The 57,671-nt window shown below is 69.4% G+C and carries 46 protein-coding genes (2 of these 46 cut by a window edge); 33 read left to right on the forward strand and 13 right to left on the reverse strand.

Annotated elements, in window-relative coordinates:
• Window positions 1-60 carry the 5' portion of an endonuclease/exonuclease/phosphatase family protein gene (locus tag QHF83_RS20590; RefSeq protein ID WP_282419585.1) on the reverse strand. It extends 765 nt beyond the left edge of the window, so 60 of the gene's 825 nt are visible here — the first part of the coding sequence; its start codon is at window positions 58-60; its stop codon lies beyond the left edge, outside the window.
• A gap of 222 nt (window positions 61-282) precedes the next feature.
• On the opposite strand from QHF83_RS20590, the gene QHF83_RS20595 reads away from it, so the two are divergent.
• From QHF83_RS20595 to QHF83_RS20640, 10 genes are all read left to right on the forward strand, one after another.
• Window positions 283-666, forward strand: a complete 384-nt coding sequence (locus QHF83_RS20595) for a hypothetical protein (protein WP_282419586.1) — start codon at window positions 283-285, stop codon at window positions 664-666.
• A 16-nt stretch (window positions 667-682) separates the two neighbouring features.
• A complete protein-coding gene (locus QHF83_RS20600) occupies window positions 683-1,684 on the forward strand; it encodes a GDP-mannose 4,6-dehydratase (RefSeq protein ID WP_282419637.1) in 1,002 nt (333 codons plus the stop codon).
• A gap of 12 nt (window positions 1,685-1,696) precedes the next feature.
• Window positions 1,697-2,857 (forward strand): DegT/DnrJ/EryC1/StrS family aminotransferase, encoded by a 1,161-nt coding sequence (locus tag QHF83_RS20605; protein ID WP_282419587.1) that lies wholly within the window; start codon window positions 1,697-1,699, stop codon window positions 2,855-2,857.
• Between the two features lie 364 nt (window positions 2,858-3,221).
• Window positions 3,222-3,392, forward strand: coding sequence for a rubredoxin (gene rd, locus QHF83_RS20610; protein WP_282419588.1), 171 nt, complete (start codon window positions 3,222-3,224; stop codon window positions 3,390-3,392).
• 443 nt (window positions 3,393-3,835) lie between these two features.
• On the forward strand, window positions 3,836-5,644 hold the full coding sequence (locus QHF83_RS20615; protein ID WP_282419589.1) for an IgGFc-binding protein: 1,809 nt from the start codon (window positions 3,836-3,838) through the stop codon (window positions 5,642-5,644).
• Between the two features lie 94 nt (window positions 5,645-5,738).
• Window positions 5,739-7,448 (forward strand): OmpA family protein, encoded by a 1,710-nt coding sequence (locus QHF83_RS20620; protein ID WP_282419590.1) that lies wholly within the window; start codon window positions 5,739-5,741, stop codon window positions 7,446-7,448.
• Complete coding sequence (locus tag QHF83_RS20625; RefSeq protein ID WP_282419591.1) at window positions 7,445-9,304, forward strand: hypothetical protein; 1,860 nt, start codon at window positions 7,445-7,447, stop codon at window positions 9,302-9,304. The genes QHF83_RS20620 and QHF83_RS20625 overlap by 4 nt, the downstream gene beginning before the upstream one ends.
• 63 nt (window positions 9,305-9,367) lie before the next feature.
• On the forward strand, window positions 9,368-11,830 hold the full coding sequence (locus tag QHF83_RS20630; RefSeq protein WP_282419592.1) for a hypothetical protein: 2,463 nt from the start codon (window positions 9,368-9,370) through the stop codon (window positions 11,828-11,830).
• Window positions 11,831-12,194: 364 nt separating this feature from the next.
• Window positions 12,195-12,518, forward strand: a complete 324-nt coding sequence (locus QHF83_RS20635) for a hypothetical protein (protein WP_272421667.1) — start codon at window positions 12,195-12,197, stop codon at window positions 12,516-12,518.
• 51 nt (window positions 12,519-12,569) lie between these two features.
• Window positions 12,570-13,976: a hypothetical protein gene (locus tag QHF83_RS20640; protein ID WP_282419593.1), complete on the forward strand. Its 1,407-nt coding sequence runs from the start codon at window positions 12,570-12,572 to the stop codon at window positions 13,974-13,976.
• 125 nt (window positions 13,977-14,101) lie between these two features.
• Here QHF83_RS20640 and QHF83_RS20645 read toward each other — a convergent pair whose 3' ends face one another.
• Window positions 14,102-15,139: a hypothetical protein gene (locus QHF83_RS20645; RefSeq protein ID WP_282419594.1), complete on the reverse strand. Its 1,038-nt coding sequence runs from the start codon at window positions 15,137-15,139 to the stop codon at window positions 14,102-14,104.
• A gap of 193 nt (window positions 15,140-15,332) precedes the next feature.
• Between QHF83_RS20645 and eutB the strand changes: the two genes are divergently transcribed.
• On the forward strand, window positions 15,333-17,780 hold the full coding sequence (eutB, locus tag QHF83_RS20650; RefSeq protein WP_282419595.1) for an ethanolamine ammonia-lyase subunit EutB: 2,448 nt from the start codon (window positions 15,333-15,335) through the stop codon (window positions 17,778-17,780).
• A gap of 45 nt (window positions 17,781-17,825) precedes the next feature.
• Here the strand turns inward: eutB and QHF83_RS20655 are convergent, their stop codons facing one another.
• The 5 genes from QHF83_RS20655 to QHF83_RS20675 form a co-directional block, all read right to left on the reverse strand.
• Entirely contained in the window at window positions 17,826-19,832 is a 2,007-nt protein-coding gene (locus tag QHF83_RS20655) for an IgGFc-binding protein (protein WP_282419596.1), read from the reverse strand.
• A gap of 19 nt (window positions 19,833-19,851) precedes the next feature.
• Complete coding sequence (locus QHF83_RS20660) at window positions 19,852-21,960, reverse strand: IPT/TIG domain-containing protein (RefSeq protein WP_282419597.1); 2,109 nt, start codon at window positions 21,958-21,960, stop codon at window positions 19,852-19,854.
• 49 nt (window positions 21,961-22,009) lie between these two features.
• The gene (locus QHF83_RS20665) at window positions 22,010-22,441 is read right to left on the reverse strand and encodes a PilZ domain-containing protein (protein WP_282419598.1); all 432 of its coding nucleotides are present in this window, start codon (window positions 22,439-22,441) and stop codon (window positions 22,010-22,012) included.
• An 89-nt stretch (window positions 22,442-22,530) separates the two neighbouring features.
• A complete protein-coding gene (locus tag QHF83_RS20670; RefSeq protein ID WP_281312194.1) occupies window positions 22,531-22,914 on the reverse strand; it encodes a response regulator in 384 nt (127 codons plus the stop codon).
• Complete coding sequence (locus tag QHF83_RS20675) at window positions 22,911-24,350, reverse strand: ATPase domain-containing protein (RefSeq protein ID WP_282419599.1); 1,440 nt, start codon at window positions 24,348-24,350, stop codon at window positions 22,911-22,913. The genes QHF83_RS20670 and QHF83_RS20675 overlap by 4 nt, the downstream gene beginning before the upstream one ends.
• A gap of 331 nt (window positions 24,351-24,681) precedes the next feature.
• Here QHF83_RS20675 and rpsB point away from each other — a divergent pair, with 331 nt between their 5' ends.
• The 3 genes from rpsB (at window position 24,682) to QHF83_RS20690 (ending at window position 27,665) form a co-directional block, all read left to right on the forward strand.
• On the forward strand, window positions 24,682-25,575 hold the full coding sequence (gene rpsB / locus QHF83_RS20680; protein ID WP_348980453.1) for a 30S ribosomal protein S2: 894 nt from the start codon (window positions 24,682-24,684) through the stop codon (window positions 25,573-25,575).
• Between the two features lie 223 nt (window positions 25,576-25,798).
• Window positions 25,799-26,737 carry a translation elongation factor Ts gene (gene tsf / locus QHF83_RS20685; protein ID WP_282419601.1) on the forward strand — a complete coding sequence of 313 codons (939 nt, stop codon included), beginning with the start codon at window positions 25,799-25,801 and terminating at the stop codon, window positions 26,735-26,737.
• Complete coding sequence (locus QHF83_RS20690) at window positions 26,730-27,665, forward strand: polysaccharide deacetylase family protein (RefSeq protein ID WP_282419602.1); 936 nt, start codon at window positions 26,730-26,732, stop codon at window positions 27,663-27,665. The genes tsf and QHF83_RS20690 overlap by 8 nt, the downstream gene beginning before the upstream one ends.
• Here the strand turns inward: QHF83_RS20690 and QHF83_RS20695 are convergent.
• Window positions 27,662-28,522, reverse strand: a complete 861-nt coding sequence (locus QHF83_RS20695; RefSeq protein WP_282419603.1) for an ATP-binding cassette domain-containing protein — start codon at window positions 28,520-28,522, stop codon at window positions 27,662-27,664. The two genes, QHF83_RS20690 and QHF83_RS20695, sit on opposite strands and share 4 nt — an antisense overlap.
• A gap of 81 nt (window positions 28,523-28,603) precedes the next feature.
• Between QHF83_RS20695 and QHF83_RS20700 the strand changes: the two genes are divergently transcribed.
• The gene (locus tag QHF83_RS20700) at window positions 28,604-28,891 is read left to right on the forward strand and encodes a hypothetical protein (RefSeq protein WP_282419604.1); all 288 of its coding nucleotides are present in this window, start codon (window positions 28,604-28,606) and stop codon (window positions 28,889-28,891) included.
• Complete coding sequence (locus QHF83_RS20705; RefSeq protein ID WP_282419605.1) at window positions 28,888-29,868, forward strand: lysophospholipid acyltransferase family protein; 981 nt, start codon at window positions 28,888-28,890, stop codon at window positions 29,866-29,868. Before QHF83_RS20700 ends, QHF83_RS20705 begins: the two co-directional genes overlap by 4 nt.
• 8 nt (window positions 29,869-29,876) lie before the next feature.
• Here QHF83_RS20705 and QHF83_RS20710 read toward each other — a convergent pair whose 3' ends face one another.
• Entirely contained in the window at window positions 29,877-30,779 is a 903-nt protein-coding gene (locus tag QHF83_RS20710; RefSeq protein ID WP_282419606.1) for a hypothetical protein, read from the reverse strand.
• A 340-nt stretch (window positions 30,780-31,119) separates the two neighbouring features.
• Between QHF83_RS20710 and QHF83_RS20715 the strand changes: the two genes are divergently transcribed.
• The 3 genes from QHF83_RS20715 to QHF83_RS20725 are packed head-to-tail and all read left to right on the forward strand — an operon-like array spanning window position 31,120 to window position 35,722.
• Window positions 31,120-31,932 carry a CheR family methyltransferase gene (locus QHF83_RS20715; RefSeq protein WP_282419607.1) on the forward strand — a complete coding sequence of 271 codons (813 nt, stop codon included), beginning with the start codon at window positions 31,120-31,122 and terminating at the stop codon, window positions 31,930-31,932.
• Window positions 31,929-34,715: a [protein-PII] uridylyltransferase gene (gene glnD / locus QHF83_RS20720; RefSeq protein ID WP_282419608.1), complete on the forward strand. Its 2,787-nt coding sequence runs from the start codon at window positions 31,929-31,931 to the stop codon at window positions 34,713-34,715. The genes QHF83_RS20715 and glnD overlap by 4 nt, the downstream gene beginning before the upstream one ends.
• On the forward strand, window positions 34,712-35,722 hold the full coding sequence (locus QHF83_RS20725) for a tetratricopeptide repeat protein (RefSeq protein WP_282419609.1): 1,011 nt from the start codon (window positions 34,712-34,714) through the stop codon (window positions 35,720-35,722). Before glnD ends, QHF83_RS20725 begins: the two co-directional genes overlap by 4 nt.
• On the opposite strand, the gene QHF83_RS20730 is transcribed toward QHF83_RS20725, so the two are convergent.
• Genes QHF83_RS20730 through QHF83_RS20740 form a run of 3 tightly spaced genes read right to left on the reverse strand, consistent with a single transcriptional unit; the run spans window position 35,723 to window position 38,006 of the window.
• Window positions 35,723-36,244, reverse strand: a complete 522-nt coding sequence (locus QHF83_RS20730) for a VTT domain-containing protein (protein WP_282419610.1) — start codon at window positions 36,242-36,244, stop codon at window positions 35,723-35,725.
• A 56-nt stretch (window positions 36,245-36,300) separates the two neighbouring features.
• On the reverse strand, window positions 36,301-37,212 hold the full coding sequence (locus QHF83_RS20735) for a ParB/RepB/Spo0J family partition protein (protein ID WP_282419611.1): 912 nt from the start codon (window positions 37,210-37,212) through the stop codon (window positions 36,301-36,303).
• Window positions 37,209-38,006 (reverse strand): AAA family ATPase, encoded by a 798-nt coding sequence (locus QHF83_RS20740; protein WP_282419612.1) that lies wholly within the window; start codon window positions 38,004-38,006, stop codon window positions 37,209-37,211. Before QHF83_RS20740 ends, QHF83_RS20735 begins: the two co-directional genes overlap by 4 nt.
• 457 nt (window positions 38,007-38,463) lie before the next feature.
• Here QHF83_RS20740 and QHF83_RS20745 point away from each other — a divergent pair, with 457 nt between their 5' ends.
• From QHF83_RS20745 to QHF83_RS20785, 9 genes are all read left to right on the forward strand, one after another.
• Window positions 38,464-38,634, forward strand: coding sequence for a transcriptional regulator (locus tag QHF83_RS20745; protein ID WP_272421695.1), 171 nt, complete (start codon window positions 38,464-38,466; stop codon window positions 38,632-38,634).
• 238 nt (window positions 38,635-38,872) lie between these two features.
• Window positions 38,873-40,138, forward strand: a complete 1,266-nt coding sequence (gene tig, locus QHF83_RS20750) for a trigger factor (RefSeq protein ID WP_282419613.1) — start codon at window positions 38,873-38,875, stop codon at window positions 40,136-40,138.
• A gap of 270 nt (window positions 40,139-40,408) precedes the next feature.
• Window positions 40,409-41,122 carry an ATP-dependent Clp protease proteolytic subunit gene (locus QHF83_RS20755; protein WP_272421698.1) on the forward strand — a complete coding sequence of 238 codons (714 nt, stop codon included), beginning with the start codon at window positions 40,409-40,411 and terminating at the stop codon, window positions 41,120-41,122.
• Window positions 41,123-41,564: 442 nt separating this feature from the next.
• Window positions 41,565-42,821 carry an ATP-dependent Clp protease ATP-binding subunit ClpX gene (gene clpX, locus QHF83_RS20760; RefSeq protein ID WP_271924572.1) on the forward strand — a complete coding sequence of 419 codons (1,257 nt, stop codon included), beginning with the start codon at window positions 41,565-41,567 and terminating at the stop codon, window positions 42,819-42,821.
• A 128-nt stretch (window positions 42,822-42,949) separates the two neighbouring features.
• Window positions 42,950-45,442, forward strand: a complete 2,493-nt coding sequence (gene lon / locus QHF83_RS20765) for an endopeptidase La (RefSeq protein ID WP_282419614.1) — start codon at window positions 42,950-42,952, stop codon at window positions 45,440-45,442.
• Window positions 45,443-45,521: 79 nt separating this feature from the next.
• On the forward strand, window positions 45,522-47,099 hold the full coding sequence (purH, locus tag QHF83_RS20770; protein ID WP_282419615.1) for a bifunctional phosphoribosylaminoimidazolecarboxamide formyltransferase/IMP cyclohydrolase: 1,578 nt from the start codon (window positions 45,522-45,524) through the stop codon (window positions 47,097-47,099).
• 216 nt (window positions 47,100-47,315) lie between these two features.
• Window positions 47,316-48,692 carry a ParA family protein gene (locus QHF83_RS20775; RefSeq protein WP_282419616.1) on the forward strand — a complete coding sequence of 459 codons (1,377 nt, stop codon included), beginning with the start codon at window positions 47,316-47,318 and terminating at the stop codon, window positions 48,690-48,692.
• 11 nt (window positions 48,693-48,703) lie between these two features.
• Window positions 48,704-49,009 (forward strand): hypothetical protein, encoded by a 306-nt coding sequence (locus QHF83_RS20780; protein ID WP_282419617.1) that lies wholly within the window; start codon window positions 48,704-48,706, stop codon window positions 49,007-49,009.
• 37 nt (window positions 49,010-49,046) lie between these two features.
• Window positions 49,047-49,757: a hypothetical protein gene (locus QHF83_RS20785; RefSeq protein ID WP_282419618.1), complete on the forward strand. Its 711-nt coding sequence runs from the start codon at window positions 49,047-49,049 to the stop codon at window positions 49,755-49,757.
• Here QHF83_RS20785 and QHF83_RS20790 read toward each other — a convergent pair.
• Window positions 49,751-50,863 carry an RluA family pseudouridine synthase gene (locus QHF83_RS20790; protein WP_282419619.1) on the reverse strand — a complete coding sequence of 371 codons (1,113 nt, stop codon included), beginning with the start codon at window positions 50,861-50,863 and terminating at the stop codon, window positions 49,751-49,753. The genes QHF83_RS20785 and QHF83_RS20790 overlap by 7 nt on opposite strands.
• A 116-nt stretch (window positions 50,864-50,979) precedes the next feature.
• Here QHF83_RS20790 and QHF83_RS20795 point away from each other — a divergent pair, with 116 nt between their 5' ends.
• The 5 genes from QHF83_RS20795 to QHF83_RS20815 all read left to right on the forward strand — a co-directional run.
• On the forward strand, window positions 50,980-52,440 hold the full coding sequence (locus tag QHF83_RS20795; RefSeq protein WP_282419620.1) for a glycogen/starch synthase: 1,461 nt from the start codon (window positions 50,980-50,982) through the stop codon (window positions 52,438-52,440).
• Between the two features lie 66 nt (window positions 52,441-52,506).
• On the forward strand, window positions 52,507-54,339 hold the full coding sequence (locus QHF83_RS20800) for a hypothetical protein (RefSeq protein WP_282419621.1): 1,833 nt from the start codon (window positions 52,507-52,509) through the stop codon (window positions 54,337-54,339).
• Window positions 54,336-55,763 (forward strand): zinc ribbon domain-containing protein, encoded by a 1,428-nt coding sequence (locus tag QHF83_RS20805; protein WP_282419622.1) that lies wholly within the window; start codon window positions 54,336-54,338, stop codon window positions 55,761-55,763. The genes QHF83_RS20800 and QHF83_RS20805 overlap by 4 nt, the downstream gene beginning before the upstream one ends.
• A gap of 100 nt (window positions 55,764-55,863) precedes the next feature.
• Window positions 55,864-57,291: a hypothetical protein gene (locus tag QHF83_RS20810; protein WP_282419623.1), complete on the forward strand. Its 1,428-nt coding sequence runs from the start codon at window positions 55,864-55,866 to the stop codon at window positions 57,289-57,291.
• A 27-nt stretch (window positions 57,292-57,318) separates the two neighbouring features.
• A protein-coding gene (locus QHF83_RS20815; protein ID WP_282419624.1) for a hypothetical protein crosses the window boundary here: on the forward strand, window positions 57,319-57,671 show its 5' portion. 2,434 nt of this gene lie beyond the right edge of the window; only the first 353 of its 2,787 coding nucleotides appear in the window; the start codon lies at window positions 57,319-57,321; the stop codon falls past the right edge of the window.

Raw genomic sequence — 57,671 nt, forward strand, 5'->3', positions numbered from 1 at the left:
CCGCTCCCAGGGACCCTTCTTGTTCCAGATGTTGAGCGTGAGGACGCGCAGCCGTTCCATGCTCCTCTCGGGCTACGCCACGATGGCGGCTCAGGCGAGCGGCCGAGGAGGCGTCGCGTGGCGTAATTTTTTCGGACTCCGAGCGCGCGCGCGGGCGCGGCCTCCGTGGCCGACCGAGACGGGCGCGCCGAGCCGTGGTAGCAAGGCGCTCGGACGGGGTTTGGGGCGTAGCTCGGCTCGTCCGAGCGCAGCCCCAAGCGTCGGAGGGAAAGGACGGAGGCGATGAAGCGTGTCGTGACCCTGGGAGCCCTGGCCTTCTTGGCCCTTTTCTCGTCGCTCGGGTGTTCGAGCAAGATGGACCCGAAGGAGTGCGACAAGATCCGCGGGGAGGCCTTCGACCTCCTCAACAAGGCGCAGCACTGCAACGTCGACGCAGACTGCAAGCAGAGCGAGTGGCCGGGCTGCGCCAAGCCCGTGAACGGCCAGACGCTCGACACGATCAAGCCGATGGCCGAGAACTACAAGAAGGGCCAGTGCGAGGAGCCTCAGCTCAAGTGCGACTCGCCGACGCCCGACAGCTACTGCAAGCAGGGCCTCTGCGTGCACCGCCACAAGGGCACGCCCGAAGGCGCGGGCGCGCCGGCCGGCGACATCATCCTCAAGTGAGGAACCAGGATCCGTGATGGAAGCGAGCTCGTTTTACGCAGGCAAGCGCGTGGTCGTGACCGGCGCGGGGGGCTTCATCGGGAGCCACCTCGTGGAGGCCCTCGTGCGCGAGGGCGCGAACGTACGCGCGCTCGTCCGCTACACGTCGAGCTCGCAGCGTGGCCACCTCGATCGCGTCCCCGCGAGCGTGCTCGCGAATGTGGAGATCGTCCTCGGCAACGTCGAGGACGACGCCTGCGTGCGCAAGCTCGTGCGGGGCGCGGACGTGGTCTTCCACCTCGCCGCGCTCATCGGGATCCCCTACTCGTACGTCGCCCCGCACCAGTACGTCGCGACGAACGTGTCGGGCACGTTGAACGTGCTCGAAGCCGCGCGCGAGCACGGCGCCCGCGTCGTGCACACGTCGACGAGCGAGACGTACGGATCGGCGCGGTATGCGCCGATCGACGAGGCGCACCCGCTCACGGGGCAGTCGCCTTACTCGGCCACGAAGATCGGCGCGGACAAGCTCGCCGAGAGTTATTTCCTCTCGTTCGGCACGCCCGTCGCAACGATCCGCCCCTTCAACACGTACGGCCCGCGCCAGTCGTCGCGCGCGTTCATCCCGAGCGTGATGAAGCAGCTCGCCGCCGGGCGCGACGTCGTGCGCGTGGGCAGCACGCGGCCGAAGCGCGACCTCAACTTCGTCGACGACACGGTGGCGGGCTTCCTCGCGGTCGGCGCGAGTGATCGCGCCCTCGGGCAGGTCATCAACGTGGGCAGCGGCCGGACGATCTCCATGGGCGAGCTCGCCGAGCTCATCTTCGAGGTCTCCGGCAAACCGGCGCGCCTCGAGACGGACGACGCGCGCGTGCGGCCCGACGCGAGCGAGGTCGAGCTCTTGCTCGCCGATTGCCGCAAGGCCAAGGAGCTCGTCGGATACGAGCCGCGCGTGACCCTCGAAGAGGGCCTCCAGAAGACGTGGGCGTACGTCCTCGAGCGCATCGCCGATTATCGGCCGGACGAGTACGCGATCTGATCGGATCCGAGCATGTGGAAGATCCCCCTCTGCGACCTTCATTTTGGCCCTGAAGAGACCCAGGCCGCGGCCGACGTCGTGGCCTCCGGCTGGCTCACGATGGGCGAGCGCACGCAGGCCTTCGAACGCGCGCTCGGCGAGGCGTTCGGCACGACGGGCGTGCTCGCCATGACGAACTGCACGGCGGCGCTGCACCTCGCGTACCTCGCCGTGGGCGTGGGCCCCGGCGACGAGGTGATCTGCCCGAGCCTCACGTTCGTGGCGACGGCGAACGCCGCGCTCACGACCGGCGCGGACGTCGTGCTCGCCGACATCGTCGGGCCGGACGATCTCACGATCGATCCCGCGGACGTCGAGCGGAAGATCACGAAGCGGACGAAGGCGATCGCGGTCGTGCATTACGCCGGCTACCCGTGCGACATGGACGCGATCCTCGCGATCGCCGAGCGGCACGGCGTCGCGGTGATCGAGGACGCGGCGCACGCGCCGCTCGCGACCTGGAAGGGCCGCGCGCTCGGGACGATCGGCGACGTCGGTTGCTACAGCTTCTTCTCGAACAAGAACCTCTCGACGGGCGAGGGCGGCGCGGTCGCCGCGCGCACCGACGAGCTCAGGCAGCGCTGCAAGCTCCTGCGTTCGCACGGGATGACGACCCTCACGCTCGATCGCCACAAGGGGCACGCGTTCTCCTACGACGTGGTCCTCGCGGGCCAGAATTACCGCATCGACGAGATCCGCAGCGCGATCGGCCTCGTGCAGCTCGGCCGTCTCGCCGAGGGCAACCGCATGCGCCGCGCGGTCGTGATGCGGTACCGCGAGCGCCTCGCCGCGATCGAGCGCGTGAGCATCCCGTTCCGCGATTTCGAGGCGCGCGGGGTGGGGGAGAGCGCCTACCACATCATGCCCGTGCTCCTGCCCGAGGGCGCGCCGCGCGAGGCCGTGATGGCCGCCATGAAGGCGCGCGGCATCCAGACGAGCGTGCATTACCCGCCGATCCACGGCTTCTCCTTCCACGGCGGAAGCGATCGCGTGCGTCGGGAGGGCCTCGCGCGCACGGACGCGTTCGCCCCGCGCGAGCTCACGCTCCCGCTCTACCCGCGCATGACCGACGCGCAGGTCGACGAGGTGTGCGCGGCGCTCGACGCGTCGCTGCGAGAGGTTTTTCCGGGCTGAACGAAGCTCCCGGGGTCGCAACACGCTCATGAGCGGCAGCGCGTTCGGACTCGTGGGGAACGGGTCCTCGAGGAACCTGCCGCACGCCGAGCAGCGCGTCGGCGAGGTGCAGATCCAGCGCCCCGCGAACACGACCGCGAGGGAGGCGCATGCATCCGGAGGATGAGCCGCCAGTGGAGCGTGTTGCTGATGACGATGCGGATCGTTCGTTGGGATCCGAAGGTTCCGCGCTCTTCCAGCGTCGTGCAATTGACGTTGCCGCCGCGCACCTTTCGCTTTGCTCGTGGACGAACTTCGGCTTCTACGAGGCTACCCTTCGAGGCGGGTCGAGGATATAAGGGCCCCCTTCCCGAGGGACGATGCGATGAAGAATAGGAAATACCGCTGCCTCGTGTGCTCCCACGTCTACGATCCGGCGATCGGCGATCCGGACACCGGCGTCGCGCCGGGCACGGCGTTCGAGGACATCCCGGCCGACTGGTATTGCCCTGAATGCGGAGCCTCGAAGGCCGATTTCGAGCCGATGGACGATTGAACTGCGATAACGTCATCGGCCGGCTCGTGCGCTCTGGGCGTGCGGGCACACGCGTTCATGCGTGGCAAGATCCCGGCGAGGCGGCCGCGAGGCGGACCTTGACGGGACTTTTCCACGTCGGCTAGGATCGGCTCGTTACTTACCATCTAAAGGTTATAGAGGATACACCACCGACGCCCCTCGTCGGTGCTGCCGATGAAGGCTGGTCGAGGCTGGTCGTTCGTCGAGCAGGCGAGCAGCCCAGAGGAAGTGGGCTGCTACGGAAAGGAACGGCGCATTCGAATGGACGTATGGATCCGGCCTCGCTGCGCGTGTTCCGCGCGGAGCCTGTCTCCGCGAGGGTGTTCGTCCGGGAAGACGCGGAGGAAGTCGGGGTTTGTCCCCGTACCGAAGCCTGCTGATCGTGGTACCCTCGTGACCCATTGCCGGAAAGGGAGGTTTGCGTGAAAAAGTCCAGCTGGGCTTCGAGCTTCTCGCTCGCGATCTCGGCGCTCCTCGCCGCCACGGCGTATGCCGCGTGCACCGATTCGTATACGGACCCGCAAGCGTCGGGCCAGGGCACGGGGCCTGGAGGACCCGGCGGAACGGGGGGCGACGGCGGCTCCGGCGGCGTCATCATCGACACCGACAGCGGTGTCGGCTGCGATGACACGTGCTCGAACGATCTCACGGCGGTCGTCGATTGTTATGGTCAGGTCAAGCAGCAATGCACCTCGGACCAGGGCTGCGCGAATGCGAAGTGCATCGACAACCCCTGCCAGGCCGCCGAGGAGTCGAAGAGCTCGTACGGCTGCGATTACTGGGCGCTGAAGACGGCGCTCCGCCCGCAGGCGGACGGCGCCTGTTTCGCCGCATTCGTGGCGAATACCTGGTCGAAGCCGGTGCACCTCGAGGTCTCGCGCAAGGGCTCGACGCTCGATCCGTCGACGTTCGCGTACATCCCGAGCATCGGCGCGAACGGCACGATCCAGTACGACGCCTACAACGCGGCGACGGGGATCGACGTGGGGCAGGTGGCGATCCTGTTCCTGTCGCGCAAGTCGCAGGGCGCGAGCGTCGTCGACTGCCCGAAGCCCGCGGCGCTGAACCTCGAGACCGGCGTGATCGACACGGGCAAGGGCGACGCCTTCCACATCACCACGGACTACCCCGTCGTGGCCTACCAGATCTCACCGTACGGCGGCGGTCAGGCGTACGTCACTTCGGCCACGCTGCTGCTCCCGACGAGTGCTTGGGACACCAACTATCTCGCGATCAACGCGTACAAGGCGAGCGAGATCTTCGCCGACGCCTGGCCCTCGATGGCGATCCTCGCGCATGAGGACAACACGAAGGTCACGCTCCTGCCGAACGTGGCGGTCGTCGGCGGCGGCGGCATCCCCGCGTCCGAGGTGAACAAGCCCGTCGACTACATGCTGAACGCGGGCCAGTTCCTGCAGATCACGCAGCCCGAGGAGCTCACGGGCAGCCCCATCGCCTCGGACAAGCCGATCGCCGTGTTCGGCGCGTCGAAATGCATGAACGTGCCGGCGATGCAAGACGATTGCGATTCGGGCCAGCAGCAGCTCGCGCCGGTGCGCGCGCTCGGCAACGAATACGTGGCCGTGCGGTACAAGAGCCGGTCGAGCGGGTCGGAGGAGTCGTCGCGGTGGCGGCTCGTCGGCGCGGTCGACGGGACGTCCCTCACCTGGACGCCCACGAAGCCCGCGGGCGCGCCCACGACGATCAACCAGGGCCAGGTCCTCGAGTTCGACGATCCAGGGCCGTTCGTCGTGCGCAGCCAGGACGTGCAGCACCCGTTCTACCTGGGCGCCTACATGACGGGCGGCGCGCCGTTCGCGGCCGTCGGCGATCCGGACTGGGTGAACGTGGTGCCGCCGCAGCAGTTCCTGCGGCGGTACGTGCTCTTCACGGACCCGACGTACCCGGAGACGAGCCTCGTCGTGGTGCGTGTCAAGTCGAAGGTAACCGGCGAGTTTGCCCCCGTCACGCTGAAGTGCAAGGGCGAACTCGACGGGTGGCAGGCCATCGGCGACTACGAGTACACCCGCGTGGACCTCGTGAAGGGTGATTTCCAGGGCGTCGACGGCTGCACGAACGGGCCGCAGGAGATGTCGAGCACGCAGCCTTTCGGCGCCACGGTGTGGGGCTGGGGCACGACGCAGCAGACGCTCCGCGTCTCGTACGCCTATCCGGCGGGCGCCGGATTCCTGCCCATCAACGAGATCGTCGTCCCGCCGACGCCGAAGTGACCGTCCATGACGTCGGGGTGGCCTTGTGCGCACGATGAAGGCGCGCAACGGCCACCCGGTCTGGCCGGGACAATGATACAGAGGACATCGCGTGATGGTTCGACGACATACGGGACCCGCATGGGCATTGCGGGCGAAGAAGACCCTCCTGCCCGGCGCCACCCTCCTTGCGACCTTGCTCGTGCCGCTCGCGGCGCACGCGCAGGACAAGACGTTTTACCTCGACCGGCTGCAGATCGGCGGCGCGCCAGCCGACGGCCTCGCGATCTGGCGGCCCGATATCGGCCAGACGCGCCTCTACGGCCAGTTCGGGCTCGGCTTCTCGCTGAACCCGCTGCGTGTCGACAACCACGTCGACAACCTCAACAAGGCCGAGACGCTCCAAGGCCCGCCCGTCGCGAATCAACTCGCGGCGTACATCACGGCCGGCGCCGAGATCCTCGAGCGCGGCGCGGTGCAAGTGACGCTGCCGCTCGCGCTCTACCAGAGCGGCAACCCCACGGGCAACTCGGCCGTCGGGCTCAACCAGAACGTCAACATGCAAGTCTTCGCGCCGATGGATCTGCGGCTCGACGGCCGCTTCATCGTGTTCCGCACGGAGGACAAGTCCTTCAAGCTCGGCCTGCGCGCGTCGGCGTTCTTGCCGACCGGCGACGAGTTCTCCTTCGGCGGTGACAAGGAGACGTGGGGCAGCGTCGGCCTCGCCACCGAGTACGACGCGAAGAAGTTTTTCATCGCGGTGAACGCGGGCTTCGCCATCCGGCCCACCGCGAAGCTGCACGAGCTCACGGTCGGTCGCGAGCTCACGTACGGCGTCGGCGGCTACGTGCCGCTCATGCAAGATCGTCTGCGCATCGGGGCCGAGATCTTCGGCTCCGTGGGCATGCTCCCCGAGACGCTCGGCGAGCTCGACGCCTCGCCGCTCGAGTGGTCGCTCTCGGGTCGCATGGCGCTCGACGCGAAGAAGATCTCGTGGGCGGGCCTCTCGATCGGCTCGCGCCTCACGGGCGGCTACGCGCCCGACATGCGCATCGTCGCCGTCGTCGGCGGCGCCTTCCAGCTCAAGGACACCGAGGTCGGCGCGGGCTCGGCGCGTTACCAGTTCCGCGACGACGTCGACACGGACAAGGACGGCTTCCCGGACCTCGTCGACATGTGCCCCGTCGACAAGGAAGACAAGGCGCCGCCGAACCCCGACGACGGCTGCCCGACGATGTCCGATCTCGACAAGGACGGCATCCCCGACAACGTCGACAAGTGTCCGGCCGTCCCCGAGGACAAGGACGGCATCGACGATCGCGACGGCTGCCCCGAGGACGACGCCGATCAGGACACGGTGCCCGACGTCGAGGACAAGTGCCCGAAGGAGCCGGGCATTCGCGGCGACGATCCCGAGAAGGAAGGGTGCCCGCAGTTCATTCGCCGCATCAGCGGATCGAGCGAGATTCAGATCACGAAGCAGGTCGAGTTCGAGTTCGACAGCAACGTGATCCTGCCGAAGAGCTACCCGATCCTCGACGAGGTCGTGCGCCTGCTCAAGGCGAACCCCGAGATCAAGCTCGTCAGCGTCGAAGGCCACACCGACGACGTCGGCAAGCCCGAGTACAACGACAAGCTCTCGGCGAGCCGCGCCGCGGCCGTGCGCGACTACCTGATCAACAAGGGTGGCATCGCGGCGAACCGGCTCCAATCGAAGGGCCTTGGCGCGCGTAAGCCGGTCGCGAGCAACGCGACGGCCGAGGGGCAGGCGCGCAACCGTCGCGTCGAGTTCCACATCGTCACGCAGGCGATCGAGGGGCGGTGAGCCTCGCCCGGGGCGAGCGCGGAAGGCCCTTCGGGCGCGCGCTCGTCCTCGGGATCGTCCTCGCGACCGCGGGGCAGGGGAGCCCGGAGAACCTGCCCGCGGCGCAGGCCGACGATCGGATCGTGCTCGGCGTCGATCGCGACGACGACGACGTCGATGGTCGGCCCGACGCCGAGCAGGACGTCGTCGCGCCGTCCACGGATCTGTTCGAGCTCGCGCTGCCGAAGGGCAAGGATCGAACGATCGAGGTCCGCGGCGACGTGGCGCGCCTGCTCGTGGATGGGCGGCCGTTCGCGGGGAGCGTGATCCCCGTGGGCGCGAAGCGTGTCGCGCTGCAGGCCGTGCGGCCGGGGCGCGGCGAGGTGAAGGCGTTCGGACGAACGCGTACGATCGCGGCGATCGACGTGCGGCCGATCGATGGGCAGGGCCGGTTCGTGGATCCGGCGCGCTCGCACGCTTCGCTCGAGCGCACGCCGCCCGAGCGGCTGCCGGCGGATCCGTACGCGAAGAGCACGAACCCCGACGCGGTGCGGTTCGTCGTCGTGGCCACGGCGGACGATCTGCCGCCGGTCGTGCGCGTGACGGGCCGCGCGCCGTCGGGCGCGATCGTCGATCGACTCGAGCCCTTGATGCTCGGCGCGGTTCCATGTCCCGACGGCGTGGGCGCGTCGCTCGCATGCGCCTCGACCGCGCCCATCCGCGTGGTGCCGGACGAGATCGATCGGAACCACCCGACGGTGCGGGATCGATCGGTGCGCGCGGAGCTCGGCGGCGCGGTGGAGGTCGCGCTGATCAGCGAGCCGCGCAAGCTCGGAGGCCTGCGCGTCGCAGGTCCGCGCGTATCGCCGCTCGGGCCACTCGTGCGCTATCGCGGCGTGCTGCGCGTGTTCCTCGTGCGTCCGCGATCGGGCGGGCCGCCGCCCGTGGGCGGGGACGACGCGGGCGCGCTGGCGCTCGCGCGCGCGGACGTGGCGCAGGCGAGCACGCTCTGGGGCGCGTGTGGCGTGAGCTTCGGGCCGCCCGCCGAGACGGAGATCACGATCGTGGATCCGCCGCGCCCGCACCTCGTGGCGCTCGGCTGTGATCATGGCTTGCCCGCGGCAGGCGGCGGCAAGGTGCGCGTGCGCGTGGACGGGCGCGAGATCGCGGTGACGCTCGAGAAGGGCACGACGCCCGCGGGCGCGGCGCGCGTCCTCGCGACGGCGATCGCCTCGTCGGGCTTCGTGGCCCGCGTCTCGGACAACGCGACGATCGCGGCGGGCGCGCGTGGTAGCTCCGACGTGCTCGTGCGGCGCAAGAGCGGCGAGCCTGCGCTCGTCGAGCCGCCCGCGTCGGGGCCGGTCAGCACGGACGCGCTGCTCACGGCGTGCATCGGGCGCGTCGAGCTCGAGGACGGGCTGCAGCACTTCAACGACATCGACGCGATCGCGGGCACGGTCGAGGAGCGCGCGCTCATCAAGGCGCTCGACGACGGGGATCCGTCGACGATCGAGGTGATCGTGGTCCCGAATTTCGCGGGCAGCGGCCGCATCGGCGAGAGCTTCATCGGCGCCGACGGCGGCGCGGTGCGCAACGTGCTCATCACGGATCGCGCCGCGCTCCGGGCCGACCGCGCGAGCTTCGCCCTCGCGCACGAGCTCGGCCACGTGCTGCTCGATGATCCCGGCCACCCCGACGACTTCGGCCGCGACACGCCCACGCGGCTCATGGATGCCGATGCCGCGAACGGGACGGCGTTCGGGCCGCGGCGCCTGCTCGTCGACGAGTGCGCCCGCGCGCTCAGGCAGAGCGGCCCGACGGCGGCCGTACCCCTCCTGCGCCCGTGGCCGCTCTCGCCGCTCGGCAAAGAACGCTGAGGGAAGCGAGCGAAAGGCCGCGAGAGATTCGGCGGGTCAAGGAGCTTCGACCCGTGCTAGACGATGTCCTTCGCAATGTCGGTCAGCCAGTCGAGGGCCCTCGCCGGGGGGATCGCGCTTTACCTCGCCGCGTTCGTGGTGCTCTCGATCGCGCTCGTGCGGCTGTTCTCCGCCTTGCTCGGGCCTCACTTCGAGCTCGTGTGGCTCGCGCTCCTGCCGCTCGGGCTCGGCCTCGGGGCGCTCGTCGGCTCGGTCGTGCGGGGCATCGGGAAGCCTCCTCGCAGCGCTGCACCGGTCGCGCATTTCGCCGCGCTTTCCGCGGGCGCGATGGCCGTCTCGGTCGTGGTCGGGGTACGCGCTCGCTCGGTGGACACCTTCGATCGCGCGGCGCTCGGCCAGCTCGCGATCTTTCTCGGCACCTCGCTCCTGCCGTTCCTCCTCGCGGGCGTGACGCTCACGGGCGTCCTCGGCGTGGCGCGGCGGCGCGTGGCCGACGTCGGCAAGAGTGGGCTCCTCGGCGCGGCGTGTGGCGTCGTCGTGGCGGCGTTCGTCTTGCGGTTCGGGCCTGCGCGGGTGGGGCTCGGCGCGGCGATCGCGGCGAGCCTCGCGGCCGCGCTGTTCGCGGTCGCGGCGCGGCGTGAGTTCGTCGAGACCGAGGGCGAGCGTTCGTCCGGTGAAGCGGAGCCGCCGCGGGTGCACCTCGGCGTCGTCACCACGTTCGTGCTCGGCTGCTCGGTGCTCCTCGCGGGCGAGATCGGCGCGCCGTACCTCAAGCTCGCGGCCATCCGGTGGATCCAGATCGAGCGCGTCTCCTTCCAGCGCTGGACGAATCGCGCCCTGCTCACCGTGGACAAACCCTCGGCGGGCGCCGCGTGGCTGCGCGCTGACGGCACGATGGGCACGCCGATCTACGACGGCAAGCAGATGCCGCCGGCCTCGCCGGACGAGCTCGGCTACGTCCTCCACAAGGACAAGGGGCCCGTGCTCGTCGTGGGATCGGCCGGCGGGCGCGGGCTCCGGTCCGCGCTCCGGCAAAACCAGAAAGAGATCTACGCGGTCGAGCCGGACCCGGCCATCGTGCACGAGATCATGCGCGGCGAGTCGCGCGCGTGGAGCGGAGAGCTCTACGACAAACCCGAGATCCGGGTCGCGGTCGAGGGGCCCCGCGCGTACGTGAGGCGCCCGCCTGTGCCTTATCGCGGCATCGTCGTCGGGTACGTCGATGCCTTCTCGCCTTCGCCGGTCGGCGCCGTCGCGGCCACGCCGAGCCCGCTCTTCACGACGCAGGCCGTGCGGGAGCTGCTGCTCGCGGTCGTGCCCGAGGGCACCGTGACGCTCTCGCGGCCCGAGATGGAGGCAGATCGGCTCGTCGCGCTCGCGACGCGCGCGCTGCGCGACACGGGCGCCAAGGCACCCGCGACGCACCTCTTCGGCTGCACGAAGGACAAGATCACCTCGCTGCTCGTCAAGCGCACGCCGCTCCACGCCGAGGAGATCACGAACCTCCGGTCGCACTGCCGGCGGCACAAGTACGCCGAGCTGCTCATGGCGGAGGCGCCGAAAGGGAACGTCCGTCGCTTGCTCGTCGAAGGCGCCGATCCGGTCGAGCTCTCGGCGCAGCAGGGCACGGATCTCCGGCCGCCGACGGACGATCGTCCCTTCTGGTTCTCCACGGTCGCGCCGGGCAACCTGAAGAAGACGCTGCTCGACGTGCGTGGGCTGAAGGAGAACCAGCGAGGGCTCTTGACGATCGCCGCCGGCCTCGTGGTGACGGCGCTCGTGGCGTTCCTCGCGCTGCTCGGGCCGCTCGTGGTATCGCGGCGGGCGCTCGACGGTGCTTCGCGCGGATCGATCCTGCGCGCGGCGCTCGCGCTCGGTTTCTCCGCGGCGGGCGTCTCGCTCCTCGGCGGGGCGCTGATCGCGCGGCTCGGCGTGGTCGTGGGCCGTGCGGATCTCGTGGCGCTCGTGCTGCCGCTCGTCTTCTTGCTCGCGCTCGGCGTGGGCTTCGGACTCGGGCATCGGCCCGGGGACGTGGGCGCGCGGGGCGCGGCGCAGCGCTGGTCGCTCGTGCTCGTGTTCGTCCTCGCGCCCCTCGCGATGGGCCTCGATCCGGCGCTCGGCTTGGCCCTCGGGCTCACGCTGCCGGCGCGCATCGGCGTCGCCGTGGCGATCCTCGGCGTGATCGGCCTCAGCCTCGGCGCGCTCCTCGCGCTCGGCGTGCGCATCGCGTCCTCGATCGCCGATCGCGCGTTGCCCCTCGCGATGGCCGTCGCTGGAGCGTTCGCCGCGTTCGCGCTCTTCGGCGGCGCCCTGCTCGCGCTCCGCCTCGGCTACAGCGCCGCCGTGCTCTGCGGAGGCGCCTCCGTGCTGCTCGCTGCTGCGCTCGTCCCTGCGGCGCGGCGACCGACCCGGCTCGCGGCGCCGCGCCCCGAGCCTCTGCCCGGCGATCGCGTCACGCCGATCAGCGAACGCCCGACCGTGCCCGAGATGGATCTGCCCCAGGGCGCCTCGGCCCATTCCAGCTAGGATTTTCGTCTCCCCGAAAACCGACATCCCCACAGGGGATTGCTCTCCGGACGTGGGGCTTTTTGCCGTACGCGGGGTAGGATCGGGCAGGAGAGCAGGCAGCGGCTCGGGGGGGACGCTGCTGCTCTCGCGAGCGAGGGGCGCACCGATCGCGCCTCTCGCTCGTTTTGCGTTTGTCGAGACACCCGGAGCCAGAGAACCCCGGGGTGCCGGTCTCATCGAAATCACCCGTCCGGGTTGCACCCCCTGCGGCACGATCTTGGCGCTTCGAGGCGGGGCGCCTTGGAGACGCGTGTGCCGCATCGCGACAAATAACGCCCCGGATGGCCGAACCGAATTCCTCCGCTATCCTGGACCCATCCTCATGTCCAGCGCGATACCCAAAGGCGGGCGAGACACCCTCAAGCAGTCGCTCGTCGAGCTTCTCCCGGTCGCCGACGCCCTCGACGCATCGGATCTGCGGGATGCGGCCGAAGCGTGCATCGTGCTCCTCGACGCTCCGATGCGCGTCGATCAGAAGAGCCTCGCACCTTTGCTCAAGCTCACGCACGAGCGCGCGGCCGAGGTCTTTCGCCGCGGCGCCCGGGACGCCGACGGCCCACTGCGCGCCCGCCTCGAGGCCTGCCGCGCGCGCGCCGAGGCCCAGGCCAAGCAAATGCAGCAGTTTCTCCCCACTTTATTTTCGTGATTTCGGGTGGTGGGCTTTTCATCGAGGACGCCGGGCCTCCTCGGTCCCGCCATGCGCCTTTTTCTGACATTCTTTTTCATTGTCGCCGCATGTGACGCGCCGTCACGTCCCGACGCTGTCCTGCCCGCGTCGCTCACGAATTCGGCGCCGCTTCCGGATACGCCGCCCGCTCCGGAGCTGCGCGCGGATCCGCCTTCCCCGGAGGCGCCGCGTCCGCATCCGGCCTGCCCGGAGACGATCGGAATCTCCGAGGTTTGGCCGCGCCCGGACGGATTGGCGCGGGTCGTTCCTGCCAAACCCGGCGCGGTCGGGCACATGGAGCAGGACTTCGCCGGTCGATCCGTCCGACTGCGGTTCGTCGGGACGCACCTGTTCGATCTTCTCGACAAACTCCTCTACGAGGGAGGGCCGACCGAGCTCGATCGCCGCCGCGTCGCCTGCATCGCGCTCGACGCCGTCGCCCGGAGCGGCGCGCCCGTCGTGCGCCTGTGGGGTTCGCTGAAGCAAACGGGCTCGCCGACCGAGATCGAGCACGCGGCCGACATGCTCGCGCTCCTGCTCGACGAAAACGCGCGCCGCGAGCGACCTCTGCGTTTCATCGTCACGCTGCAGAACCACCAGGCCGGCTACGGCGCCCCGGACAGCACGCGCTCGCTCGACGATCAGGACCCGAAGAGCCCCTTCTTCGCGCGACGTTTTTATCTGGAAGGCGGCTGGAAAGAAAAAGGCGCGAGCACCCTCGCCGAGCGCATCGAGGCCTTCGCCGCGAGGCCCGCGATCGCTCGAGATCCCGCGATCCTGGCCTTCGAGCTCGTCAACGAGCTCGACACGTTCCGGAACGTCGCGCGCGGCACCTGGGACGGGCCCGAGGCCTCCGCCTGGGTGAACGAATTCGTCCATCCCGCGCTCCGCCTGCTCGGCGAGCGTTTTCCGCATCCGATCCTGCTCGGCGACCTGCGCGGGCACGAGGCGTCCTACGTGTCCTTTCAGCGCGCGTGGATCGAGGCGCTGCCCGCCTCCCTCCGCGCGCGGATCGTCTGGACGGCGCACGTGTACACGACCGTCGCGCCTTCGAACGAGGATCCGGCGTTCGCCCGCGCGACGTGGAAGCTCGACCATGACCTCACGATCGCCCGGAGCCTCGGTTTGCCCTTTCTGCTCGGCGAGCTCGGCCAGCACGTGCCGAAGAGCGCCCCGCGTTTCTGCGGCGGCGGCGCGAAACACGACCTCGGCCAGCTCTTCGACGTGGTGCTAGGCCCGGCCCGGCCACGCGCCGAGCGCCGGCCGATCGAAGCCGCGATCCTCTGGGGCGAGGGGCTCTGCAATCTCGACGTGGAGGGCGGCCGGACGATCTCGATCGGCGCGGGCGGCGACTCGGCCGACATCGGCCCGGACGAACCCTGGGCGCGCGAGCGGATTCGCGAAATCCGGCAGGATCCCCGATTTCGTGTGGAATGACCAGCAGGCTGTCGAGAAACGCCGCGAGCGCCCTGGAGCTAGGGAGGAGGACGCAGGAATACGAGAGTATTCCGAGCACGACGACCGACGATCCAGGGCGCGCAGCAAGTTTCTCGACAGCCTGCTCAACGGCAGCAATATTTGACCGCGCCCTCGAGCAGCACTGCGCCGCTCGGCGTGCCGCCCGCGGACGTACAGGCGCCCGTGTAGACGCTGGCTTCGAGGGCGAGGATCGAAAAGGTGCCGGAATCGGCGAGCGTGGAGACGTCGACACAGGCCTCGCCCGTGATGTCGATCGGGGGATCCGCGTTCGCACCCGAGCCGGTCGCCTGGCAGTTGTTCGTATCGAAGAGACGATAGGCGCCGCCCTCGCATCCGCCGCCCTCGAATGTGCACGTGCAAGCGCTGCAGGTCCGCGCGTCCTGCCCGCCTGCATAGGCCGTCAGCGTCTCTCCGTCCCAGCCGCTCGGGCATACGCCGCCGCCGCTGCTCCGCACGCAGATCCGCGCGCCGGGGTCGAGCGGCGGCGCGCAGGTGGAGCCCTCCGCGCAGCCGGTCTTCGCGCCGAGCTCGCAGGCCGAGACGATCTGCTGGAAGAGCTGCGGCTCCGTGAGCTCTCCGCCGCTCGCCGCGCACGCGCCCTCCGATTGCACGGCGCCCGGGCCGATGATGCGGCAGCTCGCGGACGCGAGCGGGAACTGGCCGAAGGGCGCTTCGCATTGCCCGACGGTCCCGATCGTCGTGTTGACGGCATCTCCCGAGCAGTTCTTGGAGAGCCAGCACCGGAATTTCGGCGGGGCGCAAGCGCCGCCCTCGACGTCGCCGCACGCGCACGGCGTGCAGCCCACCGGCGCGGGGGACATGTAATGGGCGGAGCCCGAAAAGCCCGCGGGGCACGCGGGGCCGGACGTGCCGTCCCAGGTCGAGCGGCGGACCCAGAACGGGCCTTCCCAGCCGGGAGGTGCGTTCGGGACGCAGAGACTCGTGCCGCAATCGGGGTCTTCGCAATCCGCGAGGCCGTCGCCGTCGTCGTCGACGCCGTCGCCGCAGATCTCGTCTCCGGAGGCGAGGACGAGCTCCGGCTCGATGCTGCCAACGATCTGGCACCCGCCCAAAAGCGCGAAGAGCCCCACGAAAGTCCCGATCTGCCGTCTGTAAGCCATGCCGTGCCTCGCTGGGTGACCACCATACCCGATTCCGCGACGAGGGCGTTGCCAGAGCGAGGATGCTAGGCCTAGAATCGATCCGGGGTGGCTTTATTCGAAAGGCACCTTCCGCGGGTGGTGGGCTGATTCCACGAGGCTCGCCGCTATGCGGGTGACGACTCCTTGGATGGTTGCTTGGGAGCACGATCGCATGAAGAAGCTGACAAACGAGCTCACTCGTCCTCGTAGACCTCGGCAGATTCGGGTGGCGGCCGCGGCGCTTCCCCCAGTGGCGCGCCTCGCGCTCCGCCGTCGCACCTTCATGATGGGGCTCCTTGGCGGCGTCGCCGCAACGTTCGCGGCGGGGTGTGGCTCCGATCCCATCCAGCCGGATCCGGGAACGCCCACCGCGCCGAGCGGCGTATCCATCCCGGAAATCAGGGAGGGCGAGGACGTCATCGCATACGTCACCCGCGTCAAGGGCAAGTACGACCACGAGTTCTACAAGGCCGTGATCGGCGCCGCCAACGAATACAAGGAAGGCGACGAGGCGCTCGGGATCGCGGCCGTCGACGACCTGTCGCGGCAGAACGCGCGCAAGCTGCTCGCGAACACGAAGATCGGCGATCTCGCCGATCGCCCGATGCTCGAGGACGCGGTCTATGCCCTCATCATGCAGACGACCGACGCGCCCGCGCTCGAGGGCGCGCGCGCCTGGAAGATGTCGGAGCTCAAATCGTTCTTGCTCGAAAAGACCGAGGACGAGATCAAGGCCGTCATGGTGGGCCTGCCGAGCGACATCATCGGCATGATCGTGAAGCTCATGAGCAACGACGAGCTCATCAAGCTCGGCCAGAAGGTGTTCAACCCGCTGCCGGGCTCGAAGATCGGCGCCAAGGGCTACATGGGCGCGCGTATCCAGCCGAACTCGCCCACGGACGACACGAACGACATCCTCTGGCAGGTCATGAACGGCTTCGCCTTCGCGGTCGGCGACGTCGTGCTCGGCAACAACCCCGTGTCGAGCGAGGTCGCGAGCGTGCACGCCATCGAGGAGGTGCTGAAGGACGTGCTCGTCACGTTCAAGCTCGAAGACACGATGCCGCATTGCTGTCTCGCGCACATCGACGTGCAGGCCGCGGTGGAGACGCAGTTCCCGGGCTCGACGGCGCTCTGGTTCCAGAGCCTCGGCAGCACGACGGACGCGAACGCGACGTTCGACGTGACCGTGGAGAAGATGCTGAACCACGCGGCGACGCGCTCGGGCAAATACGGCCTCTACTTCGAGACGGGCCAGGGCGCGGACGCGACGAACGGCCACGGCGCGGGCTTCGACATGGTCGTGCACGAGGCGCGCAAGTACGGCTTCGCGCGCGCGCTCAAGAAGCGGGTGGCCGAGGCGCAAAAAGCCGCGGGCAACCCCGAGGCGCCGTGGGTGCACCTGAACGACGTGGCCGGCTTCATCGGCCCCGAGGTCTTCCGCACGAAGGAGCAGCTCGTGCGCTGCTGCCTCGAGGACATCGCGATGGGCAAGCTCCACGGGCTGCCGATCGGCCTCGATATCTGCTCGACGCTGCACATGTCGGTCGATCTCGACGATCTCGACTGGTGCATCGACCAGATCATGCCGGCGAACCCCGCCTACCTCATGGGTTTGCCCACGAAGAACGATCCGATGCTGTCGTACCTGACGACCGCGTTCCAGGACCACGTCCGGATCCGCGACAAGTTCGGCTACAAGGTCGACGACAAGATGTGGGCGTTTTTCCAGGAGCTCGGCGTGATCGACGCCATGGGCAAGCCCACGCAGTACTTCGGCAACGTGAAGTACGTCTATGCGAAGTACATGAAGGCGAAGGACCCGGCCGACATGCGCACCGTCGAGCAGATCATGAATGCGCCGGAGACGCTCGAGGCGCTCGACGCCGTGAAGAAGCGGGGCGTCTTCATCGCCGAGGGCTACGGGGCGGACCCGTGGGATCTGAACCCCGAGCTCGACCAGTACATTCGCGCTCTCGTGGCCGACGGCAAGAAGAGCATCTTCGCCGAGCTCGATCCGGCGTTCGTCGCGACGATCCCGAGCGCGGTGAAGGTCTGGACGGGCGCGAAGGATCGCGACGATTACATCCTGCACCCGCCGACGGGCGAGCAGCTCAAGGACGAGGCAGCCCGCGAGGTCGAGAAGCTGCGTGACACGCACGCGGGCAAATACGACGTGCAGATCATGATTTCAGAGGGCCTGAACGCCTTCTCGATCTCGGATCCGGGCCACGTCGACAAGTTCCTGCCGTTGCTCCGCGCGGAGCTCGAAAAGGCGGGCTACAAGGTCGCGCCCGAGCACATCGTGTGCACCTCCGGCCGCGTGCGCGCGGGGTATCACGTCGGCGAGATCCTCTTCGGGAAGATCGCGGACAAGCAGAGCAGGCGGGCCATCGTGCACATCATCGGCGAGCGGCCGGGCAGCGAGCACCGCGCGTTCTCGGTGTACATGACGATTCCAACGGTCGCGTACTGGGCAGAGGCGGGCAAGGTCGACCACGACATCACGAGTGTCCTCGCCGGCCTCGCCGATACGACGTATGCCCAGAATGAGCCGGTCGAGTCCGCAAAGCAGGTGGTGACGCAGCTCAACAACCTCAAGGCGAAGCCGCTGCCCTGAAGTCGTACGAGGGGCTCGCCCTTGAAGGCGAGCCCCTCTCCGCGCTCACTCCGGCAGCGCGATCGCCCGGAGATCGGTGCCCGCCGCGTACGAATAACTCACGTACGAATCGAATCCGCCCACGGTCACGATGATCGGCACGCCGGCGACGACGCGGTGGACGCCGTCATTTTGCTTGCCCGGGAGGGTGACGACGAAGTTCGCGAGCCCTTGGATGAGGGGAAAGCTGAGCTGGCAGTTGTAGACGAGGAGCTCGGGCGGATTGCCGCCGCGCTCCTCGATCGTGAGGCCGTCGGCCGCGGTGACCTCGCAGGCGTCGGGGCCGAGGAGGATCTCGTCGAGCAGGACGCCCTGGCCCGCGGGCACGACGATCGAGATGTAATCGAATACGTATTTGTCGGGCGTGAGGAAGACGTAATCGGGCCGGGCCTGCTCGAGCGGGGGGACGATGAGCAGGCTGGGATCGCCGCCGGGCAGGCCACGCCGCACGCCCGCGGCGTCCTGGCTGCCCATGATCTGCGCCACGATGATGGGCTCCGTGCTCTCGGCCGTGAAATTGCGGTATGCCGTGACCTCGGCGGAATCCCCGAGCCATTTCAGGTCGATGACGTCGTAGGGCGGCGGCAGGCTCGTGGTGATCTTCGCGCCGGCCTTCGAGGCGGCGACGAAACGCACGTAATCGGGCTCGGGGACCTCCTCGATGAGCCCGCCGGCCTGCTTGACCATGCGCGTGCGGCTCGGCGTGTGCGGAATGGCGAACGATTTGCCGGCGGTGCGGATCGGATCGAGCTGATCTTCGAGGTGATCGGCGCAGCAACGTCGATACGCGAGGGTCGGGAAATGGGGCGCGTCCGAGGCCTCGCCGCCCGTGAAGACCGCAATGGGCCGGTTCGACTCGATGGTGCTGCCCGTGAAGTCGGCATTGAAATCGCCCGTCTCGAGGTTCAGCACGTCGAACGCGTCGAGTCGCACCTCGACCGTGCCGTTCGCGGGTGTCTCGGGCACGGGGCCGCCGCCCACGACCATCGCCCGCGTCTTCACGCGCACGGTGGTGTCCGGCTGCGTGCCCACGACGGTGAGGAACGAGCGGAGGTGGGTCGGGTCGTTCGGGTTGAAGTTCGTGTCGGGATCGTCGGTCGCGGCGATCGTCTGCGGCCAGCCGACGACGACGTACGACGTGATGACGTTGTCCTCGACGCCGAACGAGAGCGCCTCGGTCGGCTTCAAGAGCGACGCGTCGTTCGAGAAGACATTGACGTTTTCCAGCGGGTTGAACTGGTACGCGACGACGGGGAAATCCGAGCGGATGCGGAAGGCGTGCCTCGTCAGCGCCGTGTGCGTGCCCGTGTCGTATTCGCCCTCGGGGCTGCCGTCGACCTCGCGCGGGCCGAGCTTGAAGACCTGGAGGTTCAGGGGCGCGATGACCGCGGTCGCGATGTCGTAGGGCGCCGCGGGAGAGCCGGGCAGGCCGTCGTCCTGCGCGATGTGCACGGAGACCGCGACATCCGGATGCGGGTTCGAAACGACGACCGCGAACTGCTGCGCGGCCGCGTTGCTGGTCGCGTCGATCATCGCGTTGTCGAGGTCGACCGCCCAGTACTCGCAGCCGACGTTGCTCTTCTCGACGGTCGCGCGGCCGCAGAGGTCCACGCAGGTGCCGATGCGGCACGCGATGCCCTTCGACGGATCACAGGTGTCGACGAGCGTCGCGGTGGTGCCATCGGCGTTGCAGCGGTAGGCCTCGTGTCCCTTGCAGCTCCCACCATTCGGGAGGCACGCCGTGCAGCGGAGCAAGGTCGGCGCGCAGACGAGGCCCGCGGCCGCGCAGTCCTCGACGACGGTCCACGCGAGGCCCGCGCCGGTGTCCGTGCAACGCTCGAGCGCGGTCGTGCATCGTTCGAGGCCGAGCTCGCACGCGGGCGGCGGCGGGGGCTTGGCCTCGACCTCCTCCCAGCGGGTGGATTTGTCGAAGCAGCTCGCGACGAGGGCCGTCGCGCCGAGGACGAGGGCGCCGCGGCCGAGCTTCTTCGAGCGCCTGGATCGCTCGTTCATGCGCGTCTCCTCGGTCGGATCACAGGAAGACGTTGAAGTAATCGAGGGCGTAGGCGCTCATCCCGCTCGGCCGGATGTCGCGGTAGCGGAGCGCGCCGTAGGAGAACTTGTCGACACGCGCGCCGTAGACGCCGATGGTGACGGGGCCGCCCGGCAGGCCGCCTTCGGGGAAGGGGAAGCCCGAGAGATCGGGGATCTCGACGGCATGCGAGCCCTTGGGCACGACCACGGTCCAGCGGATGAGGCCGCCGCCGCTCGCGATGTCGTAGACCGAGAGGTCGATCGCCGAGCCGCCGGCGCCGAACGTGGTAGCGAGGTGCCGGCCGTCCCAGGCCGCGCCGCTCGCCGGCGTGTTCAGCGTCGGAACGCCGACGAACCCGTCCACGACGAGGTTTTGTGCGGTGCTCGTGGAGAGCAGCCGGCCGACGACGGACATCGGCGCCGAGGCCTGCGGGCCCGTGACCGCGCGGGCTGTGGAGATGTACGTCGCGCCAAACAACGAGCCGTCGAGCGCGGGCAGGCCGACGAACGGGATGGGGCCGGCGAGCGGGAGGAGCGGCGTTTTCACGCCGGAAGGCAGGATCGCGTAGCCGTCGTTGCCGAGCATCACGGAGACCGTGGCGCGCACGCGATCCGGTCCCTTCGGCCCCGGCGCAGGCGGCTCGACGTCCATCGTGAGGGCTTGATCGAGCGTCCGATCCATCACGATGTAGATCTGGTCGGCGTACTGGCCCGGCTGCACGCTCACGCCTTGCACCATGCCCATCGCGTACGCCGTGAACTTCGGCGGCACGGTGTTCGTGGTCTCGACGCCGGCGAGCGCGTAAAGCGCGCGATTGCCGGCGCCGCTGCCGAGCTGGAACGCGTAGCCGATCTCGCCGGGCGCGTCGGGGAGGATCGCGGTCGAGGGGTGCGGGAGCTGGAAGGTCGCGGTCGGATCCTGGTTCGCGTGAAAGACGTACGCGGCCTGGCGCTCGCCCGGCGCGGGCGCGGGCACGTTGATCCACGGGGATTTCTTGAACTCGACGCTGCCCGTCCAGACGAGCTCGCCGCGGATGCCGCCGCCCGCGCCGGGTTTGCCCCCGACGGGCGGAGGATCGCCGTCGGCCACGCAAACAGGGCTCAGAACGGGATCGAGGTAGACCGTGACCGTGTCGACGGGGACGTCGACGAACGTGATGGGGCCATGGCACTTCGCCGCGATGGTGACGGTGCGCGGCCCGGAGAGCGAGGCGTCGTCGAAGAGCGTGACGCCCGTCGAATCGACCTGCTTCACGAGCGCGGACGGGAGATCGCTGCCCACGATCACGTGCGCGCCGGGGACCGGGTCGCCCGTGAAGTTGTTGTAGACGAGCACCTTGAGCTTGCCCGCGATCGGATCGCCGGAGAGGCCGCCCTTGAAGCCGTTCGTGCTGTCCTCGTAGGTGTACGCGTCGAGCACGACGATCGGCTGGCCGTCGCCCGCGTCGACCGAGACAGGCTTCGCGCCGGGTGTGCCCTTGGGAACCGTGCACGTGATCGACGTCGGTCCGTTGACGGTCTGCGTGGTGCAGGGTTTGCCCCCGATCTTGGCGATCGCGCCGAGCCCCCAGCTCGTGCCGTCACCGACGATCTCGATGACCGTGCCGCCGGAGACGGGCCCGCTCGAGGGGGCCGCGTAAAGCGCGTCGTACGCATATCCGCCGGGGAGCGAGCGGCGCGTCGATTCGTCGTCGCCCTTTTGCACGGTGAGCGTGACCGGGCCGGCAGAGCCCTTCGGCGCGACGATCTGCAGGCGGGTCGGATCGATCGGCACCATCGTGGACGCGTCGGCCTCGACCTCGCCAAACCAGACGCGCGTGGCCGCGGCGAAGCCGTTGCCGCGGAGGAGCACGCGCTGGCCGCCGGTGAAGGGGCCGTGCGTGGGATCGGCGCCGATCACGGCGTAGGGATCCGCGTTCGGGATGTCGGGCGCGGCGTCGATGGGCGGAACGCCGCCGTCGAAATTGATGAGTGGATCGTCTCCGTCGCCGTCGGTCTGGCGACGGATGCCCTCGGGCGCGCCGGCGATACACGCGGAGGCGGTCAGCGCGAAGAGCAGGAAGCCCCGGAGGAAGAGTTTTCTCGGGCTGGCTTGGAGGTCGCGCACCCCACGAGTGTACGCGATGCAGGCAGGTACGGGCGAGGTTCGGCTGTGCTCAGGGATCCTTGCCGCCGATGAGGCCGAGGCTCGCTTGCTTCTCCGCGAGCGCCTTCACGTCGGGCTCGATGTCCTGGAAGGGCTCGTTGAAGTGGATGGCGACGGAGTACGGCCAGATGTCCGAGACCTCGACGCTGCGCCGCTCGTCCCGCACGACGCGGCCTTTCACGTCGCGGGGCAGGTTCGGATCGCCTGTGAGGTACAGCGACAGCGTCACCTCGTCGCCGATCTTCACGCGCGCGCGCGTGAGCACGAGGGCGCCCGAGACGCTGAGATCACGAATCACCGCGGTGCGCTTGTGGCCGTTGCCCGTGTCGATGTGGGCGGGAAAGACGGCCATGTGCCGGAACGCGGTGCGTCGGTCCGACGCAGGGCCCGACACGGGGCCTTCGGAAAGCGGTGCTTCTTCTTCACGATCTTGGTGGCTCATGGGCGTACCTCGGCGCGCGCGGGGAGCCATCTTCCCGCGGGAGCGCCGCTCGTGACAAGGCCGAACGCCCAAGGCGGTCGCGACGTCGCCTAGCCCCGCGCGACCTCTTCGCGATCGCCCCTACCAGCGAGCCGCGCGACCGTGTCGAGCAGCGTGCCGAGGTCGAAGGGCTTCTTGAGGAACGCCGCGCACCCGAGCTCCTGCGAGAGCCTCCGCCCCTCGGCCGCGCTCATCATCACGACCGGGATCCCCCCGAGCGACGCGTCTTCGCGCATCAGCCGCAGCATCTCGGCCCCATCCACGACGGGCATCATCCGATCGAGCAACACGAGGTCGGGCCGCGATTCGGCGATGCGCGCGAGCCCTTCGCGCCCGTTCGACGCCGTGATCACGCGATAGCCCTCCGCGGTCAGGAGGTCGCTCAGGACGTCGACGATGTCGAGTTCGTCGTCCACGACGAGGATCGTCTTCACGCGCTCCCCCGGAGGCGCCTTCGCGCACTCGGCCGCTCTACCTCGATCCCGTGGCTCGAAATGCGGAGCCGACGCAAGTTGGGATCGTGCTTGCCGCCCGCGACCTTGCGCGACGCGACGTACCTGCGCAGCCGTCGCCCTTTTTCTTCCTCCTCGAGGATGATCACATTGTCGACGAACGCGGCCTGCGGCAACACGCTCTCGTTCGGCGCGCGATCCCACGTGGAGATCGTCTCCGTGAGAATCGTGGTCGCGCCGCGCCTCGCGAGCTCGGCCCAGAGCGCCGCATGAAAGCGATCGAGTCGCTCGACGTCCGTCACCATGTTGCGGAAGCCGCGGAGTTCGTCGATGAACACGCGCTTCTGCCCCTCCTCGCTGACTGCCTCGAGCAGGCGCCACGCAACTGCGTCCGCCGTACCCTCGGTAGGGGGATACCATAGCATCGTCAGCTCGGAGCGATCGAGCGCGCCCTGGGCGTCGAGCCCGATGCCGCTCGCGGCCTGGATGACCCGCGCCGGCGCCTCGCCGAAGCCGAGGTAAATCCCGCGCTCGCCGCGGCGGATGCCTTCGAGGAGGAAGCTCATCCCGAGCAGCGTCTTGCCCGTCCCGGGCGGCCCCGCGAGCATTGTGGACGAACCGGTGAGGATGCCGCCGCCGAGCATGGCATCGAGCCCCGGCACGCCGAAGCCGAGGCGCCCTTGCGGAGGCGCCATGGAGGGCGGCTGGAAGGGCCAGGCTTCGAGCCGCGGGTAGACGTGCATGCCCTTCTGGTCGATGTCGATCGCGTGCGCGCCGAGCGCGTACTTCGTGGCCCGCATCTTCTCGACGACGAGCTCGCGCTCCGAGCGCGCGCCGACGCGGCGCTTGTCCAGCGTGATGAGCCCGTCCACCGTCGCCTGCTCGGGGCGCGGCAGGTCCGAGGCGCGCTGCGTGGCGAGCAGGAGCATCGTGCAGCCGGTCAAGCTCGCGGAGGTCGAGAGCGTCAGGAGAAACCGCTTGAACACGCTCGTCGTGGGAGCGAACTCCTCGGCCGTGCCGAGCCCGTCGAGCACGAGGAACATCGCGCCGTGCTCCCGGATCGTACGGCCGAGCAGCTCGAGCAGGCCGTCGAGCCCGTTCTGTTCGAGCACGCCGTAGCCGCTCATGTAGACGATCCGGTGGGGCACGAACGTCGGGTCGAAGAACTCGAACCCCGCGAGATGCGCGAGCATGCGGGCGTGCGCCTCCGCGAGCAGCGTGACGTACACGGCCGTCTGGCCCGTCGCGGCGCGACGGAAGGTGATCTGGTTGGCCAGGATGGTCTTGCCGCTCCCGGGCGGGCCCACGACGAGGTGGACGCTGCCGGCCAGGAAGCCTCCGCCGAGGACGGTGTCGAGACCTGCGATCCCCGTCGGAATCCGGTCGAGGCTGGATCGCTCGGCGTCATCCTGTTTCATGGCGTTCCCCTGGGATGCCGGTGGTCCGTCCGTCGTCGCGTTTTCCTCCGTACGGATAGCGCGTGAGGAGGTTCACCGCGAGGAACCGAACGAAAGGCCCGTTCCTTCCGTTGACAAGCCCCATTTCGCGCGGCAGGATGCGCGCCCCCGTTTGCCCGAGCAATTTGCAACGGCAAGCGGACTCCACACGCTCCCCCGGCACACGCCCCGAAAGGTGGGACCTGCGGCCGGTGCTCCCAGGGATCCAAGGATCCCAGGGGGTTGTCCGCAGGATGGGGAGCGGAGGTCCAACCGAACCCGAGAAGGAATCCGTGCCATGACTGATGTTTCGATGTCCACTGCCGAGTCCGCTGGTACTTTCGTGCCCCCCGGCCCCGGCGAGTTCCCGCTGCCCCTTCGCTCGCTGCTCGACGCGGGCGTGCACTTCGGCCACCAGACGAAGCGCTGGAACCCGAAGATGCGCCCGTTCATCTACGGCGCGCGCAACGGCATTCACATCGTCGATCTCGACCAGACGGTGCGCCTCTTCAAGCGCGCGTACGACTTCGTCGTCGACGCGGTCGGCCGCGGCGGCAGCATCCTGTTCGTCGGGACGAAGCGCCAGGCCCAGGACATCGTCCAGGAAGAGGCCCGCCGCTCCGGGATGTACTTCGTCACGAACCGCTGGCTCGGCGGCACGCTGACGAACTTCCGCACGATCAAGCAGGGCCTCGACCGCCTCCGCACGCTCGAGCGCATGAAGGAGGACGGGACGTACGAGCAGTTCGTCAAGAAGGAGGTCGCGCGTATGGAGAAAGAGCGCGATCGCCTGGAGAAGTACCTCGGCGGCCTCAAGGGCATGGGCGGGGTGCCGGCGGCGATTTTCGTGATCGACCCCCACCAGGAGTCGATCGCGGTGAACGAGGCGCGCAAGCTCGGCGTGCAGGTCATCGCGATCACGGACACGAACTGCGATCCGGACCTCATCGACTACGTGATCCCGGGCAACGACGACGCGATCCGGTCGATCCGGCTGATCACTGCCCGAATCGCCGACGCCGCGCTCGAGGGCTCGCAGCGCCGCAAGGACGTGGAGCGCGAGCAGGAGCGCGAGCGTCCGCAGCAGGGCGGCCCGCAGCAGGGCGGCGGCGGCCGTCGTGACGAGATCAACGTGTACCAGGGCGGCCGCGGTGGTCGTGGCGGCCGTGGCGGTCGCGGCGGCGGCGGCGATCAGCCCCAGCAGTGAGCACGCGCCCGGCAGGGCGAACGTGACGGGAGGGCGCTCCCTGTCGAGCTCGAGGTTTCATGCCTCGCTCGGGGTGGCGCCCTTCCTGCCACCTTCGGCCCCCGGGGATCCCTGAGAGCATCCTGTCCACGTTCGGGGCTCCGCTCGGACGAGCCGAGCCTGGCGCCCGAACCTCGACGATTTCCCCAACACGAACGATACATTTTCCGGAGGAATACGAGCCATGGCCGGCATCAATCCGCAGGCGATCAAGGAGCTCCGCGAGCGTACGCAGGCGGGCATGAGCGACTGCAAGAACGCCCTCACCGAGGCCGAGGGCGACATGGAAAAGGCCGTCGAGATCATCCTGAAGAAGGGCCTCGCGAAGAGCGCCAAGCGTGCCGGCGCGGTCGCCAGCGAGGGCGAGGTCCGCGCGTCCGTCTCGACGGACAAGCGCGCCGCCACGATCGTCGAGGTCAACATCCAGACGGACTTCTCCGCGCGCAGCGACGAGTTCAAGAACTTCGTCGGCGACGTGCTGGGTCTCGCGGAGGCCGCGCCCCTCGGCACCGACCTCAAGAACAGCGATCTCCGCGGCAAGAAGGTGGGCGACGTGATCGTCGACCTCACGGCGCGTATCGGCGAGAAGATCGACGTTCGCCGCTGGGACCGCGTCGAGGTCCCCGCCGGCAAGTCGGGCGTGGCGCACGCGTACGTGCACCTCGGCGGCAAGATCGGCGTCGTGCTCGCGCTCGAGACGGAGAGCGACGCGGTCGCGCAGCACGCCGAGGTCCTGAAGTTCGCCGACGAGACGGCGATGCAGGTCGCGGCGATGAACCCGGTCGCGCTCGTCCGCGAGGACATCAGCGACGACTCGAAGGCCAAGCAGAAGGAGATCTTCGAGGGGCAGCTCCGCGAGGACCCGAAGCCGAAGCCCGAGAGCGCGTGGCCCAAGATCATCGAGGGCAAGTTCAACAAGTGGTTCAGCGAGGTCACGCTGACCGAGCAGGAGTCGGTCGTGGTCCCTGGCCAGACGATCGACAAGCTGCGCCAGGCCGCGGAGAAGGCCGCGGGCGGCAGCGTGAAGATCGTGCGCTTCGTCCGCTACGAGCGCGGCGAGGGCATCGAGAAGCCGCAGGGCCCCGACTTCGCCTCGGAAGTTGCGAAGATGGCCGGTGGCTGAGAGAACGCGCTTCGGCGCGGTCTCCGTCGACCTCGACGGCATCTCGCACTACCACCACATCCACGGCCTCGCTCCGCTCGCGGACGAGGCCGCGGCCCGCCACGCCGTCTACGACATCGCCCTCGCCCGCATGGCGGACTTCGCGCGGGCGCACGACCTACCCCTCACCCTTTTCGCCATCGGCGCGGATCTCACGAGGCCCGAGAGCGCGGCAAAGCTCGCGGATCTCGCGGCGCGTGGTCACGTCGTCGAGAACCACTCGTTCTCGCATCGCTACGATCTCACGCGCGCCTCACCCGAGGAGATCCAGCGCGACATCGCGGCCGCGCAGGACGCCATCGAGCGCGCCACGGGGCGGCGACCGGTGGGCTTCCGCGCGCCCGGATACACCGTGACCGACGTCGCGCTCGATGTGCTGGAGGGGCTCGGATTGCGCTTCGATTCGTCGGTCTTCCCGTGCCCCGCGTACTACGGCGCGAAGGCGCTCGTGATGGGGGCCATGCGCGTCTTCGGGCGTACGAGCGCCTCGGTGCTCGACACGCCGCGCGTGCTCGCCGCGCCGACACGCCCGTATCGTCCGGGCAAACCCCTGTTCCGCCCGGGAACGCGCGCGCTCGTCGAGCTCCCGATCCAGGTCACACCGGGGCTTCGCTTGCCGTTCATCGGCACGTCGCTCGCCCTGGCCGGGCCTCGCGTCGCGCGCGTGTTCGCCGCTTCGTGCGCAGGGGAGCCGCTCGTGAACCTCGAGCTTCACGGCATCGACTTCCTCGACGCGAGCGACGGCCTCGCGCACCTCGTGCCGCACCAGCGCGAGCTTCGGATCCCGCTCGCACGAAGGCTCGACGCGCTCTCGGCCGCGATCGACGTGCTCGCGAAGCGCGGCGCGAAGTTCGTCACGCTCGAAGAAGCAGCCCGCGAGATCGCCTAGCTCGTCGGGTGATACCGCACCGTGGCGCCGCCCTCCGGCGTTTGCTTCAAGCTCTCGACGCGCGAGATGCGCTCGGGCGCGATGCCCGAGGCCGCGATGAACTCGCGCGCGATCTCGCTCTCGCCGTAGGCGAGCTCGTCGGGCGTGCCCGAGGCGACGACCTGGCCCTGAATCACGAGGAACGCCTGGTGCGCGATGCGGAACGTGCTCGCCATGTCGTGCGAGATCACGACGCTCGTCACGCCGAACCGGTCGCGCGTCTCCTCGATGAGATCGTCGACCATGCGGCTCGTCTGCGGATCGAGGCCGCTCGTCGGCTCGTCGTAGATCAGGATCTTCGGCTCCAGCATGAGCGCGCGCGCGAGGCCGACGCGCTTTCGCTGCCCGCCCGAGAGCTCGCTCGGCATGCGCTTCTCTTTGTTCTCGAGCCCGAGCAGGTTCAGCATGCCCACGACCTTGTCGCGGATGTCCTTCTCCGACATGTGCTTGCGGTGCTCCCGCAAGGGGAACGCGACGTTGTCGAAGATGTTCAGCGAGTCGAGCAGCGCCGCGTACTGGAAGACCATGCCGAACTTCTGCCGCACGCGGTTCATCTGACGCTCACCGAGCGGGCCGATGTCCTCGCCGTCGACCCAAATGTGCCCGCTCGTGGGTTTCTCGAGGCCGATGAGGAGCCGCAGCAGCGTCGTCTTGCCTGCGCCCGAGCCGCCGATGATCACCGCCGTCTCCTTGCGGCGGAGGTGCATCGTCACGCCCTTCAGGACCTGCGTCGTCCCGAACGATTTTTTCACGTTGTCGACGAAGACGTGATCCTCCGGTGGGATCCGGGGGGGTTCTGTCGTGCCTCCGGCGGACATCGCGCGTCGAGGCTACCACGCGGTCTCGTCCGAGGGGCGCTCGCGCTTGACGCGTGAGGCTCGTGGCGGGAAATGTGCCGCATGACCGAGGACATGTTCCGCACCGTGCTCGACTCCGCTTCCGTCACGACCGACCCGGAGGGTTGGCTTCGCCTGCCGGAGGGGCAGCTCTTGACGCTGTACGCCGCGCACGACGGCGTCGCGCTGAACATCGCGAAGGTGGAAGCGCTGCGGATCGCCCACGGGGTCATCCGGGCGCGCTCGAACAAGGGCGAGACGTTCTTCGTGGCGCGCGAGGATCTCTTCGCGGTCAGCCTCGACGGCGGCACGAAGGTCTCCGCGGGCCGCAAGGCAGGCTTCTTGGGTTGAACGCGGAAGGCCGAGCGGACGAGACGCTCGGCGCCCGCGCGAAGGGCGCGCCCGAGGCTCTCCCGCAGGGTTCGCGAGGACCGCTGTGGATGTGGCTCGTGGCGCGCCTCGTGGCGCTCTTGCCGTACCGCGCGCTCCGCTCGTTCGGCGCAGCGCTGGGCGCGCTCGTCTTCGGGCTCGTGCGGGTGCGGCGCCGTCACGTCGAATCGGCCATGGCGCGCGCAGGCGTGCGGGAGCCGAGGCGCGCGGCGGCCGCGATGTACGGCTCGCTCGGCGCGGGCCTGTTCGAGCTGCTCTGGACCGCGGGGCGGCCAGAGGAGCCGCTCGAAGCGAAGCTCGTGGTGTCGCCGCGGGCCGCGGACCTTTTCACACGGGCTCTCGCGCATGGCCGCGGCGTGGTGGTCGCGACGGCGCACACGGGCAACTGGGATCTGTCGGCGTGCGCGGCGGCGGCGTGGCTCCGGGATCGAGTGGGTCCGTCGGGACGCACGACAGCGCTGCACGTGATCACGAAGCGTTTGTCCTGGCGCGCGCTCGATCGCACGTGGCAACGCCTGCGCGCGGAGCGTGGTGTCCTGCTCGTCGACGCCCGCGGCGCCACGGCGCGCGTACGGGAAGCGCTCGCCCGCGGCGACGTCGTCGCGATGATGATCGATCAAGCCCCCGAGCGCGCGACCGGCGTCGCGCAGATCCCGTTCCTCGGCGCGCCTGCGTGGTGCGACCTCGCGCCGTTTTTGATGGCGTCGCGCGCGCGTGCGCCGATCGTCGTCGCGTTTGGCCGCCGCCGCGACGATGGCTTGCACGAGCTCGACGCCGTCGATCTGATCGAGCCAGACGCGCTCGCCACGCGGGCCGATGTCGTGCAGGTCGCGGCGCGGATCACGGACGCGCTCGCGTCGTTCGTCGAGACGTACCCGGCGCAGTGGTTGTGGTTGCACCGGCGCTGGAAGGAGCTTCGCCGGCCGAAGGAGGGCTAGCGCGCGCGTCAGAACGTGCCGATCGCGCCGAGGGCCGGGATCGTGTTCCCGCGGAGGTCGTACGCGACGGTCGGGCCGATGCCCTGAAGCTCGAAGCTGCTCGCACGGCTTCGCTTCTTGGCTTCGAGCTGCTCGCGATGCGGCGTCGTCGCGAGGTCCACGATGCCGAGCGTGAGCGGCGCGAGGAACGCGAACGTGAGCGGGACGAGGTAGGTCGGGTCGTCCCACTCGATCATCGTGCCGACGGCGAACGAGCCGCCCCGGAGCGCCGTGTAGAGCAGCCCCTTGCCCCAGTCGCCCACGACGAAGCGCGGGACGCTCGGCGTGATCGTCAGGATCGCGCCCATCGCGTACAGTGGGGACTTCGAGGGCTCGACGCAGGCGTCCGTGGCGCCGCAGGCCGCGTTCACGCCGAGGGAGATGAGGTACGCGGCGCCGGTCGTGGCCGTGCCGAGGCCGAAGATGATGCTCGACGCGATGAGCGCGCCGCGACGGGCCGGATCCGGGGCGTAGCGAGGTTTTTGTTTGCGGGCGGGCGGCGGAGGCGGAGGCGGGGGCGGATAGGCGTACGCAGGCGGAGGCGTGTAGGGGTACGGGTACGGCGACGCGTGGGGAAGGGGACACGCGCCGTGCGGAGCCTCGCTGGGCTGCGTGGCGCGTGGATCGACGTCGACGCGACCGCAGCCGTACGCGTGGACCGCGCCAGAGCTCGTCTGCGCGTGGACGTCGACGCCCTCCTCGGGCGTGCGGGTGACGGTGGTGCGGCCGTCGGGATGCTGGACGATGTTGGGCGGGAGGGGCGCTCCGGGCGGAAGCGGTTCGAGCGGCGGGGGCGGCACCTGGGCCGAGGCGATGCCGGCAGTGAGGGACCAGGCGAGCGCCGCGGCCGAGCAGAGCATCGTCTTGCGCATGGCGGGGGCGAAAGGGAGCAAGTTCCAAGCCATACGTGCTTTCCGGGTTCGATGGGAGGGACCCCAGGCGGCCGAGCGCCTCGGAGGGCGAAGTGTATCACGCCGGGCGAGCGGGGGCGTGGACCCGGGTTCACGGCGGAGGGAGGTCGGAAAGGTGAATGTTTGGCCTGGATGGCTGGCCCTTGGTGATAAATTGGCGGCGCGATGGAAGCGGGAAGCCTGTCGAGCGACGACATGCCCTGCGCGCGCCTCGAGGACGGCGCGCGGCGGGGAGCGCATGCGTCGCGCGGGCTTCTCCCAAGCGAACACGATCTGCATGGCGCGCGCGAAGGGCTCATCCGTGTCTGGACCTGACTCGGGCGATCGCGCCGTCGACGTCGCGCTGAGGCTCGCCGAAGAGCTTTTCGGCTTCGGCTCGAGCGGCGCGACACCAGGATGGGTGCGCGATCGCGTGCGTCGCTACCTCGAGCATCAGTCGTACAGGAGCGGCCTGTCGATGAACCAGGTCGCGCGGGAGCTCATCAAGGACAAGACCGCGGTCGAGCAGATCGTTACGTCGTTGCGTGTCGGCGAGACGCGCTTCTACCGGGACGGCTCGCAGTGGGAGGCGATCGAGCGTCAGCTCGAAAAACTCTTCCCCGCGGACGTGGAGCTCGCGGTGCTCTCGGCCGGCTGCAGCACGGGCGAAGAGGCGTACACCATGGGCATGTTGCTCACGGCGGCGCGCCGGCGCTTCCGCGTGCTCGGCGTGGATCGTTCGGCCGAGGCGATCGCGGTCGCGCGCGAGGCGACGTACGGGCGCGAGGCGGCGCGCGACATCCCACCCACGTGGGTCGAGCGCTTCTGCGACGAACAGAACGGCCGCCTGCGCGTGGGTCTGCTCGTGCGCAACGCGGTCGAGTTCGAGGAGTGCGATCTCGTCAAGCGCGTGCCGCAGGGGCCGTTCCACATCATCCTGTTCAAGAACGTGCTGCTCTACCTGACGACGCAGGCCGGCGAGCAGGTCGCCATGCGGCTCGCGAACGAGCTCGAAGACGGGGGACTTCTGTTCTCGGCCGCGAGCGAGGTGCTCCGCCTGCGCGGCATGGGCCTCGAGCCGTTCCGCCTCGCGCCCACCGTCACCGCGCTCCGCCCCCCGAAGCGACGACCATGACCGCCGAGGTGAAGGATCCGACGGGCGTGCTCGTGGATCTTCGCCGCGAATGGTCCGCGCGACGCGCCGAGCTCGAAGCGCTCGTGCCTTCGAGCAGCCACCCCGCGCCGCTCGACGCATGCGGGCTCGTGCTCGGCCGCAAGCACGCGCGGCTCTGCGACGAGCTCCTCACGCGGCTGTTCGAGATCCTGCAGACCGAGGCGCGCGAAGGACGCCTGCGTTTGCCCGGCGGCGAGGCCGCGCCGAAGGAGGTCGCCGACGCGTTCGAAGAAGTCGCGCTCGGCGGCGTGGGCGGGTACGGGCGCGGCGCGCTCGCGCTCGGGAGCGATCTCGACGTCCGCCTGCTCGCGCGCGACCTCGGCGCGGCTGCGGCCGTGGCGGAAGCGCTGCTCTACCCGCTCTGGGACATGGGCGTGCCGATCGGTCATCAGGTCGGCAAGGTCGAGTCGCTCGTCGAGGCGGCCCGCTCGGATTTGCCCACGGCGACGAGCTTGCTCGACTACCGACACATCACGGGGAGCCGCGCGCTCTCGGACGAGCTGAAGACGCGGTGCGACGCAGGCCTCTTCGCGCACACGGAGCTGCCTCGGTTCCTCGCGCAGCTCGAGGACGAGGTGCGCGAGCGGCACGCGCGGTTCGGCGGATCGGTCTATCTGCTCGAGCCCGACGTGAAGAACGGGGCGGGCGGGCTGCGCGATCTCGACGTCGCGGGCTGGGCGGGCAAGGCGCGCTTCGGCGTGCACGAGCTCGACGACCTCGTGCGCGTGGGGGCGCTCTTGCCGCGCGAGTCGGCGGAGATCGCCGCGGCGCGCGAGCTGCTCTTCCGCATCCGGAACCTGCTCCACGCGCACGCGGGGCGGCGCAGCGACAGGCTCACGTTCGACGAGCAGGAGTCGATCGCGGCGCTGCTCGGCTACGGCGAGGGCGGCGAGGCCGTCGAAAAGATGATGAGCGCGTACTACCGCAGCGCGCGCATCATCTCGAGCGCGCGGGAGACCATGCTCGCGCGCGCCGCGCCGATGCTCGGCAAGAAAAAGCCGCGCGAGGAGGACCTCGGCGGCGGCGTGCGCATGTTCGACGGCTGCGTGACCATGAGCGAGCTCGAGCTCGTCACGAAGGAGCCTGCGCTCGCGCTGCGCATGGTCTCGGCGGCCGTCGAGCGCCGCGCGCCGCTCCTTCCGTGGGCCCGCGACGCCATCGCGCGCGCCGCCGCGGATCCTTCATGGACCGAGAGCCTGCGTGAGAGCCCCGAGGCCGCGCGCCTCTTCTGCGCGCTCGTCTCGACGACCGAGGAGACCCGCCTGAAGCGCGGCTCTCCGCTCGCCGAGATGCACGACCTCGGGCTCCTCCTCGCGATGATCCCCGAGTTTTTGCCGGTCGTCGGGCGCGTGCACCACGACGTCTACCACGTGTACACGGTCGACGTGCACTCGGTGGCCGCGGTCGATCGACTCGCGGCGCTCGTGCGTGGTGAGCTCACGGCCGAGCATCCGCTCGCGTGCCGACTCGCGGCCGAGGCGACACGCAAGACGATGCTGTTCTTCGCGACGCTCCTGCACGACGTGGGCAAGGCGATCGGCGGCAAGGATCACAGCGAGCGCGGCGCCGTCATGGCCGACGGCATCCTGAAGCGCCTCGGCTTGCCGGCCGAGGACGTCGCGGCCGCATGCCATCTCGTGCGCCAGCACCTCGTGATGTACCACGTGGCGACGCGGCGTGACCTCGACGATCCCGCGACGATCGACGAGTTTTTACGCGTGATCCCCGATCGGGACACGCTCTCCGAGCTCTACCTGCTCACGGTCGCCGACCTCTCCACGACGAGCCCGACGTCGATGACCTCGTGGAAGGCGCGCATGCTCGACGAGCTCTACCTCGCCGCCGATCGCGCGCTCGCGGGCAACCCGGGCGAGGACGAGCGCTTGGCGCGCGCGCAGTCGGCCGTGCTCGAAGCTGCGCTCGCGCTCCCCGCGTCCTCGGACGAGGAGCGGGCCGCGCGGCAAGCGTTCGTCCCGACGTACCTCGCGTCGATGCCCGAGCGTTACCTGCTCTCGAACGCCCCCGCGGCGATCGCCGCGCACGCCGAGCTCGCGCGCAAGCACGAGGGCCGGACGGTCAGCGTCGCGCTCGTCCCTTCGAGGCACCCGCAGGCCGCCGAGATCTGCGTCATCGCTGCGGATCGCCCCGGCCTCCTCGCGTCGATCACGGCCGCGCTCACGGCCTCGCGCCTCGAAGTCCACGCCGCGCAGATCCACTCGCGGGCATTGCCGGACGGCACGGTCGAGGCCGTCGACCTCTTCTGGGTGCGGGATCGCGCCGAGGGCGTGGAGGGCGTCGCGCGTGCGCTGCCGGTCCTCGTGCGGGACCTCGACGCCGTGCTCGAAGGCCGCACGACCACGGCCGAGCTCGCGAGCAAGCGCGGCAAGAGCACGCTGCCGGGCCGCGCGACGCCGCGCGTGCGCACGCAGGTCTCCATCGACGATCGCGCCTCGCCGCGGCACACGGTCATCGAGGTGATGACCCGGGATCGCCCGGGCCTCTTGCACGCCATCTCCGACGCGCTCCACCGCCTCGGTCTCAGCATCGTCGTGGCCAAGATCAACACCGAGGGCACGCGCGCGGCCGATGTGTTCTACGTGAGCGAGGCGGACGGCGGTAAAGTGGCGCCGGGCAAGCGCGCCGCCGAGGTGCGGCAACGAATCGAGTCGGTGCTCGAATCGCTCGAGCAAGAAGGAAACAGCAGGTCATGGTCTTCTCCTCCTCCTCCTCGCGCAGAGCGATGAGAGCCTTCCTCTTCCCTTGCATCACGGCGCTTCTCCTCACGGCATGCGGCAGCACGCCGCCCCCGAAGGATCCCGATCTCGTCGCGGATCCGCCGCTCGGCGGCAGCGAAGGCATCAACGAGGGCGCCGCGCAGACCGACTTCCAGCGCGCCGTCGCGTTCATCGAGAAGGAGCAATACGCGGCCGGCAAGGTCCACCTCGAGCGCGCGCTCAAGGCGTCGCCGGACAACGCCGAGGCGCACGCGTACATGGGCCTCGTCCTCGAGAAGGAGAACGATCTCGCCGGCGCCGAGAAGTCCTACCTCGCCGCGCTCCAGATCAAGCCGGGCCTCGCCGCGGCCGCGCAGAACCTCGCGGCCATCTACCTCTCGACGAGCCCGCCGCGCGCCGACGACGCCGTCAAGTACCTCCGCGCAGCGCTCGAAAAGACGCCCGGCGACGTCGGCATGTTGCGCAACCTCGGCTACGCGCTCGGCCTGAAGGGCGACGTCGAGGGCGCGTCGAAGGCCTACGAGACGGCCATCGCGAAGGGGGACAACGTCGAGGTGCGCTTCGAGTACGCGGCGATGCTCGCCGAGGCGAAGCAACACGAGAAGGCCGTGCCGCACCTGAAGAAGGTCCTCGAAGGCACGAAGGACGACCCCGCGATGCTCGTCACGGTCGGCCGCATGCTCGGCTACGGCAAGGCGTTCGGCGACTGCGTGGCCGCGTTCGATCGCGCGATCAAGCTCAAGGGGACGGACCCCGAGTGGTTCGTCCGTCGCGGCACCTGCAAGCACGAGCTCGGCGACGAGGCCGGCGCGCTCGCGGACTACCAGGAGTCCGTCAAGGTGAAGCCCGACTACGCCGCGGGGTACTACTACATGGGCCTCGCGCAGCTCGCGCTCCAGAAGCCGCAGAGCGCCGAGTTCTCCATGGGCAAGGCCGTCGAGTTCGGGAAGGACTCGCCGATCGGCAAGGCCGCGAAGGACAAACTCCGCGAGATCAAGGCGATCAACAAGCGCTGATCACGTTCTCGACGCGCGCCTCTGCCGCACGAACGCGGCGAGCGACACGAGCGCGCCGAGCGCGATGGCGAAGGCGAGCAGCTCCGTCGGGATGTCGAGCTCCTTGCCCACGATCGCGATCACGTAGACGCGCGGCGCGCGTCCGAGCCCCACGGCGACGGCGTATCGCAGCGCCGGGTAGCCCGAGAGCGGCATCAAGACCCGCACGATGATGAACGGCAACGGCAAGGCCGCGAAGGCCGCCGTCGTCAGGAACGGCGCGACCTTCACCCAGCCTTCGGCGCGCTGGAAAAGCGACTTCTTCCGGATCTCCGCGAGCGCCTTGATCTTGAACGTCGTGCGCACGAGGCGGTGATCGAGGAACGCAGCAAGCGCCGCCGCCACGGCCGCGACGAGCGCGAGGGCCCACGGCGGCGCCGCCTTCCCGGCCAGGAGCGTCGCAGGCGTCAGCGGCTGCGGCACGAAGGCCGCGAGCATCACCAGCCCGAAGAACATCGCGAGCGTGGGCACGACGTTCGGCACGAGGGGATCGTGCGGCGACCGGGCGGGCACCGCAAGCGCCCGCCCTCACGTACGCGTCACGCGCCGAGCAGAGCGAGCAGCCGATCGAGCTCGTCGAGCGAGCCGTAGGCGACGGCGATCTCGCCGCGCCCGTCCTTGTCGCGCACCTCGACCTTCGCGCCGAGCTTGCGCATGAGCCGCGCTTCCAGGTCCTTCACGCCCGGCGATTTCGGCGCGGGCTCGTCGGCCTTGTTGCCCTTGCCTCCGCCGCCCTCCTTCGGGCCGCGCGAGGTGCGCACGAGCTCCTCGACCTTTCGCACCGGCAGCCGACCACGCACCGCCTTGTCGGCGATCTCTTCCATCGCCTTCTCGTCGGGCGCGCCGAGCAGCGCGCGCGCGTGACCCTCGCTGAGGTCGCCGCCGATCACCATCGACCGCACGCGCGCGGGGAGCTTCAAGAGCCGCAGGCTGTTCGTCACCGTCGTGCGGTTCTTGCCCACGCGCTCCGCGAGCGACTCCTGCGTGTAGCCGTGCTCCCGGAGCAGCCTGTCGAAGGCCTCGGCGAGCTCGATCGGGTTCAGGTCCTCGCGCTGCACGTTCTCCACGAGCGCGAGCTCGAACGCCTCCTTCGGCGAGACGTCCTTCACCACGACGAGCACGTCCTTCAGGCCCGCGCGTTGCGCTGCGCGCCACCTCCGCTCGCCGGCGATGATCTCGTACTTGTCGGCGCCCGCCTGCGGGCGGCGCACCACGATCGGCTCGAGGATCCCGTGCTCCCGGATCGACGCCGCGAGCTCCTCGAGCGCCTCGTCGTCGAAGTGCTGCCGCGGCTGCCCCGGCTGCGGCCCGATGCGCTCGATCGGGCACGTGAACACGCTCTTGTCGCCGTACGACGCGCCGGACGGCGACGGGGGCGCGGCGGCGGGCAGGAGCGCGTCGAGCCCGCGGCCGAGGGCACGGCGCGGCGCGTTCTTCGGATCCGTGCTCATGGCCTCGGCCTCGCGACTTTGCCTTTCGGCCGGTTCACCTCGAGGATCTCGCGCGCCAGGCTCAGGTAGCCCTGCGCGCCCTTTGACGAGGCGTCGTAGAGCAGCACGGGCTTTCCGTGCGACGGCGCCTCGGAGAGTTTTACGTTTCGCGGGATGATCGAGTCGAAGACCTTGAAGTGACCCTTCACCTCGTCGGCCACCTGGTGCGTCAGCGAGGTTCGCCCGTCGTACATCGTGAGCACGATACCCTCGACGCCGAGGTCCGGGTTGAAGGCCGCCTTCACGCGGTCGATCGTCGCCATCAGGTACGTGAGACCCTCGAGCGCGTAGTACTCGCACTGCAGCGGCACGAGCACCCGGTCCGCGGCCACGAGCGCGTTCAGCGTGAGCAAGCCCAGGCTCGGCGGACAGTCGAGGATCACGTACTCGTAGCCCGCGGTGTGGGGCCGTAGCGCGTCGCGCAGCTTCGTCGCGCGGTCGGGCGCGTCGACGAGCTCGATCTCCGCGGCCACGAGGTCCTGCGTCGCCGGGACCACGTCGAGCCGCGGCACCGAGGTCGAGATCACCGTCTCGCGCAGCGTCGAGCGGCCGATGAGCACGTCGTAGAGCGAGCGCTCGATGCTCGGCCGGCGCACGCCGACGCCGCTCGAAGCGTTGCCCTGCGGATCGCAGTCCACGAGCAGGGTCCGCTTCTCCGCCGCGGCGAGGCTCGCGGCCAGGTTCACCGAGGTCGTCGTTTTGCCGACGCCGCCCTTCTGGTTGGCGACGGCATAGATGAGGGGCGAGGGGGCCATGAAATGTGCCGGGAACGCCGTGCCTTCCGGCGCGGTGGAGGGTCGTCCGTCCCGGGGGACGATCCCGTGGGTAGCGGCTGCTTACACGACCCTCGCCCCCCCGTCGAGGGCGCGTCGATCACGTTTTTTTGGCCCTTGACGCACCAGTATCTACAGTGGCGCACATGTCGCTCGCTGTGGGTGCATGTAGGACAACGTCATCGACGCCAACGATGTCGCGCCGCTCCGGGGGCCGGAGGGGCCCTGGGGTCCGCGGGCTTCGGCTCGCGAGCGCCCTCGTTGCCCACCACGAGTCGACCGCGTGCGACCGCGTGCTCGCGCGGGCCTTCTGGGCCGCGCCGAGCCTCACGGCGCCTGCGCGCGTCCTCCCGCTTTTCCCGAACCACGACCGCCGTTCGACCTGAGCCGATTTCTGCGCGACGGGCCGCCGAACCCACGCGCTGCCGAGGAGAGAGCCATGCCGCTGCCGAAGAGCTTCCAGAACTTCGCCGAGTTCGAGCGTGAGATCATCCGCGCGGGCACCCGCGTCAACCTGAGCCTCGAGGACATCGTCGAGGACACCTCCTTCGAGGAGGAGATGGAGCTCGACCAGGACGACGATCCCTTCGCTTCCATGCGCGACTTCTGAGGCAGGGGGCCCGCCGCGAGCGGGCCTCCGTCCCCCGATGCGTCCGAAGGGTGCTTTGCGGCATCGGACGCATCGGGGGGCCGAGCCCTACGTCTCGCCAGGACCTCCTGGGCAGCTTGGACCCGACCGAGCCTCGACGGCGCCTCTCCGTCGGGGCTCTTTTTTTGTCTTCAAACCCGCCCTCGCTTGACCCCTCTCGCCGTGCATGGCATGGCGCCGTTCCTTCCAACGAACGCCCATGCAAGTCACCGTCGAAAAGCTCTCCCCGGTCCTCGTCGAGCTCAAGGTCGAGATCCCTGCCGAGCAGGTTCGCACCGAGGTGGACAAGGCCTACGCCAACCTCCAGCGCTCCGCCCGCGTGAGGGGCTTCCGCCAAGGCAAGGCGCCGCGCCACGTGCTCGCCCACCTCTACTCGGGCAGCATCCACGCGGACGTCGCCCGCCGGCTGGTCGACACCACGTTGAACCGCGCCCTCGCCTCGCAGCAGGTGCAGCCCCTTTCGCAGCCCGACATCGCCCCCGTCGAGCTCCGCCCGGAGGAGTCGTTCTCCTACAAGGCGCGCTTCGAGGTTCGCCCCGACATCGCCGAGGTGAAGTGGGAGGGCTTCGAGGTCAGCCGGCCGAAGACCGAGGTCTCGGCCGACATGATCGACGCCGAGGTGGCGCGCCTCCGCCGTGAGCACGCGACGCTCTCGACGCCCGAGCCCGAGCGTGCAGCGAAGGCCGGCGACGTCGTGCGCATCGCCTTCACCCTCGACGTCGACGGCAAGGTCCGCGAGGACAAGCCGCAGGAGATCGAGACCGAGATCGGCAGCGGCCAGATCTTCAAGGAGATCGAGGACGTCCTCACCGGCATGAACGTCGGCGAGACCAAGGACGCCACGGTGGCCTTCTCGGAGCGCCACACGAACGAGTCGCTCCGCGGCAAGACGGGCACGTTCCACGTCACGCTGAAGGAGGTCCGCGAGCGGAACTTCCCCGAGGTCGACGACGAGTTCGCGAAGGACGTGGGCCACGAGAACCTCGAGGCCATGCGCGCCGCGCTCTCGGCGAAGATCGAGAAGGAGCTCAAGCAGAAGGCGACCGACTCCGTCGCGGAGAAGCTCGTCTTCGAGCTCTGCAAGGCGAACCCGATCCCGGTGCCTCCCTCGCTCGTCGAGCAGCAGGCGCAGATCACGGAGCGCGAGCTCGTCGCGACGGCGCGCCGTCAGGGCCAGCGCCTCGAGATGACGCCCGAGCTCCGCGCGCGCGTGCACGCCGACGCCGAGACGAAGGTCCGCGCGGGCCTGATCATGGCCGAGATCGCGAAGGCGAAGACCGTGCAGGTCACGCCGCAGGACATCGAGAAGGGCTACGAGGAGCTCGCCGAGCAGACCGGCAAGAACGTCGCCAAGGTCAAGGCCGAGTACCGCGATCCGAAGAAGCAGGAGATGCTGATCGGCATGATCCTGGAAGACAAGATCCTCGACCTCATCGAGGCCGCCGCGAAGATCACGGAAGCCTGACGGCTTCGCACACGATCTGCGGCATCACGAGCGGGCGTGCTGGTGTCACCAGCGCGCCCGTTTTCGTCTTCACGTCCATCGATGCCTCTCCAGGCTTTCGAGTCTCTCCCACCACGAACGAAATTCCCTCGCGGAAGCGAGAAAACGGCTCACGTTCGGCCGCCGCATTTCTTCACACCGACCCCACGGTTCGGGCTTGCGAAGCGCGGGCTTCTGGCTCACGACTAGGGCCTCCCGGCACCCTTTTGCCGAACCACAGCGGAGCCCTGGATGATCCGACGAGTCGAGACACGTAAGCAGGCGATGGAGTTTCTCGAGCGGGACCACGATGCGGTGGCAAGCGACCGGGCGTCGGGCCTCACCACGCTCCGGGAGCAGGGCTATGTCCTGCCCACGGTCACCGAGGTGACCCACCGCGGCGAGCGTGAGTGGAACATCTTCAGCCGTCTGCTCAAGGACCGGATTGTCTTCATCGGGACCGAGATCGACGACTTCGTGGCGAACGCCGTCATCGCGCAGTTCCTCTTCCTCGAGAGCGAAGATCCCGACAAGGACATCCAGGTCTACATCAACAGCCCTGGCGGCATCGTGACGAGCGGCCTCGCGATGTACGACACGATGCAGTACGTCCGTTGCCCGGTCTCGACGATGTGCATCGGCCAGGCCGCGTCGATGGGCGCGGTGCTGCTCGCGGCGGGCCACAAGGGTCGCAGGTACGCGCTGCCGCACGCGCGCATGATGATCCATCAGCCCCTCGGCGGCGCGCGCGGCCAGGCGACGGACATCGAGATCCAGGCGCGTGAGATCAAGAAGATGAAAGAGACCTTGATCGACATCCTCGCCGACGCGACGAGCAAGAATCGCGAGGAGCTCGCCAAGGACATCGAGCGCGACTTCTATCTGAGCGCGCCGCAGGCCAAGGAGTACGGCCTGATCGACGAGGTCCTGCCGAAGCGCATCAAGGGCTCGCCCCAGGCCTTGTGAAGCAGGATCGCGACGCCCGCCTGCGAAGGGCGGGCGCTCGGCTGGGAGCACGCGGCCCGGGCTGTTTCCGGGCCGCGTGGATGGGAACGCGCCTTGGACGAAACCAATCCGTCCGTACTCGTCTTCTTGTGCCGCGGATGGCACTTGCGGTCAGATACATGCGCCCCGAGGTGCATGAAATGCACGCCTCGCGTCGCCCGGAGCCGTAGGGACGGGCGGCGACCGAGCGCGCGAAGCACGAGCGTTAACTTGCGGGTCACAGGGTAGGGGACTAGAATCCGCTCACGGCGATACGCTGGAAAAACGCGGATTTTCAGCATCGTTTTCGTCGTCGAGCGCGCCTCGGTGAACGCCGCTGCGGACACCGGGCATGCTCGAATGAAAAGGGCCCGAGGTGCGAAAGTGCCGGGGCCACGGCGAGGCGAGAGAGGCGAGAGGCGAAGTGGAGCGAAGGCGGGACGATCACTCGAACGGCAATCTGAGCTGCTCCTTCTGCGGCAAATCGCAGAAGGAGGTGAAGAAGCTCATCGCTGGGCCGACGGTGTACATCTGCGACGAGTGCATCGGGCTCTGCAACGACATCATTGCCGAGGAGGTCGAGAAGGACGAGCCGTACGCCGGCTCTGCCCCGATCCCCAAGCCGGCCGACATCAAGGCCATCCTCGACGAGTATGTGGTCGGGCAGCACCGAGCGAAGAAGGTCCTCTCGGTCGCGGTGCACAACCACTACAAGCGCATCGACAGCCGGGTGCACTCGGACGACGTCGAGCTGCAGAAGTCGAACATCCTTTTGCTCGGCCCGACGGGCTCCGGCAAGACGCTGCTCGCGCAGACGCTCGCGAAGATCATCAACGTGCCCTTCGCGATTGCCGACGCCACGACGTTGACCGAGGCGGGCTACGTCGGTGAGGACGTCGAGAACATCATCGTCCAGCTCCTCCAGAACGCCGATCACGACGTCGAGCGCGCGCAGCGCGGCATCGTCTACATCGACGAGATCGACAAGATCAGCCGGAAGAGCGACAACCCGAGCATCACGCGCGACGTCTCGGGCGAGGGCGTGCAGCAGGCGCTCCTGAAGATCATCGAGGGCACGATCGCGAACGTGCCTCCGAAGGGCGGCCGCAAGCACCCGCAGCAGGATTTCCTGCAGGTGGACACGACGAACATCCTGTTCATCTGCGGCGGCGCGTTCGTCGGGCTCGATCAGATCATCCAGCGCCGCGTCGGGCAGAACACGCTCGGGTTCGGCGCCGAGATCAGGTCGAAGAAGGAGTTCAAGCTCGGCGATCTGCTCTCGCAGGTTCAGCCCGAGGATCTCCTCAAGTTCGGCCTGATCCCGGAGTTCATCGGCCGTTTGCCCATCATCGCGACGCTGCACGAGCTGAACGAGGACGCGCTCATCGACATCCTCACGAAGCCGAAGAACAGCCTCGTGAAGCAGTACCAGAAGCTGCTCGAGATGGACGGCGTGAAGCTCAAGTTCACGAAGGGCGCGCTCACGGCGGTCGCGCGGCAGGCCCTCGACCGCAACAGCGGCGCGCGTGGCCTCCGGGCCATCCTCGAGGCGGCGATGCTCGACATCATGTACGACGTCCCTTCGCGCGCGGGCGTGAAGGAGGTCGTCGTCAGCGAGGACGTCATCCTCAAGCACGAAGCCCCGCTGATCGTTTACCAGAAAGAAGCGGAGCTCGCTTAGCGCCGGGGGAGGACGTCCTCCCCCACTCCATTTCCTCTTCCTCGCGTCGACTCGCTCATCTTCACGAGCGAGCGATCACCCGTAGGCCCGTTTGCCCCGGCCGCGCGCCGGGGCGAGAAAGACGTCGGATGTTCTTCAAGAACGACAGTGATCGCGGCAAGTCCGCCCCGGAGCGCGGGGTCGCACCCCTCCTGCCGCTCAGGGACATCATCGTCTTTCCTTATATGGTCTCCCAGCTCTTCGTCGGCCGCGAGCGCTCGATCGCCGCGCTCGACGAGGCGATGAACCGGGGCAAGGAGATCTTCCTCGCGGCGCAACGCAACGCCAAGACGAACGACCCGACGGCCGAGGACATCTTCGCCGTCGGCTCGGTCGGCGTGATCATGCAGCTCCTCCGCCTGCCCGACGGGACGGTGAAGGTGCTCATCGAGGGCAAGCGTCGGGCGAAGATCAAGAAGTTCGTCCAGTCGGACGCCTTCTTCCTCGTCGAGTACGAGGAGATCCCCGAGAAGGCCGCGTCGAGCGTCGAGGTCGAGGCGCTCATGCGAAGCGTGCAGAGCACCTTCGAGGTCTACGTAAAGCTCAACAAGAAGATCCAGCCCGAGGTCCTGATGGCCGTGCAGGCCATCGACGACGCCTCGCGGCTCGCCGACGCCATCGTCGCGAACCTGCCGACCATCAAGCTCGCCGATCGACAGAGCCTGCTCGAGACGGACGATCCGAAGCAGCGGCTCGAGCGCCTCATCGAGCTGATGCAGGCCGAGATCGAGATCCTTCAGGTAGAGAAGAAGATCCGCTCCCGCGTCAAGAAGCAGATGGAGAAGACGCAGAAGGAGTACTACCTGAACGAGCAGATGCAGGCCATCCAGAAGGAGCTGGGCGGCGGCGAGCGCGACGAGTTCAAGAACGAGATCCAAGAGATCGAAGAAGCTTTGAAGACCAAGCGGATGAGCAAAGAGGCCACCGCGAAGGTCAAGAAGGAGCTCAAGAAGCTCAAGATGATGCACCCGACGAGCGCGGAAGCGACCGTCGTGCGCAACTACATCGACTGGATCCTCGACCTGCCCTGGTACGAGAAGAGCGAGGAGCGCTTCGACCTCACGGAGGCGGAGAAGATCCTCGACGAGGACCATTACGGGCTGCGCAAGATCAAGGAGCGCATCCTCGAGTACCTCGCGGTCCAGGCGCTCACGAAGAAGCTCAAGGGCCCGGTGCTTTGCTTCGTCGGTCCTCCCGGCGTCGGCAAGACGAGCCTCGCGAAGAGCATCGCGCGCGCCACGGGGCGCAGGTTCGTCCGCCTCTCGCTCGGCGGCGTCCGCGACGAGGCCGAGATCCGCGGCCACCGCCGAACGTACATCGGCGCGCTGCCGGGCAAGCTCATCCAGAGCCTCAAGAAGGCCGGGACGAACAACCCCGTCTTCCTGCTCGACGAGGTCGACAAGATGTCGACCGACTTCCGCGGCGACCCCGCGGCGGCGCTGCTCGAGGTCCTCGATCCCGAGCAGAACCACGCGTTCAACGATCACTACCTCGACCTCGATTACGACCTCTCCGACGTGATGTTCATCACGACGGCGAACACCCTCGGCGGCATCCCGGTGCCGCTGCAGGACCGCATGGAGATCATCCAGCTCTCCGGCTACACCGAGTTCGAGAAGCTCAACATCTCGCTGAAGTACCTCGTCCCGCGCCAGCGCAAGGAGTGCGGGCTCGAGGACGTGAACATGAACTTCAGCGAGGGCGCGGTCCGGACGATCATCCACCACTACACGAAGGAGAGCGGCGTGCGCTCCCTCGAGCGCGAGATCGCCAGCGTCTGCCGCAAGGTCGCGCGCAAGGTGGTGAACGAGGGGAAGGACAAACCCATCGAGATCAGCGCGAAGAGCATCCCGAAGTTCCTCGGCGTGCCCAAGTACCGGCTCGGCCGGCGCGCCGAAAAGGACGAGGTCGGTCTCGTGAACGGCCTCGCGGTGACCAGCGTCGGCGGCGATCTCCTGCCCGCCGAGGCCGTGGTCCTTCCCGGCAAGGGCAAGCTCGTGGTGACGGGCCTGATCGAGAAGGGCATGGAGGAGAGCGCGCAGGCCGCGATGAGCTACGTGCGCTCGCACCTCGAGCGGCTCGGGCTGTCGAGCGACGCGTACCAGAAGGTGGACGTGCACGTGCACTTCCCCGACTTCGTGCGCAAGGACGGTCCGAGCGCGGGCGTGACGATGGTGACGGCCGTGTGCAGCGCGCTCATGAAAGTCCCCGTTCGTCAGGACCTCGCGATGACGGGCGAGGTCACGCTGCGGGGCCGCGTGCTCGCGATCGGCGGGCTCAAGGAGAAGCTGCTCGCGGCGCACCGGAGCGGCATCTCGACCGTCGTCCTGCCGAAGGAGAACCGCAAGGATCTGCGCGACGTCCCGCGTCGCGTGCTCCGCGCGCTCCGGCTCGTGCTCGTCGAGCACGTCGACGACGTCCTGCGCGAGGCGCTCATCGTGAAGGACCCCGAGGCGACGTTCGGCCCGCCGCACGCCCGCCTGGAGTACCGCGACGGCGAGCTCGTCACGCCGAACGGCTCGCCGGCTCCGTCCATGCCGTCCCTGCCGGCGGATTCGCCCGCCGAACAGCCTGGCGCCTAGGCCAGGCGCGCACCCCTCCTCGTTTCCTCCCATCTCCCTGCTGGCAAGGATCGCGGCGGCGCGCTACTCGCTCGCCGCCATGATCCGACGAGCCCTCATCTCGGTCTACGACAAGGCGGGACTCCTACCGTTCGCGCGCGCGCTCGCGGCGCGGGGCGTGGAGATCCTCTCGACCGGCGGCACGCTCAAAGCGCTCGCAGACGCGGGGCTGGCCGTCACCAGCGTGGAGTCCTTCACGGGCTCGCCCGAGGTGATGGGCGGGCGCGTGAAGACGCTCCACCCGCGCGTGCACGGCGGCATCCTCATGCGCGGCGACATCGACCAGGCCGACCTCGAGCGCCTCGGCGGCGCCCCGATCGACCTCGTCGCGGTGAACCTCTATCCATTCACGCAGACCGTCGCGAAGCCGGGCGCGCTGCTCGCCGAGGTGATCGAGCAGATCGACATCGGCGGACCCGCGATGGTGCGCAGCGCCGCGAAGAACCATGGGCGCGTCGCCGTCGTGTGTGATCCGGCCGATTACGACGCCGTGCTCGCCGAGATCGAGGCGAGCGGCGAGGTGTCGGCCGCGACGCGACGCAAGCTCGCGGCGAAGGCGTTCGCGCACACGGCCGCGTACGACGGCGCGGTGTCGGCGTACCTGTCGTCGCTCGGGGATCCGGATCCGGCCGAGGAGAAGGCGCCGGCGAAGCGCGAGGCGTATCCGCGGTATCTGACGCTCACGTTCGAACGCGCGTACGGCCTTCGGTACGGCGAGAACCCGCATCAGTCGGGCGCGTTCTACCGCGAGCGGAGCGCGCCCGAGGGCTCGCTCTCGCTCGCCGACTCGCTCGGCGCCGGCGGCAAGGAGCTCTCGTTCAACAACCTCGTCGACGTCGACGCCGCGCTCGAAGCGGTGCGCGAGCACGAGCGGCCCGCGGCTGTCGTCGTGAAGCACGCGAACCCCTCGGGTGTGGCCGTGGCCGACTCGCTCGAGCGCGCGTATCGGCTCGCGCGTGATGCCGATGCGCTCAGCGCGTTCGGCGGGATCGTCGCGCTGAACCGCCCCGTCGATCGCGCGACGGCCGAGGCGCTCGCGGAGACCTTCCTCGAGTGCGTCGTCGCGCCTTCGTTCGCGGACGACGCGCTCTCGGTCCTCCGCGCGAAGAAGAACCTGCGCCTCCTCGCCACGCGTGTGCTCCTGCCGGCCGAGCTCGACGAGCTCACTTGGAAGCGCGTGGGCGGCGGCCTCGTCGTGCAGGGGCGCGACGCGGCCGCACGCGGCGAGGTCGACAAGGCGCGGGTCGTCACGAAGCGCGCGCCGACGCCGGAGGAGCTCGCCGCGCTCGACCTCGCGTGGAAGGTCTGCAAGCACGTGAAGTCGAACGCCATCGTGCTCGCCAAGGAGGGCCGCACGGTCGGCGTGGGCGCGGGGCAGATGTCGCGCGTCGAAAGCGTGCGCATCGCGTGCCGCAAGGCCGAGGCCGAGGCCCGCGGCGCCGTGCTCGCTTCGGATGCGTTTTTCCCGTTCCCGGACGGCGTCGAGCTCGCCCTCGAGCATGGCGTCACCGCCTTCGTGCAGCCGGGCGGGAGCGTGAAGGATGCCGACGTGATCGCGGCCGCGGACAAGGCCGGCGCTGCGATGATCTTCACGGGCGTCCGGCATTTCCGGCACTGATCGCGGCGTCTCCGGCTCTCGCCGCCGCGCCGCCGCGCCCCGCCAAACGCCCGGTTTCGGCCCTCGCGGGGTCCTGCCACACCGCCGATGGATCCAGCCTCACGGATCTAGGCAAAAAAACGCGCACAAAAAATTTGGCCACCCCGATCTAGCTGTGCTGTTGGTGGCTTACAGCGTCGCGGCGGGGCGCCGCGGCGAGCTTCAAGGAGCGTGGCGGTGGCCGGGATCAGGGAGTCGTGCAGCGTTTGCGGGTCGGAGTTCGACGTCCAGTTCCGCTACCAGATGGAAGAGCGGGACGGCGGGTTCTCGTTCTACTGCTCCCAGAAGTGCCTGGAGAAGAGCCAGCTCGGCGGCGAAGGGCAGGGCGACAAGCTCGCCACGTGTGACGCCTGCGCGAAGCGGTTCCAGCCCGAGCTCGCCTCGCAGGTGATGTACCTGAACGGACGTCGCACCTATGCGTGCTCGATGCCCTGCCGGACCCAGCTCCAGCGCGAAGCGAGCGGCGTGCGGCTCGGCGAGATTGCCGCCGAGGTCACGCCGCAGGCCGTCGCGCCTTCGCCGCCGCCGCAGTCCGTGCCACGGTCCATGGCGACGCGCGCGGCGGGCCCGGCGAGCTCCGCGACGCCTTCGAAGCGTGCGTCCTCGTCGACCTCGCCGGCCGTGGCCGTGCCCGTGGTGCCGCAGGTCGCGAACAAGCGGACGGCTCCGGCCTCGCAGGCCTCGCAGGCCGCGCCCGCTGCGCCCGAGGCGCCGAAGGAGCAGGCCGCGGACGCGTCCGTACCGCGCTACCTCGCCGTGTTCAACCACAAGGGCGGCACGGGCAAGACGACGACGGCCGTGAGCATCGCAGCCGGCCTCGCGTCGCGCGGCAAGAAGGTCCTGCTCGTCGACACGGACGCGCAGGGCAACGTGTCGGTCTCGCTCGGCGCGAACGTCGAGCGCTCGCTCTACCACGTCCTCGTGATGGGCCTAAGGGTCGCGGACGCGACGCGTGTCGTTCGTCCGAACCTGGACCTTTTGGGCTCCAACGAGACGCTGGCCGCCGCCGAGCTCTACCTCGCGGGCCGCCAGAACCGCGACCGCGTGCTCTGCGAGCGCCTGAGCGCCGCGGCCGCGGGCTACGACTACGTGGTGCTCGACTGCTCGCCGAGCCTGTCCTTGATGAACCAGAACGCGCTCGTCTTCGCCGACAGCGTGCTCGTGCCCGTCGCTTGCGACTACCTCTCGCTCGTCGGCGTGCGTCAGGTCATCAAGACCGTGAAGAACGTGAACGCGCTCCTGCATCACCCGGTGCAGATCTGGGGCGTGCTGCCCACGTTCTTCGACGCGCGCGCGAAGATCTGCCGCGAGGCCGTCACCACGTTGAAGCAGCACTTCGGCGACCGGTGCCTCCCGCCGGTGCGCGCCGCGATCAAGGTGAAGGAAGCGCCGGCGCAGGGGCAGACGATCTTCGAGTACGCCGCCGGCACGCCCGCCGCAGACGACTACGGCGTCGTCGTGGACCGCATCATCCAGAGCCGCGAGGGCGCGGCGAAGGGCGCGAAGGACACGAAGGACGCGAAGCCCGCGAGCCGCGCCGCAGCGACCGCTTAGGAGAGAGGACGATGAAGCACGAGGGCGATTTCTCCGAGGCCGCGCACGCGCTCCTCGATCGCGACGAGGTCGAAGGGGTCCTCTCCGGCGCGTTCTACACGCCCGCGGGGAAGCCAGCGCGGGCGCAGAAGCCCGCCCCGGAGCGCCCGACGCATTACAAGGTCATCTGCATCTCGATGTACACGGACGACCTCGAGCGCCTCGACGAGATGGTCGAGGCCTTGAAGGCGCGCGGCTTGACCAAGGCGAGCCGCAGCGCGCTCATCCGTCACGCGCTCGAGCAGGTTGATCTGGAGAAGGTGCCGAAGGGCATCTGATCCGTCCGCGGCTCGGCGCTTGCACCGCGCCGGGGCGATGTCGAACGCGCCCATCAAGCCACCTCCGAGGGATCTCGGCGAGGTCCCTGCGACGCCAACGATCGACGAGCAAATGCCGCCGTCCGGCGTGCGGAAGATGCTCGACGCCTTCGAGGAGCGTGACCTCTCGCGCATCCGGTGGAGCTCCGTGCTCGCCGGGCTCTTCCTCGCGCTCGGCACGCTCGTGCTCCTCGGGCTGCTTGGGTTCGCGACCGGCGTGACCGTCCTCGATCCAGGTGGCCGCGCGTCGCTCGAGCGCCTCGGGACGGGCATGGCCCTGTGGATGGCCTTCGCCTCGCTCGTCGCCCTCTTCGTGGGCAGCTACGCGGCGGCCAAGCTCGGCGGCGCGATCCGTCGCGGCGACGGCGCGCTCGCGGGCGTGCTCACCTGGGCCGTCTCCCTCGCGCTGCTCGTGTTCATCGTGGGAAACGGGGCGCCGCCGTTCTTCGATACGCAGGAGTTCGGCCGGCCGACGAGCTTCGAGCCGGCGTTCACGTTCGCGCAGCGGACGACCGAGCCGTTCGGCCCGTCCTTCCGGCTCGACCAAGGCGAGCTCGTCCGGGCCGCGTGGCTCACCTTCGCGGGCGCCGTGATCACGCTGCTCGCGGCGACGTTCGGCGGAGCGCTCGGCGCTGTCGGTCGGCGTCGCGGCGGCGCGCTTCCTCCGGCGCCGCGGCCCTCGTCGGGGGATCAGATCCCGCTTTACTGAGTCGCTCGAGCAGGAGCGGTCGGCGCGACCTCTTCCAGGCTCGCCCAGAAGGCTTCGAGATCCGGGGGCAGCGGCGCCTCCACGCGGAGCCTGCGCCCCTCTTCCGCCGGGTGATCGAGCTCCAGCACCGCCGCGTGCAGCGCGTGCCGGTCGATCTCCAGGAGCGCCCGGTCTTCGTCCGTGAGCAGACCGTCCGCGCCGCGCCCGAAGAGTTCGTCGTCCGGACCGTACAGTTTGTCCCCGACGACCGGCGTCCCGCGCGACGCGAGGTGCACGCGAATCTGATGCTGCCGTCCCGTCTCCAGCGTGCACCGCACGAGCGCGTAGAGTTTTCCCGTCGCCGGGTTTCTCCGCCTTCCGATCACGGCGCAACGCGTGGCCGAGGGCAGACCCTCGCCGGGCCGGGCGACGCGCATCTTCACGCCGTAACGGCTCGTCGGATCGAGCTCGAGCGGCGCCTCCACGCGGAACGCGTCCTCCTCGTCCGCGCCCCAGGTGATCGCCAGGTACTCCTTGTGCACGCTGCGCTCTTCCGTGCCCGGCCGCGTCGCGCCGCGGGCGAACTGCCACTTCACGTGACGGTCCGCCTCGCTCGTCCGCGCCAGCAAAAGAACCCCGCTCGTCTCCCGGTCGAGGCGGTGCGAGAGCATGACCCGCTCGCCGTCGCGGGCGTTTTCGAGGAGCTTCACGACCGTGCTCTGGTGGTAACGGGCCGTCGGATGCACGGGGATCCCCGCGGGTTTGTCCACCGCGAGCAGGTGTGCGTCCTCGTGCAGGATGCGCAGCGTGACGTCGGGCGCCTTCTCGTCCCAGGGCGGACGCCAGAGCAGGATGAGCTGCTCCGCTTGCACGCGGTCGTTTCCGCGCAGGCGGCGCGCATCCGGGGCGTAGGCGCCGTGCTCGATGATCTTCTGGGCGCGGGTCCGGCTCGTCCGCTTGAGCTGCGATTGCACGAACCGGTCGAGCCGCATGCCCTTCGCCTCCGGGGGCACGCGGAGGATGGAGACGACGGACCCCTCGGGCACCTCGTCCGGGCGTACGACCTTGATCCCTCGCCCGAACGGGCCTTCCGTGGAGCCGAGCTCGCGCGCGCTGATGCGCGTCATGGTCGCCATCCTAGCCTGCCTGCCGCTCGGGGCTACCACCCGCGCTCGTCGGTCGGCCCAATCGGCGCATGCTCGCTCTACGTCGCGGCCGCGAGTCGTGCTACACCCGCCCGCGCATGGACATCCTCTTCGTCGCTTCCGAGATCGCGCCGATGGTGAAGGTCACCGGCCTCGCCGACGTCGTCGCGTCGCTCTCGAAGGCGCTCCGGCTCCTCGGGCACAAGGTCACCCTCGCGCTGCCGCGTTACCCTGGGATCGAAGCCTCCGGCGTCATGATCGCGCGAAGGCTGACCCCGCTCGTCCTGACCATCGGCGGCGAGCGCGTGGAGGTCACGGTCTTCGACGGGCGGCTCGGATCGGGCGTGGAGCTCGTGCTCTTCGACGTCCCGGGGCTCTTCAGCGAAGGCCCGTCGCGCCTCGCCGACGAGGACGATGGGGATCTCGCGGCCGCGCGAAGGTACGGCGTGTTCGCGCTCTCCGTCGTCGAGCTCGTCCGCCAGCGCGCGCTCGCGGGCACGCCGTTCGAGGTCGTGCATGCGCACGACTGGCCGTCGGCGCTCGTCCCGTACCTCCTGCGCGACCGTGAGGGCGACGCGCGCCCGGCCTCGGTGCTCACGCTCCACGACCTCGCGCGCCAGGGCCTCTTCCCGCGCGAAGCGCTCCGGGTCATCGGCCTCGCCGACGAGCACTTCCAGCCTTCGCTACTCGAGTTCTACGGCAAGGTGAGCTTCCTCAAGGCGGGCCTGCTCGCCGCCGATGCCATCACCACGGTCTCGCCGACGTATGCCCGCGAGATCCTCACGCCCGAGCACGGCGAGCGCCTCGACGGCGTGCTCGCGGCGCGGGCGAAGGAGCACGAGATCGTCGGCATCGTGAACGGCATCGACTACGCCGTGTACAACCCGATGACGGATCCGGCGCTGCCCGCACGGTACGACGCCGAGGACACGACGAACAAAGCGCGCTGCAAGAGCGCGCTCCTCGCCGAGCTCGGGCTCCCGATCGACATCGAGCGCCCGCTCGTGGTCTCCGTCGGCCGCATCTCCACGCAGAAGGGCGGTGATCTGCTCGCCACCTCGCTGCCCAAGATCCTGAAGAGCGACGCGAGCGTGGTCGTGGCGGGCGCGGGGGATCGCGCGCTCGTCACGAAGCTCGAAGCCGCCGTCGCCAAGGCGCCCGAGCGCGCGCGGTTCCTCGGCGACGCCGCCGAGCCCCTCGTGCACCGCCTCTACGCCGCCGCGGACATCGTCGTCGTCCCGTCGCGGTACGAGCCCTGCGGCCTCGTGCAGCTCTACGCCCAGCGTTATGGCGCCTTGCCGGTCGCCTACCGGACCGGCGGCCTCATCGACACGATCGTCGATTGCGACGCGGCGCTCGAGACCGGCACGGGGTTCCTGTACGACAAACCGATCTCGACGCACCTCGTCGGCGCGGTGCAGCGCGCGCTCGCGGCCATGACCTCGCCCCGGTGGCCCGCGCTCCGGCGCCGCGTGATGCGGCTCGACCTCGGGTGGGATCGACCGGCGCGCCGCTACGTGCACGTCTATCGCTCGGCGGTCGCGAAGCGCACCGCGTAGTTTTCGCCGAGAAGATGCGGCGGACGGACGCTTCGTAGTACAGTGCATGCGCCCTTTTGGGCGCTTGTGTCCCAGAACGTCGAATTCCTCGTCTCCGAGCAGGGCAACATCCGCGGACCCATGCGGCTGGAGGCGGTCCGTCGCGAGATCGGCGGGGGAACGCTGAAGGACCCGCTCTTCCGCATGGAAGGGTGCAAGCGGTTCCTCCCCGGCGCGGCGTGGGACCCGATCTCGGATCTCTTCCCGTCGCCGAGCCCGCCCGATCCGCCCGAGGGCGTGGTCGCCGAGGCGCTTCCGCGCGACCTCGCCAAACTCGATCCCCAGGCGCGGGACAAGCTCCTCTGGTTCGTCGAGGACACCGACGGCGTCATGGGCCCCGTGACGGGCGCTTTCGTGGTGCGGGGCCTCATGACCGGCCGCATCCCGATCTCCTCGGGCGTCTCGCTCGTCAGCGTCCCCGGCTGGATCCGCGGCACGGCCGTGTTTCCTGCGGCCCTCGAGGGCGCGACCGCGATCCGCAAGCGCCCGATGTCCACGTTCACGTGCCCGTATTGCCTCGAACCCGTCATGGTCGGCAGCACGAGCTGCCTCATGTGCGGCGAGTTCGTGGGCATCGCAAAGCCGCGGCTCGGCCTTTCGCGCGTGGTGGGCCTCGTGGGCCTCGGGTTCGCGCTCGTGCTCGCGCCGCTCCTCGGCGGCGCGCTCTCCGTGCGCGGCGACGGGCGCGGCGCGGGGGTCGAGATTCCTTCGGCGAATGCCGCGCCTTCGCCGGGCGAATCGGCATCGCCCGGATCGAGCGCGTCCGCGGCGACGAGCGCCACGCGCGCGCCGGCCGATCCCGCGGCAAACGCGCCTGCCAATCCTGCGCCGGCCGCGGCGAAGCGGCTCGAAGGCAAGGTCGCGGCGAAGATCGACGTCGCGGCCGACGCGGAAGCCGCGATTCTCCTCCCGCAAGGCCACGTCGCCGTCGCGCGTCGCGTCGCGCTCGACGTCGTCGATCCGCGGAGCGGCGTGGTCATGACGAGCTCGCGCGAGGCGCAATCGGCGCGCGTGATCGAGCGCGTGGGCGGCGCTCTTTATGCGCTCGGGCAAACGCGCATCGGCGCGCTCGAACCCGACACGCTCCGCGTCCTTCGCTGGATCGAGCCTCGCACCCAGCTCCTCCCGGGGGCCGCCGCGGCGTCGGCTGGCCTCGCGATCTTCCCTTCGGCCATCGATCGCAGCGTCCTCGTCGTCGGCACCGAGCACCACGTCGAGATCGCGCGTTTCCGCTTCGGAGGCGCCATTCCGAGCGCCGCCGCGATCGACGCCGAAGGCACCTGGGCCGTCGCGAGCGTCGCCGATCCCCGCCCGCGCGCCTATCCCGATGCCATCGAGGTCTTCGCGCCGCTCACCCCGCCGAGCGCGCAGCTCGTGCGTCACCTCTCGCTCGGCGATCCCGTCGCGGCCGTCGCCGTCCAATCGGGGTTTGCCTTCGTCGTGCTCGGCTCCTCGCGTATCGTCCGCGTCCCGCTCGAAGGAAAAGGCCTGCTCGCGCCGCCCGATCTTTCCCGCGACACCTGCACGGATCCCGTGTTCGTCCGGGCCGCCCCTCGCACGCTCGTCGTCGGTTGCAGGGTGGGGCGCGCGCTCTCGCTGCATGCGCCGGCCACGCTCACGCAGGACACGCGCCTCGAGCTCGGCAGCCCCGTGACGGCCCTCGAGATCTCGCCCTCCGGGGATCAGGCGCTCGTCGCCACGGGCGCGCCTTCGCCCGGGGTGTACGTCGTCGATCTCGCGACGGGCGAGCCCGTCCGTGTCGACGTCACCGACGAGGTCACGAGCGTCCGATTCGGCAAAGACGCTGCGAGCGCGGCGGCGTTTTCGGCCCGCGCGCGCCGCGTGTGGGTGCTCCGGTGAGCAAGACCAAGTGCCCCAGATGCGGATCCCTCACGATCCGGCCGGGCGCGACGAAATGCCCCTCGTGCCGCGCGTGGGTGAGCGCGCCCAAGCTCGCGGGCAGCCGTGTGCAGATTGGCGCGCTCGGCCTCGTGCTACTCGCGGCGGGGCTCGGCGGCGTCGGCATGCTCGCCGGCGGCGCGGCCGTCCTCGCCTCGCAAGGCCGCCTCGGCGGCAAACGCCCGCCCGCCACGACGCCTCCGCCTGCGCTCCCCGCCTCGTCCGCGACGTCGCCCCAGGCGGCCTCCACGAGCGCCGCGTCCTCGGCGCTTTCCTCGGCCGCCCCGGCCGCGGACACGCCCCCTCCTGCGTCCGAAGCGCCCGCGGCGTTCGCCGTGGCCACGACGATCCGCCTCGACGCACCCCCGATCGACGTCATCGTCGCGGACGACGAGGCGATGTTCTTCGTGCTTTGCGAGGACGGCACGCTCCGGGCGCACGCGCTCGATTCCGGCGCCGAGAAGGCCCGCGCGCGCCTCCCGGGCAAGGGCACGGGCCTCCGGCGGCTCCCCGCGGGCCGCCTCGCCGTGCTCGGCGTCTCCACGGGCCTGCCGGTCGTGAACACGGCGTCGTGGCTCTCGGGCGCGGCCCCTGCGGCCTATCTGAAGAGGGTTGACGTGAAGGGCGCGCTCGACATCGCGGCGAGCGGCGAGCCGCCCGTCGTCGTCGTCGCGACTTCGCAAGGAAGCCGCGTCATCCGTCTCGCGGGCCCCGACCTCACGGCCGACGGCGAGATCTTCTTCCCGACCCCGATTCGCGGCGTCGCGCCCCTGCTTTCTTCGGCCGGCGATCGGCTCCTCGTCCTCCTCGACGGGCGCGCGCCCACCGAGCCGGGGTCCGTGATCGTGCTCGATCCCGCGGCAAAACCCTTCGGCGGTGCTCGTGCTGCGTGGTCCTCGCTCCTCGAGCCACGCGCCTCGGCCGTCCCTCCGTCGGCCTCCTCCGAGCGCGCGCTCCTCTTCGATCGGGCGACGGCCAAGGTCATGGGTTTTTCCGTGGGGACCGAGCCGCGCCTCGCGCCTGCGGGTCCGCAGCCGATCGCGGCATTCCCGTGGCCCGGCGATCGCGCCGTCGTCATTGGCGCGGCGGGGGAGGCGACGCTCGTGTCCCTCGAACACCGCGAGGTCCTCGCCACGGTCGCGCTCGGCGGTGTTCCTTCCGCGGCCGTGCTTTCGCCGGAGGGCCGGACGATCCTCGTCGCGCTCGGCGGTGGGCCTCGTGGCAAGGGCGCGACCACGGTCGCGCTCGGGGGCGAGCCGCTGCGTATCGTTTCGACGCTGCAAACGGGGGAGGGATCGCACGTGGTATCCGTGGCGCCCAAGGGTCGCCTCGCGCTCGTGGCGGCGGCGTCGGCGCGCGGCGTGACGGTGCTCCGGCGCCCCTGAGATCGGGGCCCCGTCGCGCCGATTTTTTGCGCCCATGGAGCTCGAGATCGGCGACACTGGTGACGGCGCCCTGGCTCGGCGCCTTACCTTGGAGTTCTCCATGACCACGTCCGCGACTTCCCTCCACAGGAGCAAGCTTCGCTCGTTCGGTTTGGCGTCGATCCTGGCGCTCGCCTCCGCGATGGTCGTGTCTGCGCCCGGGTGTCTCGATCAGCAGGGCTCCAGCCCTTCGAACGAGTGCACGGCGGGACAAACCGACGCCACCACGCCCGACGATTGCGTGCGCAAAGAATGCCAGGGTGGGAAGTTCGTCACGGTCGCGGCCGATACGGAGGTCCCGGACGACGCGAATCCCTGCACGCAGGACACTTGCTCGGACGGCGCGCCGCAGCACGCCGCGGTGAACGGGACGATGTGCCAGCTCGGCGGGGGCATGGGCCAGTGTGTGTCCGGGCAATGCGAGATCCCGTGTAATGACTCGGCGGAGTGCGACGACAAGAACAAGTGCACGGCCGACGCGTGTGTCGGCAAGGTCTGCATGTTCACGCCGGTCACCCAGGCGGATCCCGACGACGGGAATCCGTGTACGACCGATGCGTGCGCGGACGGCAAGGAGAGCCACGTGCCGGCGCCCGGCGCGCCCTGCGGGACGAACGGCACGTGCAACGACATGGGCGTCTGCATCGGCTGCGCCAGCGAGACGGATTGCCCCGTCGACGATTTTTGCAGCGACTGGGCGTGCACCGAAAAGCAATGCGTCGCGACGCCGCGCAATGAGGGGATGGATCTCCCCATGAGCGATCAGTCGAGCGGCGACTGCAAGAAGAAGGTCTGCCAGGGTGGGCAGATCGCGACGATCGCGGATGCGGGGGATCCCTTCGACGACGGCAACGTTTGCACGTCCGACCAGTGCAACGACATGATGGCCCCGGTGAACCCCCCGCTTCCGGCGCTCTCGCCCTGCGCGACGCAGGACAACCCGACGGGGATGGGCAAGTGCGACGGCGTCTCCGTTTGCCTCGGGTGCACGCAGACCTCGGAATGCGGCGGCGCGAGCTACGACTTCACGTGCGACACGACCGTCAACATCTGCTTCAGCTGTGAAGACGGCACGAAGAACGGCACCGAGACGGACATCGACTGCGGCGGCGAGTGCATCGAGAGATGCACGCTGGGCCAGGCGTGCAAGTCGCCGAGCGACTGCGACGAGAGTTGCGACAACGGTGTCTGCGTGAGCTGCTTCGATGGCGCGAAGAACGGCGGCGAGGGCGACGTCGACTGCGGCGGATTGTGCGTGCTGAAGTGCGCGGTGGGCGCCACCTGCAACGTGGGGGAGGATTGCTTCAACGGCGTCTGCAACGCCGGCATGTGCGTGGCTCCTGCCTGCGATGATGGGGTCAAGAACGGCACCGAGTCGGACGAGGATTGCGGGGGATCCTGTTCGACCAAGTGCGCTGCAGGCCAGATGTGCACGAAGAACGGCGATTGCGCTTCCAATAGCTGTGGTGGCAACAAGCTCTGCAACTGATGCCACGTATCCACGGAGACCGTCATCATGTCCCGCCCCCGCCTCCTTTCCGCCCTGCTCGCCACGGCCTTCGTGGCGTCCGCCCTCGTGCAGGCTGCTTCCTGCGCGCTCGACACCGAAGGTTCGAAGCCCACGCAGACCACGAAGCCCTGCGAGTCCGCCGCCAATTGCGACGACGGTAGCTCCTGTACCGTCGACACGTGCAGCGACGAGAAGATCTGCGTCCACACGCCGGTCGCCGATGGGCCGAACCCGGCCCAGACCGTCGGCGATTGCCAGCGGATCGATTGCGCGGCCGGCCAGGAGGTCACCGTCACCGACGACGCGGACATCCCCGACGACAACGAGCCCTGCACGAACGACGCCTGCCAGGGCGGCGT

The organism is Polyangium sp. 15x6 (assembly GCF_029960785.1).
GTDB lineage: Bacteria > Myxococcota_A > Polyangia > Polyangiales > Polyangiaceae > Polyangium.

Excerpts from the sequence above, each read along its gene's own strand:
- QHF83_RS20700 (WP_282419604.1), top strand. The coding sequence starts at position 28,604 with ATGACCGAGGACATGTTCCGCACCGTGCTCGACTCCGCTTCCGTCACG.
- QHF83_RS20695 (WP_282419603.1), bottom strand. The coding sequence starts at position 28,522 with ATGTCCGCCGGAGGCACGACAGAACCCCCCCGGATCCCACCGGAGGAT.
- purH (WP_282419615.1), top strand. The coding sequence starts at position 45,522 with ATGATCCGACGAGCCCTCATCTCGGTCTACGACAAGGCGGGACTCCTA.
- QHF83_RS20665 (WP_282419598.1), bottom strand. The coding sequence starts at position 22,441 with ATGAGCCACCAAGATCGTGAAGAAGAAGCACCGCTTTCCGAAGGCCCC.
- glnD (WP_282419608.1), top strand. The coding sequence starts at position 31,929 with ATGACCGCCGAGGTGAAGGATCCGACGGGCGTGCTCGTGGATCTTCGC.
- QHF83_RS20620 (WP_282419590.1), top strand. The coding sequence starts at position 5,739 with ATGGTTCGACGACATACGGGACCCGCATGGGCATTGCGGGCGAAGAAG.
- lon (WP_282419614.1), top strand. The coding sequence starts at position 42,950 with ATGTTCTTCAAGAACGACAGTGATCGCGGCAAGTCCGCCCCGGAGCGC.
- QHF83_RS20785 (WP_282419618.1), top strand. The coding sequence starts at position 49,047 with ATGTCGAACGCGCCCATCAAGCCACCTCCGAGGGATCTCGGCGAGGTC.
- rpsB (WP_348980453.1), top strand. The coding sequence starts at position 24,682 with ATGTCCACTGCCGAGTCCGCTGGTACTTTCGTGCCCCCCGGCCCCGGC.
- tig (WP_282419613.1), top strand. The coding sequence starts at position 38,873 with ATGCAAGTCACCGTCGAAAAGCTCTCCCCGGTCCTCGTCGAGCTCAAG.
- QHF83_RS20600 (WP_282419637.1), top strand. The coding sequence starts at position 683 with ATGGAAGCGAGCTCGTTTTACGCAGGCAAGCGCGTGGTCGTGACCGGC.
- QHF83_RS20740 (WP_282419612.1), bottom strand. The coding sequence starts at position 38,006 with ATGGCCCCCTCGCCCCTCATCTATGCCGTCGCCAACCAGAAGGGCGGC.
- QHF83_RS20655 (WP_282419596.1), bottom strand. The coding sequence starts at position 19,832 with ATGAACGAGCGATCCAGGCGCTCGAAGAAGCTCGGCCGCGGCGCCCTC.
- QHF83_RS20605 (WP_282419587.1), top strand. The coding sequence starts at position 1,697 with ATGTGGAAGATCCCCCTCTGCGACCTTCATTTTGGCCCTGAAGAGACC.
- QHF83_RS20755 (WP_272421698.1), top strand. The coding sequence starts at position 40,409 with ATGATCCGACGAGTCGAGACACGTAAGCAGGCGATGGAGTTTCTCGAG.
- QHF83_RS20675 (WP_282419599.1), bottom strand. The coding sequence starts at position 24,350 with ATGAAACAGGATGACGCCGAGCGATCCAGCCTCGACCGGATTCCGACG.
- QHF83_RS20595 (WP_282419586.1), top strand. The coding sequence starts at position 283 with ATGAAGCGTGTCGTGACCCTGGGAGCCCTGGCCTTCTTGGCCCTTTTC.
- QHF83_RS20745 (WP_272421695.1), top strand. The coding sequence starts at position 38,464 with ATGCCGCTGCCGAAGAGCTTCCAGAACTTCGCCGAGTTCGAGCGTGAG.
- QHF83_RS20635 (WP_272421667.1), top strand. The coding sequence starts at position 12,195 with ATGTCCAGCGCGATACCCAAAGGCGGGCGAGACACCCTCAAGCAGTCG.
- QHF83_RS20645 (WP_282419594.1), bottom strand. The coding sequence starts at position 15,139 with ATGGCTTACAGACGGCAGATCGGGACTTTCGTGGGGCTCTTCGCGCTT.
- eutB (WP_282419595.1), top strand. The coding sequence starts at position 15,333 with ATGAAGAAGCTGACAAACGAGCTCACTCGTCCTCGTAGACCTCGGCAG.
- QHF83_RS20790 (WP_282419619.1), bottom strand. The coding sequence starts at position 50,863 with ATGACGCGCATCAGCGCGCGCGAGCTCGGCTCCACGGAAGGCCCGTTC.
- QHF83_RS20640 (WP_282419593.1), top strand. The coding sequence starts at position 12,570 with ATGCGCCTTTTTCTGACATTCTTTTTCATTGTCGCCGCATGTGACGCG.
- tsf (WP_282419601.1), top strand. The coding sequence starts at position 25,799 with ATGGCCGGCATCAATCCGCAGGCGATCAAGGAGCTCCGCGAGCGTACG.
- QHF83_RS20725 (WP_282419609.1), top strand. The coding sequence starts at position 34,712 with ATGAGAGCCTTCCTCTTCCCTTGCATCACGGCGCTTCTCCTCACGGCA.
- QHF83_RS20710 (WP_282419606.1), bottom strand. The coding sequence starts at position 30,779 with ATGCGCAAGACGATGCTCTGCTCGGCCGCGGCGCTCGCCTGGTCCCTC.
- QHF83_RS20795 (WP_282419620.1), top strand. The coding sequence starts at position 50,980 with ATGGACATCCTCTTCGTCGCTTCCGAGATCGCGCCGATGGTGAAGGTC.
- QHF83_RS20780 (WP_282419617.1), top strand. The coding sequence starts at position 48,704 with ATGAAGCACGAGGGCGATTTCTCCGAGGCCGCGCACGCGCTCCTCGAT.
- QHF83_RS20735 (WP_282419611.1), bottom strand. The coding sequence starts at position 37,212 with ATGAGCACGGATCCGAAGAACGCGCCGCGCCGTGCCCTCGGCCGCGGG.
- QHF83_RS20810 (WP_282419623.1), top strand. The coding sequence starts at position 55,864 with ATGACCACGTCCGCGACTTCCCTCCACAGGAGCAAGCTTCGCTCGTTC.
- rd (WP_282419588.1), top strand. The coding sequence starts at position 3,222 with ATGAAGAATAGGAAATACCGCTGCCTCGTGTGCTCCCACGTCTACGAT.
- QHF83_RS20630 (WP_282419592.1), top strand. The coding sequence starts at position 9,368 with ATGTCCTTCGCAATGTCGGTCAGCCAGTCGAGGGCCCTCGCCGGGGGG.